Origin of the sequence: Streptomyces corchorusii, assembly GCF_001514055.1 — a bacterium.
Taxonomy (GTDB): Bacteria; Actinomycetota; Actinomycetes; order Streptomycetales; family Streptomycetaceae; genus Streptomyces; species Streptomyces olivaceoviridis.
In genome coordinates, this window is the sequence record NZ_KQ948366.1 from 114,117 (window position 1) to 170,913 (window position 56,797).

Genomic DNA, 56,797 nt, shown 5'->3' on the forward strand with positions numbered 1-56,797 from the left:
CAGGCGGACGTCTTCCGCGAACCCCGCCGATTCGACAGTGCCCACCTTGCCGATGCCGGCGTTGTTCACCAGCACGTCGATGCGCCCGAACCGGCTCACCGCGGCGTCGACCAGAGCTTCCACGGCATCGTGCGACGTCACGTCGGTGGGTACCGGCAATGCTTCCGAGCCCAGCGCGCGGACCTCGTCCGCCACTTGGGCGAGACGGTCGGCCGAGCGGGCGGCGAGAACCAGTCGTGCACTTTCCCTGGCGAAGGCCAGTGCGACGGCTCGGCCGATGCCACGCGAGGCCCCCGTGACCAGGACCACCTTGTTTGCGAAGGACGCAGTCATCTTTCTCTCCTGTTTGTTGTACATACAACATTTGGGCCGCCTTCAGCCCCGGACGCCCCGGTTCGGCTAAGCGCCCGGTGCGTACCCCAGGCCGCTCGCGATCGCGTGGACCGCGTCCACGCCCGTCGTCCCAAGCAGTTCCGCGGCCTCGCGCTGGGCCTTCCGCCACTCGGGCATCACGGACTCGACCTTGGCCTTGCCGGCGGGGGTGAGCGCCACCTCCCGCATCCCTTTGGCGTCGGACGACAGGGCCTCGATCCAGCCGTGCTTCAGCAGGAGGGTCAGATTCCGGCTGACCGTCGACCTCTCCAGTTGCAGCACCTCGCCGAGCCTTGACGGTCGGCAAGGGCCGGTCTTCCCCAAGGCGGCCAGCAGGTTGACCTGGGCAATGGTCAATCCGTGTCCAGCGAGGGCGCCGTCGTAGAGGCCCGTGAGAGCCCGGCCGATCAGCCGGATCCGCACCGCCAGACAGCCGTCCACGATCTCGTCGATGGAAGAGGTGCTCACTTCTTCAGTGTTGTATATGCACCTACGAGACGCAAGGCGATCGGGACGACGGCCACCCCGGGGGAGCGCGTCCAGGGGCGCGCTCAGTTCGGCGCGACCGGACGGAGGCGGCGGAGCAGATCGACACGGCCGGTGACGGACAGACCGAGTTCGACGGCACGGTCGAGATCGACCAGGCCGCCGAGCAGGCCGAGGACCGCGCGAGGCGGCCCGTCCAGAACGATGTCCGGGTCGGCGGCCCGGCCGAGCCGGGTGTGGACCTGCCCGCCCCGCAACTCGACGACGGCAGCCTCGCCGGCGGCGACGAGCTGGATGACCGCGGGCGGGGCGTCCGGATCGGCGTCGACGGTGAACCACTCCGACGCGTAGGCCAGCCACCGCGCCTGGAACGTGTCGTCCGGCCGCTCCTCTGCCATGAACCGCATCCCCCACAATCCGAGTGCCTTCAGCACCGGTTCCACGGCCCGGCCGGTCTCGCTCAGCTCGTACAGGACGGTGGCGACCGGCGGTGGTGCGTCCTCGCGGGTGATCAACCCGGCGGCCTCCAGTTCCTTGAGGCGGGTGGACAGCAGGTTCGGCGCGATGCCCGGCAGCCCGTTCCTGAGGTCGGTGAAGCGGCACGGGCCCCGCAGCAGCAGCTCCCGGACGATCAGCAGCGTCCAGCGGTCCCCGACCACGTCGAGGGCCCGGGCGATCGAACAGTACTGGCCATAGCTCCGCATGCGCCCAGCATAGCGCAGGAGTTAAAGCAGTTGGTAGAAAAACTCAACTGCATGTGTCTATTCTTCAACCGTGACCACTTCTGCCCGTATGGCTCGTGTGCCATCGAAACCGCTCGTCCTCGCCGCCCTCCTCCTCGCCTCTTTCGTGATCAATCTCGACACCACCCTCGTCAATGTGGCGCTGCCGACGCTGACGCGTGAACTGGGCACGTCCACCTCGCAGTTGCAGTGGGTAGTGGACGCCTACAACCTCGTGTTCGCCGCTCTGCTGCTGACCTCGGGGAGTCTGTCGGACCGGTTCGGCCGCAAGGGCATGCTCATGGCCGGGCTGCTGGTGTTCGGCGCGGCCAGCTTCGTCGGCGGGTTCGCCGGTACCTCGGCGGAGCTGATCTCGGCCCGGGCCGTGATGGGTCTGGGCGCCGCGATGACGTTCCCAGCCACGCTGGCGCTACTCACCGGCGTGTTCACCAGCCGCAAGGAGCGGGCTCTGTCCATCGGCCTGTGGGGCGCGACGGCCGGTGTGGCCATCGCGCTGGGACCGATCGTGGGCGGCTTCCTGCTGGAGCGCTACAGCTGGTCGAGCGTCTTCTACGTCCTCGGCCCGGTCTCCCTGGCCGTCGTAGCCCTGGTGGCCCGGTTCGTCCCCAGGTCTCGGAACCCGGTCCACCACCGCCTGGACCACCTGGGCCTCGTGCTGTCCGCCGGCTTCATGGGGCTGCTGGTCTACACGATCATCGAGGCTCCGGACCGCGGCTGGTCATCGGCGGCGTCGCTCGGTGGTTTCGCGGGTGCCGTGTTCCTGCTCGCCGCGTTCGTTCTCGGCGAGCGCCGAGCCGCCGAACCGATGCTCGACGTGCGGCTCTTCCAGGACATGCGCTTCAGCGCCGCCAGCGTCGCGGTCACCGTCGCGTTCTTCACCCTGCTCGGGTTCATCTTCCTGATCACGCAGTACTTCCAGTTCGTCCGGACCTACAGCCCGCTGTCGACGGGCGTCCACCTGCTCCCGGTCGCCGTGTCGGTCGCCGCCGGATCGACCGTCGGGACGCGGCTGGCGGTCCGGATCGGCACCAAGGCGGTCGTCACCGCCGGACTGGCCCTCCAGGCGGCCTTCTACTTCTGGGCCGCCGGCACCCTCTCCCCGACCCTCGGCTACGGGACCATCGCCGCCCAGATGGTCGTCTACGGCCTGGGCATGGGCTTGACCTCCGCCCCCGCCACCGAGTCCATCATGGGCGCGGTCCCCGTCGACAAGGCCGGCGTCGGCTCCGCCGTCAACGACTCCACCCGCCTGCTGGGCGGCACCCTCGGTGTCGCGGTCATCGGCAGCGTGTACGCCACCTTGTACGGCTCCCGGCTCACCGGCTCCCTCCCAGCGGCGCTGCCCTCCGCTCAGACGGACCTCGCCCACCAGTCCGTCGGAGCGGCCTTCGGCGTCGCCGGCCGGCTCGCCGCCCACGGCCAGGCCCCCCTGGCCGGTGTCGTACGGGATGCCGCGATCGGCGCCTTCGACCACGGACTCGGCGTCGGCTGCGTCGTCGCCGGACTCGTGGCGCTCGGCGGCGCGCTGCTCGCCGCCGTCTTCTTGCCGGCCCAGCCGCCCCGGCAGCCCGTATCGGAACCCCGTCCGACCGGGTCCACGGTCTCCGCCGCCGGCTGGTAGCCACCGCGAACCCACGAGAACCGAAAGGTATGGGCATGATCCACGACGAAGGACTGTTCCTGATCACCGGTGCCACCGGGAAGACCGGCAGGCACGCCACCAAGCGGCTCCTGGAAAGCGGGCACCGCGTCCGGGCGATGGTGCACCGGCCGGACGAACGCTCCGCCGCGCTGGCCGACGTCGGCGCGGAGATCGTCGTCGCCGACTTCCGCGACCTCGACGGTATGGCTACGGCCCTGCGGGGCGTCTCCGGCGCCTACTTCTGCTACCCGATCCTCCCGGGCCTGGTGGAGGCGACCGCCGGCTTCGCCCAGGTGGCCACCGAGGCCGGAGTCCGGTCCGTGGTCAACATGTCGCAGATCTCCGCCCGCCGCGACGCGGGCAGCGACGCGGCTCGCCAGCACTGGCTGTCCGAACGCCTCCTGGACCGGACCGGCCTGATCACCACCCACCTGCGCCCCACGTTCTTCGCCGAGTGGCTGAAGGTGTGGTGGGAGAACCGGGAGGGCGAGGGGTACCTGCGGCTGCCGTTCGGCGAGGGACGTCACGCCCCGATCGCGGTGGCCGACCAGGCCCGGGTGATCGCCGCCGTTTTGACCGACCCGGAACCACACGACCGCGCGATCTACCCCCTGCACGGGCCAGTCGAGCACGACCACCATGAGATCGCCGAGGCGATGGCCGACATACTCGGCTTCCCGGTGCACTACGACCCGATCAGCATCAAGGAGTTCACCTCGGCCATGCGCGAGCGCGGGCTGCCCGAACACCTCGTGCAGCACCTCGGCAACGTCGCCGTCGACTATCGCGACGGCGTCTTCGCCGGCACGAACGACATCGTCGAGAGAATCGGCGGGCACGCCCCGCTGACGGTACGGCAGTTCGTCGACGCCGACCGGTCGTCCTTCGACACCAGCGGCCCCTACCACGTTCCCGCGCCTGGCACGGACGGCGGACCGAAGTGACCGCGATGGTCCACGTGCCCGCCTATCTCTGGGCGCTCGTCCTCGCCGGAACCGTCGGCATCACGGCGCTGACCGGCTTCGTGCTGTACCGCGGAGCGCTGCTTGCCGGCTCGGGCGGGCGCGGCGCGGTGCGGCTCGGCGTGGGATCGGTGCTGCTGATCGGCGGCTGGTTCACGGTCAGCGGGGTGATCGCCGGGCAGGGCGGATACCTCTCCGGCCCCGGCCGACTGCCCGCGCTGCCGTTCGCGTTCGCCGGCGCGCTGGTCGCCATGGTGGCCGCCACCCTGCTCCCCCTGGTCGCCCGCGCCCTGGCCGCGCCGGGCATGCTCAGCCGCCTCGAACTGCCGCACGCCTTCCGCGTGGTCGGGGCGGCGTTCCTGATCATGATGGCTCTCGGCCACCTGCCCGCCCTCTTCGCGGTTCCGGCCGGCGTCGGCGACATCCTGACCGGCATCGCGGCACCCTTCGTCGCACGCCGTGTCGCGAAGGGCGGGGGCCACCGGGTCGCGCTGTGGTTCAACGCGTTCGGCATGGCCGATCTCATCGCGGCGCTGACCCTCGCGATCCTCACCGGCCTGCACGCCTTCAGCGTGTCCCCGTCCTCGAAGGCGATCACCGAGTTGCCGCTCGCCCTGATTCCCACGGCCGCCGTCCCGCTGCTGTTCACGCTGCACATCACGTCCGTGCGGCGCCTGCTGGCCGTCGAGCGGAAGCGAAGGAGCACGCTAGGCGGCGCCGGCCTCGGCGCCCCATCTCTCACTACGGTCCTGCCGCTCGCCGGCGGACCCGTTCACCATCTCGGAAGGCAAGGAGAGAAGTAGATGAAGACCCTGGTGGTCGGCGCCGGCGCGGTCGGCGGATTCGTGGGAGGACGGCTACTCCAGGCGGGACGCGAGGTGGACTTCCTGGTCCGCCCGGCCCGCGCCGAGCGGCTCCGACAGCGTGGCCTGCGCATCGTCGAAGGCGACCGCTCCGAGGTGATCGAAGCGACCACGGTCACCGCCGACGTCCTGAAGGACCCCTACGACTTGGTGCTGCTGGCGGTGAAGGCGGACGCGCTGCCCGCCGCCGTCGAGGATGTCGCGCCGGCGGTCAGCCCGGACACCGTGCTGGTCCCGTTCCTCAACGGCATGGCACACCTGGACACGCTCACCGAGCACTTCGGTGACAGGGTCCTCGGCGGCGTGCTCAAGATCGGAACGATCCTCGACGACAACGGCGACATCCGCCAGTTGGTGCCCGGCGGACAACTTGAGGTCGGCGAACTCGACGGCGACCGCACCGCCCGGGTGGACGCGGTGGCCGACACCCTGGCCATCCCGGGCTTCACCGTCACCGTGGTGTCCGACATCGTCGACAGGATGTGGCGGAAGTGGGTCATGATCGCCACGGTCGGGGCGGTCACCTCCCTGGCCCGCGGCACCATCGGGGACGTCGCCGCCGTCACCGACGGTGCGGAGTTCGCCGCCGCCACCCTCGATGAGGCGGCCGCAGTCGCCGCAGCCGCCCGACACGGGCTGGGCGAAGCCGCCCACACCGAACTGCGGAACCTGGTGACGGCGTCCGGCTTCCCCATGACCTCCTCCCTCTCCCGCGACCTGGCCGCCGGCCGCCCGACCGAGGTAGAGAACGTGCTGGGCGACCTGATCCTGCGCGGCCGGGCCGCCGGCATCCCGGTGCCCCGTCTGGAGGCCGCGGCCCTGACACTGCGCGTCCATGGCCTTCGACAGGCTGCCGAACACCCTCGGTGACCTGCCCGTATCCACCGTCCCGGCGTACTCCCCCCGGATCCCGATGTTGTCGACGGCCGCCGTTCGGCAGGTGCTCGGCGTGGGCCGGGACGCCTGCCGGAGCGTCCGGGGGGACGATCACGGTGCCGGAGATGCGCGGTTCGCGGGTCCGAGGTCGCCGACTACGTGGCGGGCGGCGTGGGGGAGTGGGGCGGAGCCATCCGAATCGGCTCCGCGCGCGACAACTGGACAGCCGTCCCAAGCTGGTCGATCCGCAGCATTGGGCAGTGTCGGTCTGCCCCGCTGCTCCAGGGAGTGTCCAGATACGTGTCGATGTGATGCCGTACGAACGGTGACAGCCGAGCGACGTCCTCCTCGCGCACCTGGTGCCCGCCGGCGCGCGGCTGGTCGAGGGCGGCGTTCCTGTAGCGGGTGGTGAACAGCACTGCCGCGTTCGTTGGTCCATCGGTCAGCCGAAGCCCCTGACCGCAACACGCCTTCGACACCAGTCGCAACAGGTCGAAGGCCATGTGATGGGCGGGCCACCGCTCGGCGAGCCGGACCGCGCCGGTGCCTCGCCGATCGCGCCGGACCCGATGCTCGCGGCCCCCGTAGCCTCGGAGACGGAGATCGGGCCGCGCGAGGAAGTCGCGGCCGCTGCCATGCTGCTGGAGGAGCCGCTGCCGCACTGCCGCCCGGAGACGACGAGACTGAGGCGGAGATGCGGCGGCTGCCGGCCACCCGCTACGACACTGTCCGTTTGCTCTTCGGAGCGGGTGCAGGGAGCTGTCAGATCGTGGCTGGCGTCGCCCTCACCCTCTGCTTGAGGGCGACGCACAGCCGGCTTCAGACGACCAGAACCCGGCGCCCGCGCGTGTGGCCGGCCTGGCTGTCGATGTGTGCCGCCGGAGCCTCGGCGAGCGTGTATGACTTCTCGACCGGGATGTGGAGCTTTCCTCGCGAGATGAGGCTGACGGCCTCGGCGAGGGCTTCCGGCATGCTCCCGGCCACGCCGGAGAACCGGACACCGAACTCCGGCGCCTTGAGATCGGCGATGGAGATCACCCTCTGCGCATCCCCGGTCAGTTCGACGAGCTCGCGGACCACGCCCGAGCCGGCCAGGTCGAGAGCCGCGTCGACATGGCCGAGCTCCCGCACCCGCTCGACCCAGCCGTCGCCGTATGTCGTGGCGACGGCACCCAAGCTCCGCAGGTAGTCCTGGTTCGCGGCCCCAGCCGTTCCGATCACCTTGATGCCGCGGTCACGGGCGATTTGCAGCACCGCCGATCCGACTCCCCCGGACGCGCCGCTGACCAGCAATGTCTCCCCGGACTGCACACCGACCTCGCGGATGACGCGCAGCGCGGTCTCCACCACGGAGGGGTACCCGGCTGCCTCTTCGAACGTCAGCCCCTCGGGCATACGGGCCCAGGCCGACAGCACCGCGAACTCGGCGTACGTGCTCGAACCTTCGCCGAACACGCGGTCGCCGACCTCGACCCCTTCGACGCCCTCACCGACCTCGTCCACCACCCCGGAGGCGTCCAGCCCGACTCCGGAGGGCAACTCGATCGGATGGGCCCCCAGGACCTGGCCTTCCCGGATCCTCCAGTCGACGGGGTTCACGCCCGCCGCCCGCACGGCGATGCGTATCTGGCCGGGGCCCGCGTGGGGCTCCTCGGCATCCAGGAGTTGCAGGACGTCAGGACCGCCGAACTCGGCGAAGCTCACCTTCTTCATGAGGCGACCGTAGCCCTAACGGATAGTGTTTTGTAACTGTTCCAGATTCACACCTGATAGTGTGAGACGCATGACCGTGCCGACCGGACGACGTGAGCGCAAGAAGGCCGCGACCCGCCAGAAGATCGCTGACGCCGCCCTGCGACTCTTCCTGGAACGCGGGTACGACGCGGTAGGCATCCGGGACGTGGCTGCCGAGGCCGACGTGGCCGTCACCACGCTCTTCTCCCACTTCGCCTCGAAAGAGGCCCTGGTGTTCGAGCAGGACGAAGACTTCGAGCAACGCCTCACGCGGGCAGTCACCGACCGGGCGCCGCACGAACCGCTGATCCCCGCGCTGCGCCGCGAGATCCAGGCCCTGGTGCGCCACTGCACGGCGGACGGCGCCGCCCCCATCTGGCGCATGATCGACGCGTCACCTGCCCTGCGGGACTACGAGGAGTCGATGAGACTGCGCCACGCGGAGTCGCTGGCCACGGCCATCGCCGCCGATCCCGGCCTGTCACGGACCCCAACGGCCTGCCGGGCGATCGCGAGGTTCGTGATCGACGCCTATTCGCTGGCCCGTGCGGCGGCCGATCCGAAAGCCACGGTGGACGAGATCTTCCAGATGATCGAGGCGGCCTGGGAGGTCACCTGCCCGTCCGCACACGCCACCGGCAGGGACGGATCGTAGTCGGGATTCGGCCCGCCCGGCCCCGTTTCGCCGAACACCAGTAGCAGAGCGGACCATGAGCACAGCGGCTCTTCGACCGGCTCGAACGGCAAGTGCGTACGCGCTGGAGAAGGCCGCGCTGGAGGAGCTGCACAACCGGCGGCCGGACCGTACCCCGTCGACCTCGCGCCCACACTGGAGTGACAGATCCCCGCGGCGTCTGAGGATCTCCTGGTCACATACGTGCCCTTCCGCTGTGACTGCTGTGGCCGTGCAGGGGCTCGGTGCCAGACCGGTGGCGGAGCCCGAGGCTGATCAGCGCGGTGATCGTGAAGGCGGCGACCTGGTAGAGCATGGCGTGCCTGAACGCGGTGTCCGCGTCGGCGGCGGGGGCGTAGTAGGCGAGACCGGCCGCGGTCACTCCGATGGATCCGCCGAGCTGCTGTGCTGTGGGCAGCAGTCCGGAGACCGAGCCGGCGGCGGGGCCCCGCACCTCGGCCAGGACCAGGGTGAACACCGACGCGGTGAAGGCGCCGAACGCGGCCCCGCCGGCGGCCAGCACGGGCAGTGCCGCCTGGCGTCCCGCCGCCGAGCCGACGAGCGGGGCCAGCGCCAGGCACATCCCGGCCAGCACCAGGGACGCGACGGTGAGAACCGTCGGCCCGTAGCGGCGGGTGAGAGCGGGCGCGGCTCTGCTGCCGCCGACGGCGGCGGCGGCGAACGGTGCCGACGTCAGCGCGGCCGACAGGGCCGAGTACCCGACGGCGGACTGAAGGTGGAGGAAGAGCAGGTAGGTGAAGGAAGGCACGCCCGTGTTGAACGCGAACACCAGCAACGTGCCCCGGCGCGCCGACCGGTCACGCAGCACCGCGGGATGAATCAGCGGGTCAGGCCGGTGCGGGAGGCCCCGGACGAAGTGGGCGAGGGCGGCCACGGCCACGGCGAAACCGGCCCACGTCCACCAGGGCCAGCCTGCTTCCCGTCCCAGGGCCAGGGGCAGGACCAGCGCGCCGGCTCCCACGGTGACCAGCAGCGCACCCAGCTTGTCGACGCGGAGTCCGTCCGCGCCGCGGGTGCGGGGCAGCGCGGTCGCTCCGGCCAGCGAGGCGAGCGTCACCGGCACGGTGAGGAGCATCACCGGTCGCCAGCCGAGGCCGAAGAGATCGGCACGGAGGACGAGGCCGCCGATCAGGGGCCCGGCCAGTGACGCGAGGGCCATGGTGGCGCCGTACGAGCCGAGGGCGCGCGGTCGGCGCGCCGCGGGGGTGGCGGTCTGGATGAGGGAGAGGACCTGGGGGGCGACCAGGCCGCTGCCTGAGCCCTGCACCAGCCGGGCCGTGATCAGCGACGCGGCGTCGGGGGCGCACGCGCCGGCCACCGAGCCCGCGGTGAAGACCACGGTGCCCGCCACGAACAGCCGGCGATAGCCGTACCGGTCACCCAGCCGTGCGGCGGGGATGAGCAGGCACGCGTACGTCAGGGTGTATCCGGCGAGGACCAGTTGCACGGCGCCCGGACCGGCGCCCAGACCGGCCTGGATCGCCGGCGTGGCGACCTGGGCGACAGTGACGTTGAGCAGCTGCACGAAAGTGGCGCTGAGCACCACCGGCAGCACGAGGCGTCCGTCGCTCACGGCAGCAGGGCCGCGGCGAGCTCACGGGGCCGGGCGGCGAACGGGCTGTGGCTGCCCGGGAGGGTGCGCACGGTGAACGGGTTCCCGGGCATGGCCCGGTCGGCTTCCGCGATCATCAGATCCTGCACGGCCGCCGGCAGCGCCCGGTCGTCCGCGCAGCGCAGGAAGGTCCGCGGGACGCGCCCCCACCGGCCCGGGGTCACGATGACCGGGGTGGTGGGGATCGCAAGCGGCAGATCGGGGCTCAGCGCCGAGCGCCAGCGGTCGAAGCGGTCCAAGGGAATGTCGTGGTAGTAGGTCTGCCGCAGTTCCTCGACGTAGGCGGGATCCTGTGAGAGCGGGTTGATCCGTACGGCGCCCAGTTCCCCGGGATCGCCCAGGGCGAGGCTCTGGCCTCGTGCCGTGGCGTTCTCGGGCGAGCCGAGATAGTCCATGAACCGGGGCCGTCCGGCGGGCACGAAGGCCGAGAGGTAGACGATCTCGTCGACGAGTTCGGGTGCGCGCTCGGCGGCCAGCGACGCGGGGCCGCCGCCCGCGCTGTGCGCGACGAGCACGACACGACGGTGGTGGCGGCCTTGGCGCAGCGTCTCCAGTACGGCCTCGGCGCTGTCGTCCATCGTCACGGTGGCCAGCGCGGACCTCTCGGTCGACAGGCCCGGCTGGCTGGGCCGGAGGTATCCGCCGGGCAGGGGCGCGTCGAAGCCGTGTCCCGGCAGGTCGACGGCGATGCTCGCGGCACCGAGTGCGGCGAGTGCGCGCTGCGTCGCCGCCCACTGCCCGGAGCCGTGCCAGGCCCCGTGCACGAAGACGAAGACGGTGTCCGTGGAGGAAAGGTCAGTCATGACCGCATTCCACGCAACCCGGTCCCGACCATCCAGTGAAAGATCTGGCAAGCTGGCCGGTGATACTTCTGAGATATGACCGGAAGGCTGGCATGGAGGCGCGGCACCTGCGGTACGCACTGACCCTCGCCGAGCACGCGCACTTCGGCCGGGCAGCCGGTGCGCTGGGCATCGCGCAGCCCCCGCTGTCCAAGCAGATCGCCGACCTCGAACGGGAAGTGGGCACCCGCCTGTTCGATCGCACCCGCCAGGGGGTGTTCCCGACGGCTGCGGGCGCGGCCTTCCTCTCCCGTGCGCGCAGGGCGCTCGACGAGATCACGGCGGCCTCGGTCGACGCGGCCAGGGCAGCACGCGGCGAGACGGGCCGGCTGCGCCTGGGGTTCATCGCCTCGGCGCTGCTCGAACCCCTGCCGGACGTCCTGAGCCGGTTCGGCCGTGAACGGCCCGAGGTACGGCTGGAACTGCACGAGATGGCGACCAACCGCAGCACGGCCGCGCTCGTCGCCGGCGAACTGGACGTGGCGATCGGCCTCGGCCGGCCACGGGGCGTCGGAGCCGAGCAGTTGGTATCGGTCCCGATCGGACATGACCACCTGGTCGCGGTCGTGAGCAGTACGCACCCGTACGCGGGCCAGTCTTCGGTGCACGTGGAGCAGCTGCGGCGACAGCCGCTGATCGTGGCGCCGGGCGAGGACGAGCCCGCCGTCGTCGCTGGACTGCGGACCCTGCTGGGCAAGGACTCCCCGGCGCTCTCCGGCGCGACCGTCGCGAGGGACGTCCACACCATCATCGGTCTCGCCGCCTGCGGGGTGGGAGTCGGTCTGGGACCCTCCCGCATGCTGACCGCTCCACGACGGGGCACGTGGTTCTGCGAGGTGACCCCGCGCACGCCTCTGCCCGATCTGATCCTGTCCTTCCGCGCGCGGGACCGTTCCCCGGCACTGAACGCCTTCCTCGACACCATCCGCAAGAACTGCCCCGAGGTCGGTGCCGCGCTCGACCACCGGCTCGGCCCACTCGGACCACAGGAAGAAGGCGACCGCGCCGCGACCCCTACCTGACTCGGCCTCGCAGGACGAGTGGGAGCCGGTGTGGCGCGGCCCGGGGCCGGCCCTGTGACCGGCCCCGGGCCGCGCTTGCGGTGTGCGTCGGTATCGCGCCAGCGGATACGGAGAGCGGGTCGTGGCCCATGGAGTCGACAAGCATGGCGTGCCCGGCCGTGAGCGGTCGCATCAGGCGCGGTGGGTTCCGGGTCGGCCCCGGGCGGCAGCGGCCCCGGCCCCGGCCTCTGCGGTCAGGCGTTCAGGTCGGGCACGCTCGTGCCCCGCTGGTCGCGCCAGGTGGTGTCCGACAGGTCGACGTCGGTGCTGCGGCTGAGCGCCTCCCATTGCTCGTCGATTTCCAGGCGCCGGCGCCACGCCGCGCGCCCGAACTCGAAGGCGTCGCTGCCGGCGAGCAGCCGCAGCGGCGGCTCCTCCAGTTCGGCGACCTCCAGGACGAGGCGCGCCACCTTGACGGGGTCGCCGTTGGCGACCTTCTCGAAGCCCTCCATCGCGCGGGCAGAAGCTCCGACCGACTGTGCGTAGGGCTCGCTGACCGGCGGGGTCTGCATGGAGGCGCCGGCCCAGTCCGTCCGCATTCCTCCGGGCTCCAGAACGGTGACCTTGATGCCCAGCGGTGCGACCTCGGCGGCCAGGGCCTCGCTGAAGCCGCCGACGGCCCACTTCGCAGACTGGTACGCCGTCATCCCCGGGCTGCCGATCCGGCCGCCCAGGGAGGAGATCTGGATGATCCGTCCGCCGCCCTGTCGGCGCAGCAGCGGCACGGCGGCCTTGGTCACGTGGACCGTGCCGAAGAAGTTGGTCTCCACCTGCCGACGGAACACCTCCAAGGTGGTGTCCTCCAGCGCGACCCGGTCGCCTTGGCCGGCGTTGTTGACGACGACGTCGAGGCGGCCGAAGGCGGCGTGTCCGTTCTCCACGGCGGCCTGTGCCGCGGCGGCGTCGGTGACGTCGAGAGGCTCGACGTGGACGCTCTCGCCGTACCTGGCGACCAGGTTGTCGAGCGTGCCGACGCGGCGGGCGGTCGCGACGACGCGGTGCCCGGCACCCAGGGCCTCCTCGACGATCGCCCGTCCCAGACCGCGCGAGGCCCCGGTGACGAAGAAGACCGAGCTCATGATGTTCCTCCTGTAACGCAATGGGCATGCGTTATCAGTCCAACAGGGGAACGAAGATATGTCAAAGGGCTTGCGTTAGCCTGGTCCGGTGGAAGAGATCCGACGACGAGCACGGTCCGCCGAAGCGAAGCAGGAACGACGGCACGCGCTCCTCACCGCCGCCACCGAACTCGGCCTGGCACACGGCGTGCGCGAGGTGACGCTCACCGCGGTCACCAGCCACATCGGGCTGCACCCCTCCGCGCTGCGCCGCTACTTCGAGTCGCGCGAGGAACTGCTCCTCGAACTCGCCGAGCACGGCTGGGGCCAGTGGTGCGCCGGTCTCCTCGACGCCCTGGCCGAGGCCTCGCCGCGGACCGCCCGCGAGGTCGCCCAGGCGGTCGCGGCCTCGCTGGAGCGGCTGCCGCTGTTCTGCGATCTGCTCACCCACGTCGTGCTCAGCCTCGAAGGCGCGGTACGCCTCGACCGGGCACGCCGCTACAAGACGGCGGCCACCGAGGCGTACGACGAGATGACCGACGCGCTGGTGGCGACCGAAGCGGGACTCGATCCCGACGGGGCACGCACCGTGCTCACGGTCGCCATGAGCACCGCCGCCTACCTCTACCAGCTCAGCCGCCCCAGCCCCACCCTGCGGCAGCTCTACGAGCAGGAGCCGCGATGGGCCCACGACGCGCTGCGCTTCCGTGAGCAGCTCGCCGGGATACTCCAGACCGTGGTGTCGGGAGCGCAGCACACCCGCAGCACCCCACCCGGCGCGTGGCCCCACGTGGACCGGTGAGGGTGGGCGGCACGAACCGGCGAAGGGCCGTGGGTGTCCGCGGCAGGGGTTCCCTGTCCCGCCCCGCACGGTCGCTCCACCACCCCGGGCAGCGCGGGCAAGGCTCCTGCCGGTACGGCCGTTGCCCCGGCCGGCCCTTGGCCCGCCGCGGTGACCGCCGGCGCGGGGGCCGGCCGTCAGGCGACCGTGGACGTCGTCTCCGTCCCGGCGGACGGCAGGGCGGGGTCACGGCGTGGGCGCGGGACGAGCACGAGCCGGCCGGGTGACCGACCCCCTGATCGATCGGGTGACAACCGGACAACTCGGTGCTCAACGCTTGGCTGTCTCACGTCCGCGTGGACGGCGTGCGGTGGGCGGTGGCCGGGGCCTTCGTGGTGCGGGCCTGCTGCTGGGGCGGTGTGTGGCTCCTGCCGTCCGGGACGCCCATTGTCAGTGTGGTCAGCTGAACGTGTTGCAACTGGCGACGCGGCCGGAGCGGTAGCCGGTGGAGAACCATTGCTGACGCTGGCTCGCGGAGCCGTGGGTCCAGGTGTCGGGTGTGACCTTGCCCTGGTAGCGCTGCTGGATACGGTCGTCTCCGACGGCGGCGGCCGCGTCCAGCCCGCGGTTGATGTCGTCCTTCGTCAAGTCGGTGATCAGTGGCTTACCGCTCTTGGGGTCAGGGGTGGTGGTGGCGTGGTGGGCCCACACTCCGGCGTAGCAGTCCGCCTGCAACTCAAGTTTCACCGAGCCGCTGTTCTGGCCCTTTCCGCTGCCGCGGGAGATCGTTCCGCTGAGGTCCTGGAAGTGGTGGCCGTATTCGTGCGCAATGACGTAGGCCTCGGCGAACGGGCCGCCCTTGGCGCCGAACTTGCTGCTCAAGTCGTTGAAGAAGCCGAGGTCGAGATAGACCTTGTCATCGGCGGAGCAGTAGAAGGGACCGACGTCGGAAGTCGCGTTCCCGCAGCCGGTGTTCACACTGCCGGTGAACAGGAACGTCGGGGCCTGCTGGTAGGGCTTGCCGGCGGCTGTCTCCGTCTGCTTCCAGAACGCCTGCACGCTGTCGACCACGGCGACGATCCGGCACTCCTCCTTGCGGTTGGCGTCAGCACCGGTCCGGCAGTCCGCCGCGAGGTCCGCGACTGACTTGCCGGACGAGGACGAGTCGCTGCTGCCCGAGCCGAACATGCCCGGGTCGACACCCAAGAGCACGGACGCGACCAGCACCACGAGCCCGACCAGCCCCCCGCCGATGGTCTTCCCGCCGCCCGGGATCCCGCCCAGCGCACCTCCCCGACCATCCTCGACCTCGGACGTGTCCAGAGCAGCATCGTCGTCGAATTGCATACGTTGACCTCCCTCAAGCAGCGCGCCGGACCGCCCCGCGTCGTCCCGCTCGCCTACCCCGTACGAGGACATCCCCATCCCGTCCTCTTTCTGCTCCGCGTCTCGAAGGAGCCGGCGGGCGATCCGCGACGCCGCTCCGTGGGCGAACGGCGGACCGCGGTGCGCGGTGACGGCCCCTCCATGCCGTCGACCGCGCAGCGAGCGGGCCCCGCAAGCCACCGTGGCCCTGGAAGGGGACGGCACGGTCATCGCCCAGGCCCGGCGCCTGGCCGCCGACCTCCACACCCGCGTCCAGGCCGACCACGGCCTGCCGGTCTCTCAGCGCGCCATGGACCTGACCCAATTGGCGGTCAGCGAGCTGGTCACCCACGCCCGCAAGTACGCTCCCGGCCCGTCCTGCTGGACCTGCGAATCACCGGGGACACGGTCGAGGTCGTGGTCTGGGGCGCATCGAGGACTGGCCGCCGGGCCCGCCTCACCGCGAACGCGCTGCGCCGCTGCGGCCCAGGTGTGGTGGCCAGGGATGGTGTGCGGGTGGTTCGGGGGCGGGGCGTCCGATCCGGTCGGGCGGGGTTCGGGACGGGGGCCAGTGGCGGCCGTCCCGCTTGCCACCGACCGCGTCGAGGAGGGTGTCCTCGGACATCTGCCGGGCGGGGTGCAGCGGATGACGAGGGTGTCGGCCAGGCCGTGGTCGAGTGGCGCAGGTGTGCGCCGGGCTGGCGGTGGTAGTTGGCCAGGGCGTAGTCGGCGCAGTCCAGGAGCAGGTCGCAGGCCCATGGGCGACTCCCTCGGCCGACGGGGCGCCGCGACGACGGCGAAGCGGCACCGGGGCGCGGTCGCCGGCCACCGGCCGGGTCACGGTGAGCGGTGCGGGTGGCCGTGCCCGGGGTGGAGCTGGAGGTGACCGTCGGCCACCTGGAGAAGCCCGTGGCCAACGCCCCTACCACGCCTCGGGCTCGGCGCCCCTCCTGCGAGCAGGGCCCGGCCCCTTCTCGTGCTCGCTGCCGCCGGGGACGTCTACGCGGTCGGGTGACTTGAAACCCGGGATCGGGGAACCGGAAGAGATGCCCTGCCCCATAAGGGGAGGGCCGGGTCAGGACGCCCGGCTCCCTCATCGGAAGAAGGACCATGATGGCGCACGAAGACGACGGTGGGCAGGCCGTGCCGAACACCCCGGGCATGCGCTCCGACGGCGACGGCGTCACACGCCGCCGTCCGCTGCGCGAGCGGCACGTCGAGGAGACGGTCGAGGTCGCGGTGCCGGTCCGCACGGCCTACAACCAGTGGACGCAATTCAAGACGTTCCCACGCTTCTCGACCGTGGTGCGCGACGTCGAGCAGATCAGGCCTGCCGTCACCGCGTGGACCATCGGCTACGGCCCCCTGCGTCACCGTTTCGCGGTCGAGATCGTGGAACAGGACCCTGACGCCTACCTGGCCTGGCGCGGCCTGGAGCAGCACCCCACCCACCAGGGCGAGGTCGAGTTCAGGCCGACGGAGTCCGGTGGCACCGCGATCACCGTCCGGATGCTCCTCCAACCGCAGGGAGCCGCGTCGGTCCTCACCCGCTCGTCCAGGCTCGTAGGACTGACCGTGCGACTGGTGCGCGGGGAACTGGTGAGCTTCAAGCACTTCATCGAAGGGCTCGGTCAGGAGGGCGGTGCCTGGCGCGGCACCATCCGCAACGGCCGGGTCCAGCACGACAATCCGGAACCGCCCAGGAGCCGTGTCGCCCAGTGGCCCGTCGGCTGACCCGCGTACCGCACACGGCAAGAGAAAGGCCAAGCGATGCAGAACCCGCCCGGTGAGGAGCCGGAGACCTCCCTCTCCGTGACACCGCCGAAGAAGTGGGCGGCCGGGGTTCCCGCCGTCGTGCACGCGCTGGAGTACTCCCTGGAGCAGACCTCCCCACGCAAGACCGGGGTCGACCTGCTCACCATGAACCAGGTGGGCGGGGTCGACTGCCCCGGCTGCGCGTGGGCGGACCCCGCCCCGGGCCGGCGCCATCGCAACGAGTACTGCGAGAACGGCGCCAAGCACATCAACGACGACGCCACGACGCGCCGGATCACCGCCGACTTCTTCCGCGAGCACAGCGTGTCCGATCTGGCCGCCCGCTCCGACATGTGGCTCAACCAGCAGGGCCGGCTCACCGAGCCGATGATCAAACGGCCCGGGTCGGACCACTACGAGCCCATTGGCTGGAACGACGCCCTGGGCGTCCTGGCGCAGGAACTCCGGGGGCTGGACTCGCCCGACGAGGCGGTCTTCTACACCTCCGGCCGGGCCAGCAACGAGGCCGCCTTCGTCTTCCAGCTCTTCGCCCGCGCCTACGGCACCAACAACCTGCCCGACTGCAGCAACATGTGCCACGAGTCCAGCGGCTTCGCCCTGAACGAGACGCTGGGCGTCGGCAAGGGCACCGTGAGTCTCGACGACCTCCACCACGCGGACCTGATCTTCCTGGTGGGGCAGAACCCGGGCAGCAATCACCCGCGGCAGCTTTCGGCCCTGGAGGAGGCCAAGCGCAACGGCGGCCGCATCGTGGCGGTGAACCCGTTGCCGGAGGCGGGGCTGCGACGCTTCAAGAACCCGCAGAAGCCGCGCGGTGTCGTAGGGCGGGGCACCCAGATCGCCGACCGCTTCCTGCACATCAAGCCGGGCGGGGACCTCGCCCTGTTCCAGGCACTGAACCGGCTGTTGCTGGAGGCGGAGGACGCGCGTCCCGGCACCGTCCTGGACCACGACTTCATCAACGCCCACACCTCCGGTTTCGAGGAGTTCGCCCGGCACGCCCGCACCGTCGACTGGGACGACGTGCGCGCGGCGACGGGACTGACCCGCGAGGAGATCGAGAAGGTCCGCGACGAGGTTCTGCGGAGCGAACGCGTCATCGTGTGCTGGGCGATGGGCATCACCCAGCACAAGCACGGCGTACCCACCATCCGGGAGATCGTCAACTTCCTGATGCTGCGCGGCAATCTGGGGCGCGCCGGCACGGGCGCCTGCCCGGTGCGCGGCCACAGCAACGTCCAGGGCGACCGCACCATGGGCATCTGGGAGCAGATGCCGGACACCTTCCTGGACGCCCTTCAGGAGGAGTTCGGCTTCGATCCGCCGCGCGCGCACGGCCTGGACTCGGTGAACTCGATCAAGGCGATGCTGGAGGGCCGCGTCAAGGTCTTCCTCGCCCTGGCCGGGAACTTCGTGCGCGCGGCGCCCGACAGCGAGGTCACCGAGAAGGCGATGCGTTCGTGCCGGCTGACCGCCCACATCTCCACCAAGCTCAACCGCTCGCACACCGTCTGCGGCGAAACCGCCCTGATCCTGCCGACGCTGGGGCGCACCGAGCGTGATGTCCAGGCCGCCGGCGAGCAGTTCGTCACCGTCGAGAACTCCATGAGCGAGGTGCACACCTCGCAGGGACGGCTCGAACCGGCCTCGCGCGTGCTGCTGAGCGAGGTCGCCATCCTGTGCCGGCTCGCCCGGCTGAGCCTCGGCGGTGAGGGGAACATCCCCTGGGGCAAGTTCGAGAGCGACTACAACACCATCCGCGACAGCATCTCCCGGATCGTGCCGGGCTTCCACGACTTCAACGCCCGGGTGACCCGTCCGGGAGGCTTCCAGCTACCCAACCCCGTCAACGAGGGCGTGTTCAGGACCGAGACCGGCAAGGCCCGGTTCACCTGCAACGAGCGGGTGGTGCCCCGGGCCCCCGAGGGTCACCTGCTGCTGCAGACCTTGCGCTCGCACGACCAGTGGAACACCGTCCCGTACACCAACAACGACCGCTACCGCGGCATCCACGGCAGCCGCCACGTGATCCTCGTCAACCCGGCCGACCTGTCCGAACTCGGCCTCGCCCAGGGCGATCGCGTGGACCTGGTGAGCGTCTGGGAGGACGGCACCGAGCGCCGGGCCGAGAACTTCCAGGTCGTGCCCTACCCGGCGGCCAAGGGTTCGGCCGCCGCCTACTACCCGGAGACGAACGTCCTGGTGCCGCTCGACAGCGTCGCCGACGTGAGCAACCAGCCCACGTCGAAGGGCATCGTCATCCGCCTCGAACCCACGGGCGACCGATCCCGGCCGGCACCCGTCTGACCGGCACTGATGACGCCGCACCCCGGCGGGCCCCGCTGACAGCAGCGGGGTTCCGCCGTCCGCCTAGTAGTGCTTCGTCACGTCGGGTTCCTTCGCCTGGAGGTGGGCATCGTCCTGGTGTGAGGTTGGGGGAGGCGATCCGCACTGAGGTGTGGGTGGCGACGATGTGTCGTTTGCCAAGCTGACGGGGTGCCCGGCGCCGGGGCCGGCGGCACGGTGGTGGACGTCAAGGCCATGTGCCTTCCCTCTCTCGCCGAGATGGGCGCCACCAGCGTGTTTGTCCGCCCCGACGTCTATGTCTTCGGCCAAGCGGACACCCAGGGACCTGCGAGTCCCGCCTCACCGACCTGGGAGGCGGCGGCGCTGACCCACTCACCCACAGCCATCGCCTTCGCCGTGGCCCAACCCCCGAACGTGGAGGTCAACGAACTCGTTGTGCGCCCGACCGCACAGCGGTAGCCGTCGCGCATCCGTGCGCACCGGCGGGGCCGAGCCGCCGTCGGCCCGCGAGGCGGGCGCGGTCGTGAGCCGTGAGGCGCCGCGGTCCTGCTTGGGGACCCGATGCCGCCGAGGCTGCCGGCGGGGATGGCCGTGTCGTTCGCGGGCGCGGTGACCGTGGGGCTGTGGATGTCGGGCGGCGGCGGGTCCTCGCTGCTCGGCCGTGTTCGCCGGGGTGCACGCGGTGCGCTGCGTGGGTGCGTCAACGGGGCCGTCGTGCGGGAGGTGCGCCGAGGCTGCCGGGTGCTGGCCCCGTAACGGCCTGTTCCCCTAACGGCGTACCGGTCCGCCGGGTGTGCGTGTGTTCTCGTACCCGTCTGACCGGCCTGCGACGCCTTGGTGGTTCCGTCCGTGTGGTTCTGCTCGACCGCATCCCGGTCAGCGCCGTGCCGCCTTGTGTACGCCGGCCGGTATCAGCGTGCTGAGCAGCACCGCGAGGGCGCCGTAGGCGAACGCGGCGGTCGTGCCCTGGTGGTCGGTCAGGAGACCGCCGGCGAAGGAGCCGAGTGCAAGGAAGGTCTGCGAGGCGGTGACGAGGAGGGCCAAGGCGGCATCGGGGGCGTCGGGGAACAGCCGCATGACACGGGCCTGCCCGATGAGCGGGACCGCTCCGAAGGCCGCGCCCCACATCAGGACGAGGACGATGACGACGGGGGTCGCGGTGGTGGCGGTGAGCAGGAGTACGGCGGCGGCCAGGAGGAGGGCGACGGCGACGGCCAGGGCCCGCAGGGAATGCCGGGTGAGCAGACCGATCAGGAAGTTCCCGGCGAGTCCCGCCAGCCCGTAGCCGAGCAGGACGGTGGTGACGGCGTCCGGGCCGAGGTGGGCGTGCTCCTGGAGGTAGGGGGTGATGTAGGTGTAGGCGGTGAAGTGCCCGAAGAAGACGGCTCCGGTGGCCAGCAGGGCGAGCGCGAGGGGCGGCGTACGCAGGGCCCTGCCGAGCGTGGTCGGGCGAACGGCGCCGGTGGGTTTCAGGGCGGGCAGCGCGATGGCGAGGAAGAGCAGCGCGAGCAGTCCCGTGAGAGCGGCGATGAGGAAGGCGGTGCGCCATCCCGCCAGGTGCCCGATCAGCGCGCCGAGCGGCAGGCTGATGACGGTTCCGGCTGAGATGCCCGCGGTGATGAGCGATGCCGCGCGGTCCGCCTGTGCCGGGGGGACCAGCCGGTTGCCGACGCCCGCTCCCATCGCCCAGAAGCCGCCGACGCCGAGGCCCAGGAGCAGGCGCGCCATGACCATGACGGGGAAGTCGGGTGCCAGGGCGGCCAGGGTGTCCGACGCGGCGATGAGCGCGGCGAGGGCGAGCAGGACGTGCCGGCGATCGAGGCGGCCGGAGGCCATGGTGAGCAGCGGCGCTGCCACTGCTGCGGCAAGTCCGGGGACGACCACGAGGAGCCCGGCGGTGCCCGTGTTCACGTGCAGGTCCCCGCTGATGGCGGGCAGCAGGGCGACGGGCAGGAACTCCGAGAGCACCAGGACGAAGGACACCGCCGCGACGGATGCGACGGCTGGCCACCCGCCCCTGTGCCGGGGCGGCCGGGTTGTGCTTCCGGTCTGCGGTACGGGCGTGGTGGCGGCCGGCGTGCGGCGACTGCTCATGACTCTCCTTGGCTCACGGTGCGCGCGGGGCCTGACGCGGGCGGGCCGCGGCCGTGTGGCCGCGGCCCGTGCCGTTGCTCGCGGGGGATGGGTGGTTCGGTGCCCGGCGGTCAGACCTGGTTGGCGCCGCCGTCTACGAAGATCTCGGTGCCGGTGATGTAGCTGGACTGGTCGGTGGCGAGGAAGAGGGCGAGGTTGGCGACTTCTTCGGGCTGGCCCATGCGGCCGAGGGGGACGCCGGCGGCGAGGGTGTCGCGCAGTTGGGCGGCTTGTTCGTCGTCGGGAGCGAGTCCGTTGAGGCCGGGGGTGGTGATGGGGCCGGGGGCGATGGTGTTGACGCGGATGTTGCGGGTGCGCAGTTCGTTGGCCCAGGTGCGGGCGAAGGAGCGGATGGCGGCCTTGGAGGCGCCGTAGACACCGAAGGCTTCGTTGCCGACGCTGCCGGCGGTGGAGCCGGTGAGGATGACGGAGGCGCCGTCGTTGAGGAGGGGCAGTGCCTTCTGGACGGTGAAGAGGGTGCCCTTGACGTTGGTGTCGAAGGTGGTGTCGAAGTGTTCTTCGGTGACCTGTTCCAGGGTGGCGAAGGTGCCGCCGCCGGCGTTGGCGAACAGGACGTCGATGTGGTGCCCGGCGTCGGCGATGGTGGCGTAGAGGCGGTCCAGGCTGGCGAGGTCGGCGCTGTCGGCCTGGACAGCGGTGACGTTCCCGTCGATCTCGTGAGCCGCCTTGTCCAGGGCGTCCTTACGACGTCCGGTGATGTAGACGTGCGCGCCTTCGGCGGCGAAGCGCTGCGCCGCCGCCAGGCCGATGCCGCTGGTACCGCCGGTGACCACGGCGGTCTTGCCGGTGAGCTGTCCCATGATCTGCTCCTGAAGTCCCGGGGTGGGCCGGCTTCTGCGGCCGGGCCACCTGTTTCCGTTCAGCCTTCAATGAAGATAGAACCAGGAAGATGACACGTCAACTAGTTGGGTGGCGTTCATCCGGCGTGAGAGCCGGGTGCGCTCTTGTGGGAGCCGAGTCGCTGGCCATTACGTGTGCGTCGTCAGTCTCCAGCGCGCATATGCAGCATGCGGAAATGTCGCGGACGCCGACGGGTCCCAAGCACTCACGGGAAGCGCCCCCGACGAGGCGCTGGCTCGACCTGGTCCTCGCTGTGCCCGCGCGCGGCGGTCGCGACCTGCTCCGCCGCGCAGGCGGAGGGCAGCCACGGCCCCTGTGCAGTAAGAGCGAGGGAGCGGGGGACGGTGTACGTAAGGGCTCTTCAGTCAAATCACGGATGGTCTTCCGTCAACCCGCACCCCAGCATAGGAAGTGCCGCAGCGCAGTCACACGGCGCGGCGGCCGCCTCCGCAGGGCCGTCCGTGTCGTGCACCGCACGGCAGGGACGATGACACTCGAGGAGGAGTCGGACACGCCGGAGTGTGCAGGGCCCGCCCGGAACGGCCCCGCACACTCCGGCGTAGAGCCACCCGTCCAGCCGGACCGGGCGGACAGCCGAAGCCGGGCATCGACGGCAGCGCGCCCGCCCTCCGTCGGAGCCGCCCGGTCGCCCTTGAGTAACGTCGGGAGGGGAGCGAACCGAAACGCCGACGAGGCAAGCGCCGTGCCCGCGGACGCAGAGGTGAGCACCGCGCCTCACCGTGTCACTGACTGGTTTCGTTCTTCGCGATGACCGTGTCGGTGATCTCTGCGAGCAACGCGATCTGGCCGGGGGTGAGGTGGTCGAGGAAGAGACGGCGGACGTCCTCCACGTGCCGGGGCGCGGCGGCCTCGATGGCCTCACGGCCCGCCCGGGTGACGACCACGTACGCGCCCCGTCCGTCGTCGGCGCATTCCTCGCGGCCGACGAGGCCGCGCTTGGTCATGCGCGCGAGGTGGTGTGAGACCCGGCTCTTCTCCCACCCGAGCACTTTCGCGAGGTCCTGGATGCGCAATCGGTCCCCGGGGGCACGGGTCAGCTCGGCCAGTACCGAGTAGTCGGTCGCTGAGAGGCCGAAGTCGCGCTGCAAGGTCCGGCCGGTCTGGTTGACCAGCAGGTCGTGCATGCGCAGCATGCCGCGCCAGGCCCGCCCTTCGACCGGGTCCAGCCAGTGAGGTGCTTCATCCATGTGTCCACCCTATGAGAAGGTTGACGCTTCCAGTATCTGCCTGCCCGCTCTTTCCGTGCCGCTTCACACCCGGGCCGTTTTGCCCCCGGTTGCCGGGGGAGAGGGGTCAGCGGGCCGGCGGGGCGAGCACCTTCCACTGCGTCCGCGGCAGTCCTGGTTCGGTGCTGATGACGTGCAGCCCGGCGTGTGTGGCACCGGCGTCGAGGTGGGCCTGTACGCGCTGGTCGATGGCGTCGAGGTCGCCCCAGGCGACGACGGCGTCGATGAGGTGGTCACTGCCGCCGTGGGCGAGGTCGTCCTCGGTGAAGCCCTGCCGCAGAAGGCTGTTGGCGTAGTGGCCCATGCCGAGGAACGGTGCGAGGAAGGTGCGCGCGGTGGCGCGGGCGCGCGCGGGATCGCTGTCGACGACGACCGCCTGGTAGGGGGCGAGCAGGGGGGGCCGGGCCCAGCACACCGCGCGCGGTGGCGGTGAAGTCGGGGGTGACGGGGAAGGGATGGGTGTCGGCGCTGCGCCGGCCGGCGAGTTCGGTGAGCTTGGGGCCCATCGCGGCGACGAGGCGCTCGTCGGCGGGGACGGGTTCGGCGTGCCGGTCGAGGGCGTCGAGGTAGGTGTTGAGCGCGGCCAGGGGGCGGTAGGTGCCTCCGGCGCGTCGGGCGGCGGCGTCGCTGACGCCCAGGCCGAGCACGAGACGGTGTCCGTACTCCCGGCGCAGGCGTGCGTGGCCGGCGGCCATGTCCTCGGGGGTGTGCCGCCAGATGCTCAGCAGCCCGGTGACGATGGCGGCGTTCTCGCGGGCGCGCAGGAGCCGTTCGGCGTCGCCGAGGATGTCGCCGCCGCCGAGGCCGGGGATCCACGGCGCGCCCCAGCCCTGCTGGTCGAGTTCGGCTGCGGCCTCGTGGATCTCCACGGGGTCGGGGTGCAGGCGCAGTTCCGGGCTCCAGATGCCGGTGGTGCCGAGATCCACGACAGTCCCTTCCTCTCCGCGACGGTGCGGTGCGGGGTGGTGGTGCGGTGCAGGGGACCGGATCAGGTCGGGCGCGGCCGGTATCCGCTCCCGACGGCGGCGGATGGCCCGGTCCGACCGCCCCGTTCAATGTTCAACTTCCGGACACCCTAGAGCTATATACGTGACACGTCAACCACATAGTGTGCGGGTTTCCCGTCCGCCCTCGGATGCCGCGAGGGCGGCGACGGCGGGCGTGTCCAGCCCCTGCCGTCGCCGCCCTCACCGCGGCATGTGCCCCGGGTGTGCGCGGGGGATCGCGCTCACTTCACCAGCCGGGCGAACTTCCTGACCTCCTGGGTGAACAGCTGGGGCTGCTCGAAGGCGGCGAAGTGGCCGCCGTAGGGGATCTGGTCGTTGAAGTAGACGAGGTTGCTGTAGGCGCGCTCGGCCCAGATCCTCGGGCTGCGCACCAGTTCGTGGGGGAAGACGCTTAGGCCGACCGGCAGGTCGAGCCGGGTCAGCTCGGAGGAGGCGCCGTAGTTCTGCCAGTAGATGCGGGCGGAGGAGGCGGCGGTGTCGGTGAGCCAGTACAGGGTGATGTTGTCCAGCATGTCGTCGAGGGAGAGGGCACCCTCGGGCCGGCCGGTGTTGTCGGTCCAGTCGAGCAGCTTCTCGTAGATCCAGGCAGCCTGGCCGGAGGGGGAGTCGGCGAGGGCGTAGCCGAGGGTCTGCGGGCGGGTGGACTGCTCCTGGAAGTATCCGGAGAGCTGGCTGGAGAAGGTCTGTATCTGGGCGAGCGCCGTCTGCTCGGCGGCGGTGACGGTGTCGGTGACCGGCGGGCTGAAGGTGTACTCGGGGAAGTTGAGCTGGACGCCCAGCAGGCCCTTGGGGCGCAGCTTGCCCAGCTGGGTGGTGACGCCGCCGCCCCAGTCGCCGCCCTGGGCGATGTAGTGGGTGTAGCCGAGGCGTTCCATCAGGGTGGCCCAGGCCGCCGCGATGCGGGCGGTGGTCCAGCCGGTGGTGCTCGGCCGGTCGGAGAAGCCGAAGCCGGGCAGCGAGGGGACGACCACGTGGAAGGCGTCCTGCGCGCTGCCGCCGTGAGCGGTGGGGTCGGTCAAGGGCCCGATCGCCTTCACGAACTCCACGAAGGAGCCCGGCCAGCCGTGGGTGAGGATGAGGGGGGTGGCGTTGCTGTGCCGGGAGCGGACGTGCAGGAAGTGGATGCCCAGGCCGTCGATCTGCGTACGGTACTGGCCCAGGTTGTTGATCTGGCGCTCGAAACGGCGCCAGTCGTACTGGGTGCGCCAGTACCGCAGCAGGCTGGTCAGCTTGGCGAGCTGGACGCCCTGGGAGTTGTCGGTGACGGTCTCCTGCTCGGGCAGCCGGACGTGCGCGAGCCGCTGCCGCAGATCCTTGAGCAGGGCTTCCGGGACACGCAGGTCCAGCGGGGTGATCCGGCTGGTGGCTGCGGGCAGGCTCAGCGGGCCGACGGCACCGGCGGAGGTGGCGGCGGAGGCGAGGTCCGTGCCCAGGACGGCCGGTACGGCGGTCGCCAGGCCGGCGACGGTGGCGGTGCGCAGGAGGTTGCGCCGGGACGGGCTGAAGGAGGCCTGGTCCGCGGCGGGGCCGGAATGAAGGGGTGAACGCATGGATGTCTCCAGCTTCGAGGAGGGGCGCCGACAGGGACGGACGGCGCGAGGGGATGTCTGCAAGGGGGCGGGAAAGCGGGGTGCTCGTCTGTCCCCGGGGGCCGCCGGACGCGGGCGGGAGGCGGCCATGCCTGGCGCACGCGCCCGCATCCGGCGTGGAAAAGGTGCTCTGCCCGCTGGGTGTGCCGGTTTGTCCGTGCTGTGCGGGCGCGCTGCCCCGGCGGGCGGTCACGCGGATGAGCGCGTGACCGCCCGCCCGGGTGTCAGGCGGTGGTGTTGAGGGCTTCCCGGAGGCTGGCGACCGCGAGCAGGATGGCGTGCTTGGCCGCCTCGGTCTCGTGCAGCGAGTTGACCATGACGAAGTCGTGGACGATGCCGCCGAAGCGGGCGTTGGTCGCCGCCACGCCGGCCCGGCGCAGCTTGGCCGCGAAGGCCTCGCCCTCGTCGCGCAGCACGTCGGCCTCGGCGGTGATGATCAGCGCCGGAGGCAGGTCCTTGAGCTCCTCCAGGCTGGCCCGCAGCGGGGAGACGGTGATACGGCCGCGCTCCTCCTCGCTGGTGGTGTACTGGTCCCAGAACCACTTCATGCCGTCGCGGGCGAGGAAGTAGCCCTCGGCGAACTCGTGGTAGGAGTCGGTGTCGAAGGCGGCATCGGTGACCGGGTAGAACAGCACCTGCTTGACGAAGCGGACGTCGCGGCGCTCCTTGGCCAGCAGGGTCAGGGCGATCGCCATGTTGCCGCCGACGGAGTCGCCCGCCACCGCCAGGCGCCGCGCGTCCAGGTCGCGGTCGGGGCCGTTGGCCGTCACCCACTGTGCCACCGCGTAGCTCTGCTCCAGGGCGACGGGGTAGCCGACCTCTGGCGAGCGGTCGTACTCGGGGAAGACCACGGCCGCGCCGACACCGATGGCGAGGTCGCGCACGAGCCGGTCATGGGTGTGGGCGTCGCCGAAGACCCAGCCGGCACCGTGTGTGTAGAGGATGACGGGCAGGGCCGTGCCGGCCGTGCCCTTGGGGCGCACGATGCGGGCCTTGACGCTCCCGGTGGGGCCGCCCTGGACGTCGACCCACTCCTCGTCGACCTCGGGCTTGAAGATCTCGGCGTCCTGGACCTGGTCCACCGCCTTGCGGCCCTCGGCCGGGGGGAGTTGATAGAGGAAGGGCGGCTCGGACGTGGCGTCCACGAAGGCCTGCGCGGCAGGCTCCAGGGCGATGTTGCGGGGGTTCCCGGCCATGGTGGTGCTCCTTGCTGATGTGATGGGGGACAGCCATGAAACTGCCGTGCGGTCCCGGCGAAGACCCCTCGGATCAGGGGGAAGCCCACAGATCGGGGCGGGCGCGGCGAACTTCGTAGGGGTGCGCAGGGCGCGGGGCCTGCCCTGGGGCAGACCGGACGGGTCACTGGTCGAGCACGGCCTCCAGGTTGGTCAGCACGCCCAGCTGACCGAACAGGACAGTGCCGCTTCACCGAGGACGGCACCTTCACGGGCCAGTCGGTCGGCATCAAAGGCCATCCAGCCGGGAACGTCTTGGACCTCGGCCACCTGGTAGGCGTCCCTGGCGATCTTCTCGTTGACGTCCATCGGCCCTCATCTGCTGGTGAAGCGGGGGAACTGCCCGGTGCACGCGGGCGGCGGCGCGGCCGGTGACGGCCCGTGCCCGGCACACCCTAGGGAGCATTTATGTGACACGTCAACTGTTTGGGGCATGCCTCGAATGATTGACATGTCACTTAAAGGGCTTACGATCATGGCATGGATCGCTTGAACCCGGACGCGGCCACGCATCGCAGGATCGCCGTGCTCGTGGTGGACCGGGTGTCACTGATCGACGTCGCCGCCCTGTCCGAACGGCTCGCGGACCCAGGCCGCAACGCCTGCGTCTACGGCACCCTCGTCTGCTCCCCAGGCGGGCAGGACATCACCACCCGCGGCGGGCCCCCTCTCCGCGTCGCAGCCGACGCCCACGATGCAGGCCCGACCGACACGGTGATCGCCCTCGGAGGGAGCCACCTGCTGCACCACCACCCCGTCCGCGTCCACGTCGTTCCGTCCGCCGCCTCGCCGCACGGGCCCGCCGACTGGCCGGCCCCGGATCCGGCCTCTTCGTCCTCGGCGCCGCCGGACTGCTGCGCGGACGCCGGGCCACCGCACCCAGGCAGTACGCCGCTCTCCCGCAGGAACCGCACCCGTCGGCCTCTATCCACCCCGGCGCAGAGGTCCGCACGGACGGCGACCTGCCCACCGCGGCGGGCGAGGACGCCGCAGGGTCGCGTTCGCGTGCCGGCCCGGCCGCCAAGGTGATGGTGACCCCTCGCCACCTGTCCCGCCTCTTCTTCCGGAAGAGCTGCGCACCACACCGGCCACGTTCGTGGAACAGGTCCGCATCGACACCGTCCGCCGGCCCCTCGACCGCGGCCGGTTCGTCACCGGTGCCGCCTCCACGCCGGGCAGCCCAGCGCCGCGCGTTCAGCAACCGCCTGGGTGTCTCGCCGCGCCTACCAGCTACGGTTCAAGTCCTTCCCGCCACTCCTGCCGGCCCCGCCCTCCGCCGGGTCGGGCGCCCACCGCGCCACGCGCCGGCCCGCGCCCGCTCCACCGCACCCGCACCAGACGAACCGCCTGGCGGCCGCCGGGTGAGGCCGGCAGGCGGGAGACACGGCCCACGCGACGCCCCGCCACGTCGTAGATCCAGACATGAGGGCGGCCTGCTCGACCGCCCCGAACGAACCTCTACCTCACACGTATGTCATCTGTCAGAAAGAAGAGATCCAGTGTTTGAACGCATCATGGTTGCTGTCGACCCCAGTCCGGCCCGTAAGTCCGTCGTCCGCATGGCGGGCGAGCTGGCCCGGCTGACCGGCGCAGAGGTTCACGTCCTGCACGTCGTCACGACCGCGGTCGCCGGGGACGCCGTCCTCCCTGTCGAGAGCGACGAGGCCGGGCAAGGAGTCCTGGACGAAGCGCTCACCCAGCTGCTCGGCATGGACGTGAAGGCCGAGGGCCGGATCCTGCACGGCCTGACCGTCCAGGTCGCGGACGCCGTCTCCCGGGCCGCAACCGAGTTCCGGGCCGACCTGCTGATCATCAGCCCTCATCACCGTTCCTCCCTCGCCGCTCTCCTCAATCCCCGGGTCAGTGACGCGGTCGCCCACCGCAGCCGCATGGCGGTACTGCTCGCTCCCGCGAACGACTGACGACGCCCCACCGACCGGCCCCCGGGCCGCGACCGGCGCCCTGTCCTCACCGCCGAGGACGGGGCGCCGTGCGTGAGCCCCTCCCACGAGACCGTGCCCCCTGTCGGCCGCAGCTCACCGCCGTCCGGCGGGAGCGCGACGCGACGCCCCCTCCGTCGCCCACTCGACAGCCTTTCCGCAGCGCCGCCGGTGGATCCGGCGGACGCAGCCGCGTGGCGGGTCCCGAGCCGGCCCGGCCGCTGTCCAACTGATCTCGGTGACACGCCCCGCCACACCGGCGGACCAGGCGCTCGCCGAGGCGTGCGCGAACCGGTGCCGGGACGGATCTGTGTCGCGGCGTGTCGATGCCGCCGGTCCGCACCCTTCGCGCGTGGCTGCGCCCAGCGCAAGGGGTGCGGTTCCCCCAGCATGCCCAGGCGGGGAGGGGACGTACGGCGGAATGGGCGTGCGCAGCGAACGACTATCTGTCCGGCAATTGACGGCCGCAGGCCCTCACAGGTCGTCGCCGGAGTCCTGGAGCGCCGCGGCGAGTTGCGCCCGGCTGGTGATTCCGAGCTTCGGGTAGACCCGGTACAGGTGCGAGCTCACGGTGCGGTGCGACAGGTAGATGCTGTCGGCGATCTCCTTGTTGCTCATGCCTTTAGCGGCCAGCCGCGCCACCTGTAGCTCCTGCGCCGTCAGCTTCTCGTGCGCCCAGGAATGTCCGGGCGCGCGGTGTGGCGTCTCGCCGGCCGCCCGCAGCTCGCCCGCCGCGCGGTCGGCGTAGCCGCGCGCACCGATGGCGTCGAACTCGGTCAGCGCGAGGGCGAGTTGCTCGCGTGCCGCGGCCTGGCTGCGGCGCCGGCGCAGCCACTGCCCGTACAGCAGACGGGAGCGAGCAACCTCCAGCCGGGACTCCTCGACCGCCCCGGCGGCGACCGACTTCTCGAACTCCTCGCCTGCCGCCTCGTCGTCACCGGCCAGCAGCGCCCGGCTGCGGGCCACCAGCGCGGCGAGATAGGAGGACTGGTAGGCGCGCGCCGCCTCGTCCGCGGCGTCCACGTTGTCACGGACCTGGTCGGCCCGGCCGGCCCGGACGGCGGCCTCGGTCCGGTCCGCGATCGTCCACAGGGCCCGGGTGGAGTGCACCGCGACGTGGGTGAACTCGATGAGCGCGTCACGGTGGCGGCCCCGTTGGGAGGCGATGAGACCCGCCGCCCACCGCAGGTCCGCGCTGATCATCGCGAGGGGTGCCATGCGGGACAGCTCCCTGCTGCGGCGGATCGCGGCGGTCGCCGCATCCAGGTCCCCCAGCAGGGCGTGCGCGCGCGCTGCGGTGGCGACCGCGAAGCTTCCGATCATCTGCTGCTGGGTGTCCGCGGCCATCCGCTCGGAGTACTCGGCGGCGGCCAGCCCCTCCCGGAGTTGGCCGCGCAGCAGCAGGACGTTCGCCTTGCCGCGCAGCGCCTGCAGTTCGTCGGCCGGAGCCCCCTGGTTGTGAGAGCGCTCCCGGCTGAGCTCCCAGCAGGTGAGCGAGGTCTGAAGGTCCTGTAGCGACTCGGCGGCGATCGCCAGCGACAGCATGCCCAGCGGGAACTCGGCCAGCTGCGGGATCAGCGAGGGCAACCGGTCGCGCATCGCGGCGGCCTGTCCGCCGGGTGCGAGGATGGCCAGCGCCGCCGGCTTGAGCGGGCTCGACGTCCGCGTCGCCTCAAGGTTCCTGCGGAGATAGTCCCAATCCGCACTCGGCAGGTTGCGCCCGCGGGTGAGCACCGCGGCGCCCCACAGGATGATGACCCTCCTCTCGTTCTCCTCCGGGACGGGAAGGAGGCCCAGTATCTCCTCGAAGTCGTTGCTGGAGGGCGCGGGTGCTGCCGCGGTGAGGCTCAGGATCGTCCGTATCAAGGCGACCTGCGTGATCGTCTCCGCGCCCGAGGCTGGGCTGAGCGGGCCGACCTGTTCGAGGAGTTCGAGGGCTTCGGCGGTCATCCCGGCCGACCGGGCGGCCTCCGCCGCCAGAGCCAGGCGCCGGGCCCGCTCCCGCGCGTCCTGCGTGAGGGTCGCCGCCCGCCGGTAGGCGCTCATGGCCTCCGGCTGTGCGCCTCGGTCGTGGGCTCGGGCGGCCACGCCCTCCAGCTCGCCCGCCACCGTCTCGTCCCATTCGAGAGCGGCCGCGGCGCGATGCCAGACCGCGCGGTCCTGCCCCGCCGTCACGGCCGCCAGGGCCAGGTGGGCCTCGACCCACTCGCTCGTCCGGGCCGCGCTGTGCACGGCTGACCGAAGCAGAGGATGCCGAAAGCGCAGCCCGCTGTCCCCGACGCTGACCAGGCCGCGCTCCTCCAGCGGGGACAGCGCCTCGACACCGAGGCCGAGTCTGCGCGCGGCGGCCATGATGTCCTGCAACTGCGCACCGTCGGAGGCGGCTGCCAGGACGAGCAGGGAACGGCTGTCTGCGGGCAGCGGCTGGAGCTGGTCCAAAAAGGCCCGCTCCAGCCGCTTGGTGATCGGAAGGTGTGCGTGCAGCGTCGTCCGCTCGATCCCGTGCTGCCGCAGAGCAGTGGGCAGTTCGTGCAGGGCGAGCGGGTTGCCCGAGCTCTCGCTGAGGATGCGGCCCCGGGATGCCGGCCTGAGGTCCGCGGCCACGTCGTCGAGCAGCGCCCGCGCCGCGTCCTCGGCGAGCGGGCCGAGCCGCAGCCGCTCGATCGGCAGGGGCGGCAGGGCGTCGGCGTCACCGTCCGAACGAAGGGTCGCCAAGAGCGTGATCGGTGCGGCCGACACGCGCAGGCCGATGAAGGTGAGTACATGGACGCTTGAGTGGTCCAGCCACTGCAGGTCCTCGACGGCGACGAGCAGCGGCTGGTTCCTGGCGGCCTCCTCCAGCAGGCCCAGGGCGCTCAGACCCACCAGGAGACGGTCCGGGGTGGCGCCCTCGTCCAGGGCGAACGCGGTCAGCAGCGCCGCGCGCTGCCGCGGCGGGAGGTCGTCCACCAGCGGCATCAGCGGGTGCAGGAGTTCATGCAGGCCCGTATAGCCCAACGGGGACGCGGCTTGCAGGCCGGTGCAGCGCAGCACCCGCACGCCCGAGGCGGCACCATGCTGGACGGCGAGGTCGAGCAGCGAGCTCTTCCCGATACCGGCATCGCCCTCGATGATGAGGGCCGATCCCGCCGGCCCCGCCGAGCACAGGCCGTCCAACCGCTCGACGATCAACCGGATTTCCTCGTCCCGGCCGACGAGCCGGTGCGCGCCTGCCCGCGGCGCTCCGTGTGCGGCTTGTACCGCTGACGCAGGGCCGGGAGGGTTTGCGCTCTCGGCGGCCGGTAGGGGCGGGAGTGCCGGACGTTTCACCAGGGTGCCCTCCACAACGCTCGCCCGCAGATGTACCAGCGACGAGACGTGATCCATGCAACCTTGCCCCGTCAACTGCAGTGACAATACTCCATAATCAGACAGTGTCGACACTGCTCCTCGACGCCGGAAACCCCCGGGGGATACAGTGCGATGCGTGAAGAACACGACCCTCGGTGACGCGCCCCAGCCGTGTTCCTCAACCTTGGCGCAGCAGGTGTACGAGGAGTTGCACCAGCGCATCCTCGACGGACGCCTGCCGGCCGGTGCGGACGTGCCGGACTCCGTCATCGCCAAACAGATGGGCGTCAGCAGGGCACCGGTCCGGGACGCCTGCAACATGCTCGTGCAGGCCGGGCTGCTCACGAAGCGGCTGAACTATCCCTACCAGGTCAGACGATGGGCCCAGAAGGACCTCGGCGAGCTGAACCTCATCCGCTGGGGATACGAGTCGGCGGCGGTCCGGCACCTCGTCCAGACCGACCAGCCCCTCGAAGGCGTCGAACAGGCCCTGGCCGGCATGGATGCCGCACTGGAGCGCCGCGATGCCGCCATGTCCTTCCGGGCGGACCTCGACTTCCACTTCGCGCTGGTGGCATCGGCCGGGTTCCCCGAGCTCACCCGCCTGCACCGGCTCATCGGCGAGCGCATCCTCCTGATGCCGCTCCCCGACAACCTGCCGCCCTACCTGCTGGAGCAGCAGCGGCCCTGGCACCAGGAGATCCTCGACGTCCTGGCCGAATCACGACGGTCCGCGGACCCCGGACCGATCATCAGCTGCCTGAGCCGTCACATGCTGGCCTACCGGGTGGTGCCACAAGAGGGACATTCGGACTGGTCGAGCCCCGGCCCGCTCCCGCAGTCGTGACCCGGCCGCCCCGAGGCCCGCAGGAGCCGGGGCGCACCGATCCTTCAGCACTGCCCGCACTCCGTCACCCGGCGCACGGACGGCACGAGCGCGACCACCAGTACGGTCCGCGGAAAGTTCAGTCACCACACGGATGCGCGACGGGTACTGCGATTGTCACCGTCGGACCTGAGCGGATCAGCTCAGTCCCATTTATCGCAGGAGCAACGGATGTCGGGAAACCCCAGAAACATCGCCCTGGAACCCGCCGCGCAGGCGTTCGTCGACGCGGCATCGCACCCGCCGTTCCTGTACCAGCTGCCACCGGCCGAAGGCCGCAAGGTCGTCGACACGGTGCAGGACGCCCCCATCTACCTGCCGGACATCGACGAGGAATGGGTCGAAATCTCCGGCGGCCCCACCGGCACAGTCAACGTACGCATCGTCAAGCCGGCCGGAACGACGGCCGACCTGCCCGTCATCCTCTACATCCACGGGGCCGGGTGGGTGTTCGGCGACGCCCACACCCACGACCGGCTCGTCCGGGACCTCGCCATCGGAGCCGGGGCCGCGGTCGTCTTCGTGGAATACGACCGCTCCCCGGAAGCCGGATACCCCGTCGCCGTCGAGCAGTCCTACACGGCCGCGCAATGGATCGCACGGGACGGGGCAGCCAAGGGCCTCAAGGGCTCGCGCCTCGCGGTCGCGGGAGACTCGGTCGGCGGCAACATGGCGATCGCGCTCACCCTGCTCGCCGCCGAGCGAGGCGATCCCCGATTCGTCAAGCTCGTCACCTTCTACCCCGTCACCAACGCGGCCTTCGACACAGCCTCGTACGCGGAGTTCGCTGAGGGCTACTTCCTCGCGCGCGACGGCATGAAATGGTTTTGGGACCAGTACACGACAAAGGAAGCCGAACGCGCCCTGCCCACGGTCTCACCGCTGCGGGCACCCCTCGACGTGCTCGCCGGCCTCCCGGAGACCCTGATCATCACCGCCGAGGCCGATGTGCTGCGCGACGAGGGCGAAGCCTTCGCCGCACGCCTGCGCGAGGCCGGGGTCAAGGCCACGAATGCCCGGTTCGGCGGCACCGTCCACGACTTCGTCGTGGTCAACCAACTGCACGGCACCGAGGCCGCCAGACACGCCCTGCTGCTCGCCACCGCGTCGCTGCGTGCCGCATTGACCTGAGGTCCCGGCGGAAGATCCCTTCTACTCAGGCATCGACCCGAGGGATCCTGGATCCTTACTTCCCGGCGTCTCGCCGGACACGGCGCCAGTCCACTGGGGGGCGCCCACCGCGTGACTGCGGCTCGCAACTTGCTGTTCCGCTCGGGCGCGGGTGGTGGCGAGTCGGCGGGAGTCGGTGCCGGTCTTGATGATGTCGCCCCCGAAGGTGAGGCGGTTGACGATGGCCGCGCAGAGGCGGGGGCCGGTGAAGGTCTTGGTCCAGCCGGAGAAGGACTCGTTGGAGGCGATGGCGACGCTGTTCTTCTCCCGCCCGGACGAGGCCATACGGTCGTAAGGTACCTACATGGACAACCTGCCTGGATTCCGGGCCACTTGATGTACACCGGCGCCGTCGGGCCGCTGCGTTGATCGTGGCCGGCTGAGAACTCCTGACGGAATGACTTGCAAGACATCGTTGGGGCCTGGGCAGCGGGGAGCAGCCAGGTGCGAGGATGCTGCCGTGTTGGATGCGATCGACGCGGTGGACTGGGGTGCCATTCCGGGCCATCCCGACTGGTATGAACCGGCTCGCGCAGCCCGCGGTCTGCGCGCGCTGGCAGATGCGGCGACCCTGGTGGAGGCGGCGGAGGCCAGCTCGCTGCTCGGCGGCGGCGGAATCGTCCATGGCCACAGTGCCGCGGTGTTTCCTGCGGCCGCGGTCGCGACCCCTCTGCTCCTGGACATCGCTCAGCAGGGTCACCCGGCGGCGCGGGACGCCGCGTTGGGGCTGGTCGATGAGGCCCTATCGTCCTACCCCCACGTCGAGTACACGCGGGTGACGACGTCCTACGGCACGGCAGTCCCCATCTGCTGCGCCATCGCCCACGAGTTGCGAGCTCGCACAGCCTTCCTCGCCGGACTGGGCAAGCGGGGCAGGGCACTGCTTGCCGATGCGGCCGAGCACTGGCGTTTCGAGATCCGAGAGTGTGTCGCCGAGGGCAATGACACGGCAGCCTTCGGAGCTCTGGTCGGCTGCTTCCCGGGCGGCGTGCACGCGGCGGAAGTACACGTCGGCGGCGAGATCGCTGTGCTGGACGAGGTTGTCCTCGAATACCCACCCGTGGACGGCTCTGGTGAAGCGTGCCTGCGGGTGACGGGACGGCGTCCGGCCGAACTGCCGCCCGGCGCCGTCCTGTTCCCAGCTGAGTGCGGTGAACGCGTGCACTGACCGGCCTCTACTGTTCACGGCCCATGCGGCGCTGGGGCCCTCTGCCGTCGTGGGGTGAGACGCCTCCAGCAGATAGGTGCGCATCCGAGAGGGTGACGGCGTTGCGGTTGCCGCCGGTCAGGGTGGCGGCGAGCGGGATGCCGGTGGCGTCGGTGATCAGACATCCGATGGGGTTAAGCGGTCAAGCTGCGGCAGCGAGGATGGGCTCGGGGCGGGTAGTGAGCTGATCACCCGCCGGGAGCGGAAGGCATGCGACGCTGGGCGTCGGATGCGGAGGTCCCCACACTCAGCGCGACCCTCTTCACCTCCGGATCGGCGTCTGCCTTCCGTACGCTCGTCGCGAGCATCCGTTTCTGCTTGAGGTGCTCGCCCAGCGCAGACCGCAGAAGGCGGTCGAACCGCGAGCCACGGGCGGTCTCCAGCGCCCGCAGCTCGCGTGTGCTGACCATGCCCGGCATCTCGTGACCCGCGTGGGGGTTGTCGTCGGGTATGCCGGCTTTGGCCAACAAGGCGCGCAGAGTGCCGAGTTCGGCGCGGTGCCCATCGGCGGTGTCGTCCGCCCAGTCCAGCAGGCCCTTGTCGGCGGTCCGGCCCCGTGCCAACCGGAGGATGTGGTGCGCTTGATCGTCCATGGCGATCATCAGCTGGATCCAGCCGATGTCCGTGGCGTTGAGGCCGCCGTTCGCGGTAGCGGTGCCGCCGTGGTCCTGCCCGGCTCCGTTAGCCGAGGCATGGGGTGCGGCGGTCGTGGTCGTCGTCGCGCTCGCGGGCGGGACGGACGGTTGTGGCGAACCGGCGCACCCCGGCACGGTCAGAGCGCACAGCAGAGCCGCGGCGAGCAATGTCGCCCTCGGTGCGCCGGCCGCGGCATCTGCCATGTCTGCTCCTTGACCTCGTCACTGTGGGAAGTGCGGTGCGTGAGCGATCAGCGGTCAGGACGGATTGCCGTCCGCTCCGCACTTGACGATCGCGTTGATGCAGTTGGTGACCCTGCGGGCGAGCTCGTTCTCGGGCCAGGCGTTGAAGAAGTCACCGTGCATGGTGTAGCCGGGGCCGGAGGCCAGTCGCAGGCCCTGGGTGCTTCCGGAGACGGGATAGCGCAGGACCTGGCGGAGCTTGGGCACGGGCACCGGGTGGCTGGCCGGGCACGCGCCGTTGACCGGGTAGGCCATGTGGCTCTTGTGGTCGGCGGAGTCGAGGTCCTTGCCGTTCCAGCACTGCGGGAAGTCGAGGTAGGACTCCAGCATCGAGCCTGCGGGGCAGGTGACGAAGTCCTTGGAGGGGTTGACCTCGCCGTGGTGCAGGCAGGACCAGCGGGCCACCGACGTGGGGTCGTCGACGCCTGTGGCCTTGGCGTTGCCGGCCACGATCCGCAGGCCCTGCGGGAAGGGCCGGATGCGCTGGATGACGTCGTCCCGTACCCCTTCGCCGAGGTAGTAGAAGGTGGTGCCGGTGGGCTCGACGGGCTGGTCGTTGCGGTACATCGTCGGGACCCAGTACGACGACGAGTCGATGGCCGGGTTGCAGGTGGAGGAGGAGCCCAGCAGATCGGTCACGTCGGTGTGCGCGTTCGTCACATGGCTGCCGAAGAAGCTGTGCATGTGGGAAGCGCCAGGTAGACCGGGAAAGACGATCGGGTCGTCCGGGAGCCGGTGACTGTACGGGCACTCCGCGAGGAACTCTGCGACACGGACCACCTGGGCGCCCTGGGGAGCGGCCTTGATCTTCGTGATCTGCGGTTCGTTGGCGGTGGAGGCAGAGCCGCCGTACCAGGTGGCGAGTATGAGGCCGAGTGCTGCCAGGGCGGTCAAGCAGGCGCTTCGTGCGCGAGAACGCCCTGTGGGCGGGGAGGGGGAACGGTTGAGCACGGCATTCCTCCTAGGGAAGCGGTGGGGGTGCTCTGTTCCGGGACCGGTTCCGGAACCGGTCCCGGCCCTTACCGGGAGTGAAGCGACGTGTCATGCTGCCGTCAATACTTCGCGCGATCCGGGATCCCATGAGCTTCACCGCCTTCAGGAGTTGACGGGTCCGTCGTCCCGCGGGTCACGGTCGCCGGACGCCCATCGCGGCCGGGCACCGTCCATGCCTGGTTCGAGACATCAGGGTGTTGACACCGCGGGGACGCCGCTGTTTCACTCGGCGTCACACGGGGTGGTCCTGCTTCCGGTCACGGCGTGTCCCGCGCGGCGGAGGTGTGCGGTGCGTATCACCATCGCGGATGTGGCCCGAGCGGCCGGTGTGAGCAAGACGACCGTTTCCCGGGTCCTCAACGCCCGGGGTGAAGTGGATCGTTCGACCGCCGCCCGCGTCCGCGAGGTCATCGATCGGCTGGGGTACGTGCCCAGTTCGGGTGCGGTGGGTCTGGCCCGCGGGCAGAGCCGTACCGTCGGCATGCTGGTGCCGTCGCTGACCTGGCCGTGGATGGGCGAAGTCGTCCAAGGAGTCGTCGATACGGTGGAGGCGGCCGAGTTCGGCTTGTTGCTGTTCACTTGCAATCGGGGTGCGGACTCGGTCGAACGGTTCACCAGCCAGGTCTTCGCGAGGGCTTTCGACGGACTGCTGGTCGTGGAGCCGGAGAACACCCTGGCGATGCTGACAGCCCTCCACCGTAGAGGGCTCCCGGTCGTTCTGATCGACGACCGCGGCCGTCATCCCGAGTTCCCTTACGTCACCGCCGCGAACCTTCAGGGGGGTGCCTCGGCTGCCCGGCATCTGCTGGCCGTGGGACGGCGTAGACCGCTCGTCCTCACGGGACCGCTACGTTTCGGCTGCGTACGCGACCGACTCGACGGCTTCCGCACGGCCTTCGCCGAGAGCGGCCACCCGCTCGAACCCGCGCTCATCGTCGAGAGTGACTTCACGGAGGCGGGCGGACGCGAGGCGGTACGCCACCTGCTGGAACAGGGCCTCGACTTCGACGCCGTCTTCGCCCATAACGATCTCGCGGCCATGGGCGCCATGGCTGCCCTGCGCGCCACGGGGCTGCGGGTACCGGAGGATGTCGCCGTCGTCGGTTTCGACGACATCCCGATGGCCCGCCTGACCCAGCCCCCGCTCACGACCGTCCGCCAGCCGATGCGGGAGATGGGCGAGGTGGCGGCACGCATGCTCCTCGCCCGCCTGACGGACACGGAGGCCCCCGGTCCGGTCGCTGAACTTCCGACGTCGGCCGTCATCCGCCAATCCACGGTCAACAGCTGAGCGCCGGCCACCGAACGGCCGCAGTCGGTTCGGTCATCGCCAGGAAGAAACCGATGAGGACTGTTCTCCCTAGAGGGCCGGTACGGAGCCAGTGCTGAACGGCCTCCGCGGAATCCGCGCCCTCGCCGAGCACATCGACCTCCCATGGGGGCGCCCACGCACTGGCCCGTGTGCGGGCGCCGGCCCGGCCACGTCAGCGGACCCGGCCACGTCAGCGGGCCCGGCCACGTCAGTGGAGGGCTCGCCACCGCCCCACCGTGAACAACGGGAACTTCCCTCCGGCCAGGTGCGGACAGTCACTGATCGTCTGCGACCGTCTGTGCGCGCGGCACAGGCTCCAGGCTCCGTGGCCCTCTCGGGAGCAGCCGTGGGAATGCCCAGGACCAGCATGGCGAACAGACGGAGTCCGCGCGCCAGTTGGAGACCAGGGGCGCCCTGGTCGCCGCCGTCACGGACGCTCCACTGTTGTCGGCCACGCCCGCGACGGCCGTTCAGGGCCCGGTGCCTGGCGACTTCAAGGGTGACGCTGACCGTGACGCCGTGCTGCCTGCGGCGGGTCGGACGTCGCCGTGATGACGGTGGTCGGTGCCGTGGTCGTGCTCCACGGAATGAAGGCGGTGCACCCGGCCCAGGCGGAGCAGCCGCGCCGGGCTCTGGCGGAAGCCGACGAGGCGCACCTCGCCCGGGCGGGGCGAATGCGACTCGCCTCGGCACGTCACCGTCCTCGCCCCGCGATCACCTACGCAAGCGAGGTATCCGGCCGGTCATCCCGGTGCCTGCCGATCAGCGCGTGCCACCGGCTGCGACGCGGCAGCCGGGGCGGCCGGCCTTCGACCGCGAGGCCTGCAAGCAGCGCCATACCGTCGAGCGGTGCATCAACCGCCTGAAGCAGTGGCGCGGCATCGCGGCCCGCTACGAGAAGACCGCGACCATCTGCCTGGCCGGACTGCACCTCGCTGGGATCTTCCTCCGGTCGGCACGGTGATCCGGACGAAAGTCCCCAGGTGTCGTCAGTCGAGGTCGGGGAGGGGGCGCCGAGCGACCTCGTGGGCGTCGTCCGCCGGCAGCCCCAGCATGCGCAGGACCATCTCGGCGAGGTTGACCGCGGCCTCGTCGCCGTTCACCTCGGGGCGGGCGAAACGCAGCTCCACCAGGGACAGCAGGGTTCCGCCCAGCGCGGACAGGGCGACCGTCGGGTCGAGGGCGGTGAAACGGCCGGAGGCGATGCCGACCTGGAGATCGCGCAGCGCCCGGCGGGCCAGTCCGTTGTCCCCGTGGATGTGCCCCAGGCCGCGGCGGCGCAGGACCTGCATCAGCTCCGGGTGGGAATCGGCCATCCGGGCGCTGAGCCGGAAGCCCGCTGCGACGAGCTCCGCCGGGTCGTCGATTCCCGCCAGGCGCTCGTCGAAGTTCTGGCCGAACTCCTCCAGGGCGTCCACCACCGCCGCCTCGAACAACTCCGACTTGGAGTCGAAGTGGTTGTAGAAGGAGCCGAAGCCCACATCCGCGCGCTCGGCGATCGCCTGGATGCTGGCGCTCGTGTCCCCGGTCTCGGCGAGTATCTGCCGGGCCGCTCGCACGAGAGCCCTGCGGGTCTCCGCGCGACGCCGCTCGAACCGGTTGCTGGGCAGGGCTGACGTAGACATGCGCAGAGTCTAACCGCCGGGACGATGACGGTAGCAGTCCTGATGATTTCATCATTTCCTGCCGGGAACACCTTGACGACGGAACTGTCAGAGTTGATGATTTCCTCATTACAGCAATGTTGCTCGGAGGGCGCCATGTCTGAAACCCGCGTCGACGGGACCGACGTCCGCACGGCCCACCAGGACCTCCACAGCGAGCAGGGGGCCCTGCGCGGCGAACACCCCGGCCGCTCCCGGAACCCGGTGATCAAGGTGGCCGACCTGGCCTGGCTGGAGTTCGAGAAGCCCGACCTGGACCGGGCGGAGGTCTTCGCCCGGGACTTCGGGTTCGGTGTCGCCGCCCGCACCGAGGGGGAGCTGTGGCTGCGCGGCACCTTCGCCGGCTCACCCTGCATGGTGATCCGCAAGGGGCGTACCTCCCGCTTCATCGGCCCGGCGTTCCGGGCCGCCGAGCGGGCCGACCTGGACCGGCTGGCCCGTGCCACGGGGACGGCGGTACGGGAGAGCGACGTGCCCGGCGGCGGCAGGGTGGTCGACCTGCTCGACCCCTCGGGCTTCCCGGTGCGGGTCGTGCACTGCGGCGAACAACTCCCCGCACTGCCGGAACAGCAGCCGCTGCTGCTCAACGTCGGCACGAATCACCGTCGTGTGAACGCCACGCAGCGCCCGCCGCGCGAGCCGTCCCGGATCCAGCGGCTGGGTCATGTGGTGCTGGAGACACGGGTGTTCACCCGCGCCCTGGACTGGTACCTGGACACGCTCGGCATGATCGTGTCCGACTTCCTGTTCCTGGACGGCCAGCGCGAGCGCGGCCCGACGATGGCGTTCATCCGCTGCGACCTGGGCAGCGTGCCGGCCGACCACCACACCCTGGCCATGCACCTGGGCCCGGGCACGGGCTACGTCCACTCCGCCTACCAGGTCACCGACCTCGACTCGATCGCCGCCGGTGGCGAATACCTCAAGGAGCGCGGCTACAAGCGCAGTTGGGGCATCGGCCGGCACATCCAGGGCAGCCAGCTCTTCGACTACTGGCGCGACCCCGACCGCTTCATGCTGGAGCACTTCGCCGACGGCGACCTGTTCACCCGCGACGTCGAACCCGGCTGGGCCCCGATGTCCACCAGCGGCCTCGCCCAGTGGGGCCCGCCCGCCACCCGGGACTTCCTGGGCGCGAGCCCGTCCCCGCAGCGGGTCCGCGACGTCATCGAGGCCCTGCGCGGCGACAACGAGATGGACCCAGCCCGACTCTTCGGCCTGCTCAAGGCCGCCAACTCCTGACCCCCTTCACAGAGAGCCACGTCATGAGCACCAACATCCTGCGCACCGCCGACGGCTGGTGGGTCGTCCGCGGCGACCGGGCCGTCCCCGTCGGGACCAAGGCCGGCACCACCGCCGAACTGGTGGCCGACCGCGCCTTGGTCCGTGAGGCCGCCGCCTCCGGCGAGCCCGGCACGCCCGTGGCCGACCTGGTCGCACTCTCGCCGGTCACCACGCCCTGCCGCGTGGTCGCCCAGATGGTCAACTACCGCAGTCACGCCCGCGATTCCGGCTTCACCGGCGACATCCCGCCCGCCTTCTTCCGTAAGGCGTCCGGCTCGGTCAGCGGTCCCGGCGACACCGTCATCCGGCCCCCGCACGTGAAGTTCCTCGACTACGAGATCGAACTCGGCCTGGTCATGGGCGCGCCCCTGCCCGTCGGCACCCGGGTCGAGGAGCGCGAGCTGCCGTCGTATGTCGCCGGGCTCGTCATCACCAACGACATCAGCGCGCGGGATGTCCAGCTGACCAAGACGCAGTTCTACGAGAGCAAGTCATACCCCACCTTCACCCCGACCGGGCCGTACCTCACCCTGCTGGAGCCGGAGGACTTCGCCCATCTTCTCGGCCTGCGGCTGAAGTTGAGCGTCAACGGCGAGCTGCGCCAGGACCGCACCCTCGCCGACATGATCGTCCGCCCGGCGCAGGCCCTGACCCTGCTGGCCCGCTTCCAGACCCTCGACCCCGGCGACCTGCTGCTGACCGGCACACCCGGAGGCACGGCGCTCAAGGCGCCGCCGAAGCCGGTCGAGAAGATCGGCGCGCTGCTGCCGCCCGCCGTGAAATGGAAGGCGTTCTTCAAGTCCCAGGCGAAGAACCCGCACTACCTGAAGCCGGGAGACGTGATCACGGCGACGATCGCGACCCCCGACGGCCGGATCGACCTCGGCGAGCAGCGCACGCCCGTCAGGGACGCGAAATGACACCCGAGGTGAGCCGCACATGACCGTCGATGAAGCCGCACGCGTGCCCGTCGTGATCGTCGGCGCCGGACCGGTGGGCGTGACCGCCGCCCTCCTCCTGGCCCGGCACGGAATCCGCTGTCTCGTCCTCGAACGCCACCAGGACGTCTACCCGCTCCCACGCGCCGTCGCCACCGACGACGAGGTGCGCCGCATCCTTCAGGCCGCGGGCGTCGGCGAGGAGTTCGCCGCGATCACCCGCCCGGCGAACGGGCTGCGGCTGCTGGACGCCCGGCATCGGGTGATGGCCGAGTTCCGCCGCACCGGGTGCGGCCGGCACGGCTACCCGCAGACCAGCATGTTCGACCAGCCCGGACTGGAACGCGTGCTGCGCGACGCCCTGGCGCGGCTCCCGGAGTGCGAGCTCAAAGGTGGCGTGGAGGTCACCGGCGTCGGCCCCGACACCACGGGCCCCGTGCGCGTGACGTACCGCGACGACGACGGCGAGCACGAGCTGTGGGCCGACGCGGTGCTCGGCTGCGACGGCGCGAACAGCCTCACCCGCGAAGCCATCGGAGCCTTCTGGGAGGACCTGCGCTTCGAGGAACGCTGGACCGTCGTCGACGTCCGGACGGGCGCCGACGTCCGCTGCTGGGAGGGCGTCGACCAGGTCTGCGACCCGCACCGGCCGGCCACCTTCATGCGGGTGGGCGAGGACCGCTACCGCTGGGAGTTCCGGCTCCGCGACGAGCGGGAGACGGTCCGTGAGCTGGTCGCCCCGTGGCTGTCACCCTCGTACGACGGCGACTTCGAGGTCGTCCGCGAGACGCAGTACACCTTCCGCGCACGCGTCGCCGACCGCTGGCGCAGCGGACGGGTCTTCCTGCTCGGCGACGCCGCCCACCTCACCCCGCCGTTCATCGGCCAGGGCCTGTGCTCGGGCCTGCGGGACGCCTACAACCTCACCTGGAAACTCGCCCGCGTCCTGCGACAGGGCGGCGACGAACGGCTGCTGGACACCTACGAGAGCGAACGCAAGCCACACGCCCGGCATGTGATCCGGCTCGCGGTCGCCATGGGCTGGGCCATGACCGGTGGCCAGGACGGTGCCGCCGCCCTCCGCCGCAGGGCACTGGCCGTGGCCTGCCGCATACCCGGCCTGGCCGAACTGGCCGGCCGCGACCTCAGCCCAGCCCTTAACCCCGGACCGCTCGTGCGGCGCGGGGTCCGCCGAGGCCTGGCGGGCACGCACTGTCCGCAACCGTGGGTGAGCGTCGACGGACGGCGTACCCGTCTCGACGAGCTGCTCGGCGACTCCTTCACCGTTCTGACCGCCACCGGACCCGGCCCTTCACTGACCGCGCTCGCCCACGGCCTCGGCATACGCGCGCTCTCCGTGACCGACGCCGGCGACGACGGCACCCTCGCCGCCTGGATGAGCGCCGGCCGCGCGGACGCCGTACTGCTGCGCCCCGACCGCGTCGTCATGGACGTCGTCCCGGCCGGGGGACACGACTTCACGTCGACCGCCGACTGGGCGGCCCTGCTGCACACCACACGAAGCCCTGTTCCTGCCGAACGGACGGCCCTGAAAAGCCTGTTGGAGAGTACGACGCGATGAGCACGCCCTTCCTCACACCCGATCCGCGGACGGTGGCCGCCAGTCGTATCGCGGAGTTCGCCCGGCTCCAGGGCATGGACCCGGACGACTACGCCGCCCTGCACCAGTGGTCGGTCACCGACCTGGAGGGCTTCTGGGGCGCGGTGTGGGAGTACTTCGACATCGACGCCGACACCCCCTACGAGCAGGTGCTGGCCGAGGAGAGGATGCCGGGCGCCCGCTGGTTCCCCGGCGCCACCCTCAATTACGCCCACCACGCCCTGCGCAACCTGGCCGACGAGGACGTGGCGATCATCGCCCTCGACGAGACCGGCACCGGGTACGAGGTGACGGGGGAGCGGCTGCGCGCGCTGGTCGCCTCCGTCGCCGCCACCCTGCGCGACCTGGGCGTTGTCAAGGGCGACCGGGTGGTGGGCTACCTGCCCGACACCCCGCACGCGATCGTCGCGTTCCTCGCCGCCGCGAGCCTGGGCGCCGTATGGTCGGTGTGCGGGCAGGACTACGCCCCCAAGGCCGCCGCCGACCGGTTCGCCCAGCTCGACCCCACCGTGCTGATCGCCGCCGACGGCTACCGCTTCAACGGCACCACCCACGACCGCCGCGACGCCACCCTCGACCTGGCGCACGCCCTGCCGACGTTGAAGGCGACCCTGCTGGTGGACCACGTGGGCCTGCCCTGGCCGTCGCGGACGTACCCGTCGCCGGTCATCCGGTGGGAGGACGCGGCCACCCGCAGCGAGGACGTCATCTGCACGCCGGTGCCGTTCGACCACCCTCTGTGGGTCGTGTTCTCCTCCGGTACCACCGGTCTGCCCAAGGGCATCGTCCACGGGCACGGCGGCGTCCTGCTGGAGCACCTCAAAACCCTCGGCCTGCACTCCGACCTCGGCCCCGGCGACCGCCTGCTGTGGTACACCACCACCCACTGGATGATGTGGAACCTGGTCGCCTCCACCCTCCTGACCGGCGCCACGACCTGCACCTACGACGGCAGCCCGGCCCCCTTCGCCAAGCTCGACGTCCTGTGGGAACTGGCCGCCCGCCACCGCGTGACCGTCTTCGGCACCAGCCCCCAATACCTGCTGGGCATGGCCAAGTTCGGCATCGACCCCTCCGTCCACGACCTGTCGTCGATCCGCGTGGTCGGCTGCACCGGCTCGGCCCTGCCGGCCTCCGCCTACCCCTGGGTCCGCGACCACGTGGGGGAGCGGGTGCTGCTGGCCTCCATCAGCGGTGGCACGGACGTCGTGTCCGGTTTCGCGGGCAGCGCGCCCAACACTCCTGTCTGGGCCGGGGAGCTGTCCGCCCCGCACCTGGGTGTGGCACTGGCCGCCTACGACGCCGAGGGGTTCCCCGTCATCGATCAGGTCGGCGAGCTGGTCGTCACCCGTCCCATGCCGTCGATGCCGCTGTACTTCGTGAACGACCCCGACGGCACCCGCTACCGCGAGGCCTACTTCTCCTCCTACCCCGGCGTCTGGCGGCACGGCGACTGGATCACGCTCACCGGACATGGCTCGGTGATCGTGCACGGCCGCTCCGACAGCACGTTGAACCGCAACGGCGTCCGTCTGGGCAGCGCCGACATCCACGACGTCGTCGAACGCCTCCCCGAGATCACCGAGGCCTTGGTCATCGGTGCGGAGGAGCCGGATGGCGGTTACTGGATGCCGCTCTTCGTGGTCCCCGCGGCCGGGGTGACCCTGGACGACGCCCTCCGCGAGAAGATCCGCGACGCCATCCGCGCCGGCGCCTCACCCCGCCACGTCCCCGACGACATCCTCGAAGCGCCGGGGATTCCGCACATCCGCACCGGCAAGAAGCTGGAGGTCCCGGTCAAACGCCTGCTCCAGGGCGCCCCGGTCGAGCAGGTCGTCAACTCCGCGGCGGTGGACGCGCCAGACCTCGTCGACTACTACGCCCGCCTGGGCGCCGAACGCCGGGACCGGTCGACATGACAACCGCACAGACCACCCGTGCCGTCGCACTCTCTCCGGTCTTCCTCCCCCTGGTACTGGCGAAGACCGCCGCGATGCCGTTCATGCGCCAGGCGGCCGCGCACCTCGGCATGCCACCGGACCTGCACCGCGTCATCGGCACGCTGGAGATCGCCGCAGCCGCCGGGCTGTTGCTCGGACTGGCTTCGGCCCCGCGCGGCGTCGCCGCCGCCGTTGTGACCCTGGCGGCATTGGCACACGTCGGGGTGGCGGCAGCCGCCGGCTGACGACCCGCATTGCGCGCCGTCGGCGGCGAGTTGGTGGGTGAGCGCCTCGGGGTGGAGCGTGTGTCGCAGCAGACCGCCGGACTTCGAGGGCGCGGCGTGAGAGACCGAGGCACGCGGTGTGCGGGGCCCGGATTTCCTTGCCGGGCAGCGCGTGGACGGCGGCGAGGGCCGCGACGAGGCGGCGAGCGGTGTCGCCGCCTGGCGGCGCGCCTCGTCGTCGTAGCGCTCCTGAGCGGAGCCGTCCGCCGCATCGGAGGCTTCCTGTCCGGCCTTGTCGTGACCTGGTGGCATCACGCCTGGCGCTGGCGGGTCTGTGCTCCCGGGAATGCGTCGCGCTGGCCGAACGGGCTTGCCGAGATGACGGAGCAGACCTGCGCCGGCGGCGTCACGGCCTCGGCGTCAGGCGGGGGCGTCGCGAAGATGGGCGGGCAGTGTCTGGCAGACGGCCGGGTCCGCTTCCCAGCCGGGGTCGGTGAGGTGGTCGGCCGTGATGACGACGAGGTTGCCGGGTCGGTGCGGAGGAGAACGCGGAACGTTTCGCCCCGGCTGTCCCGGCCGGCGAGGTCGGCGGCCAGGACGGCCCGGCCCAGCTCGGCGGGATCCGCGCCGGTCGTCGCTCGGCCGGGGTCTTCGCAGATCCACACGCCGCTGAACCGCCCGTGCGTCAGGGTCTCCCACCGCACGCAAGCGGGCATGTCGTCGCGTAACACGACCGCGAGGATCCGATCGCCCGCCTGATCGGCTCGGACGAGCAGGGCCGCTACCGGGCCGGCTTGCCGGGCGTGAGGCCGGGTGGCAGCGGCGGCATGCTCATGCCCTTGGCCGAGGGGGCGAGCGTGCTTGGCTGGGCGAAGGCGACTCCGGCGCCTGCTGCGAGGGCCGCGACGACGGCCGGACCAACGAAGCGGGAGTGTTTCACAGCGACCTCCGTGATCTCTGCGCAGCCGATGGACGGAGTCCTCGGCCTGACCGGGTGACGGCAGGCAAGGGCGGTCCGCCTGGTGGGGCGGTGGTCACGTCACGAGGTCCAGGTGGTCACGTCAAGAGGTCCAGCAGGGTTCGCGCTTCGGATCTGGCGATGGTCACGGCGGGCTCGGGGAGGCCGCACAGGCGCAGGCAGGAGGAGGCGATGGCGTCGGCGTCGGCCGCCTCCGGCTCACGGGAGCGCCGTATCTGGATGACGACCTCGACCAGCTGGATCAGCAGTTCGCCGAGGGCGTCGGTGCTCATGCCGCGGGTGACGGCCTCGGCCGCCGCCAGGGTGCCGAGGGCGCCGTAACTCGCCTGGAGCCGGCCTCGTTCGGCGCGGAAGGCGTCGAACCGCTCGGCCCGCACCTCTGGCAGGAGATAGAGCGTGCCGATGTTGTACGGGGTCTGGGAGAGGGTGCGTACGTCCATCGCGGCCACCGCGTAGAGCGCCGCGGCCGGATGCGCCCGCTCGGGCACCAGCGCCCGGATCTGCTCCACCATCCGCAGGCTGGGCCGCACGGACGTGGCCAGCAGCTCGGCGAGGATCTCCTCCTTGGTGGCGAAGTGGTAGTAGAGCGAGGCCTGTCTGATACCCACCCGTTCGGCGATCATCCGGGTGCTGGTACCGGCGATCCCGCGTTCGACGAAGAGCGCTCCGGCGGCGTCGAGGATCTGTTCCCGGGCGGACGTGCCCGGGTCGGACGGGGGCGTGTGCCGGGGCCTGCCTTGGCGGGGACGCGTCACGGTCATGGTTCCATGCTGCCATCCCGCCGCGTCCCCTCCCCTCAGGTGGTCCGGTCGCACGGTGCCGTCATGCGGACCCCGTATAGGCCCGCCAGCCGCCGAAGCGGGTGATGTCGGGCGCGCCCCGGACGGCGTACGGCTCCACCAGGAAGCCGCTGACCCGCCGTCCGTCGGACAGTTCGACGGTGCCGATGGCCATCGGTGCGGGAACGGCCGCGACGAACGCTCCGAACCCGGCGGCCGGCAGACGCCAGATCTCGCCCTCGATGCCCCCTCCGGGACCCTGGCCCGTCCCGCCGTCGGCGACCCGGACCAGGCCGGGCTTGGGCGGGTCGGTGGGCAGGGCGTACAGGCGGTAGCCGGTGGCGGTGCGGGCGGGGCCCGCCAGGGCGCCGCCCGCCTGCACCAGTTGGACGTTGAGCGGCTGTCCCGTCAGGTGGGCGCCGGCCACGAAGAGGTCGAGCTGCGGGGCGGCGAGGCGTTCGGCCAAGGCGGCCAGGGCGCGGTCGGAGAACGCCGGGCCGGTGAGCATCACGCCGAAGGGGAGACCGTCCACGCATCCGGCGGGGACGGCGAGCGAGGCGTAGTCCAGCAGGTTGGCGAAGTTGGTGAAGCGGCCCATCCGGGCGTTGGCGGCGACGGGCTCGGCCGCCACCTGCTCCAGGGTGGGATGCCAGGTGGTCGTTGGGGTGAGCAGCGCCGCGCAGCCGTCGAGGGCCGCGCGTCCGGCGGCGCCGAGCGCGGCGAGCCGGGCGGTGTCGGCGGCCCAGTCGGCGGCGGTCTTCTCACGGCCGGCCAGCACGATGGAGGCGACGGTGGCATCGAGATCCGTACCGATCAGGTCCCGGTGCTCGTCCACGTGTCCGCCCACGGCGGCGTACCGTTCGGCGACGAACGCACCGCCGTACAGCAGTTCCGCGGCCCGGAGCAGCGGGGTGACGTCGGTCTCCACGATGTCCGCGCCGGTGGCAGCCAGGCGGGCGACCGTGGCGTCGAAGGCCTCGCGCCAGCCGTCGGCCATGCCGTCCAAGTGCTCCGGGGCCGGGACGGCGATCCTGGGGCGCGCGGGCGGCGGCGGGAGCTGGGTGCCGGTGCGGGAGAGCGGGTCGGCCGGGTCGGGGCCCTCGACGATCTCGGCGGCGGTGCGGGCGAGCCGCAGGTCGCGGGCGAAGACGGTGACGCAGTCGAGGGTGTAGCAGGCGGGGACCACGCCGGTCACCGGCACCAGGCCCTTGGTGGGCTTGACCCCGACGATGCCGTTGAGGGCGGCGGGCACCCGCCCGGAGCCGGCCGTGTCGGTGCCGAGGGCGAGGTCGGCGATGCCGAGGGCGACCGCGACGGCCGAACCGGAGGACGACCCGCCGGAGATGCGGGTGGTGTCCCAGGCGTTGCGTACGGCGCCGTAGGGACTGCGGGTGCCGACCAGGCCGGTGGCGAACTGGTCCAGGTTGGTCTTGCCGAGGACGACCGCGCCGGCCGCGCGCAGCCGCGCCACCGCGGGCGCGTCGGCCGCGGGCCGGTAGGCGTACGACGGGGCGCCCGCGGTCGTGGGCAGGCCGGCGACGTCGATGTTGTCCTTGACGGCCACGACCAGGCCGGCCAGCGGCAGCGCCGGATCGATCCCGGCGGCCTCGGCGAGCACCTCGTCGCGGGGTCTGAGGTGGATCCAGATCTCGGGCCGGCCGGCGCTGCGGATGCGGTCGTAGGCGGCCTCGGCGCGTGCGGCCGGTGTCATGGCGCTCATGCCCGCACCGCCGCCAGGACCTGGCCGGGGGCGACCTGCTGACCGGGCCTCACGTAGATCTCCAGCAGCGTTCCGGTGGCGGGGGCGCTGACCTTGGACTCCATCTTCATCGCCTCCAGGGAGAGGATCGGGTCGCCCTCGGCGACGGTGGCGCCGGGCTCGGCGACGGTCTGCCAGACGGTGGCGGTGAACGGCGCGGTGACCGGGACGGCGCCGTCCGGGACGGTGACGGTGGCACCCTCGCCGGTGGCCGTGGCGGGTTCGGGATCGTCGTCCCGGTCGAACTCGCCGGCGGCCCGCCAGCGTTGCCGCTCGGCCTCGAACGCGGCGCTCTGCCGGGCGCGGAAGGCGGCGATCGAGCCGGCGTTGGCGGCCAGGAAGGCGTTGTACTCGGCGATCGAGAAGGTGCCCTCCTCGGTCGGGAAGGCGCCGCGGCCGGCGTCCGTCTCGGCGCGCAGTTCGAGCAGTTCCTCCGCCGTGACGGGGTACCACTCGATGCGGTCGAAGAAGCGCAGCGCCCACGGGGAGTCCTGGAAGAGGCCGCCGGTGCGGAAGCGGTTCCAGATCTGTACGGTGCGGCCGACGAACTGGTAGCCGCCGGGACCCTCCATGCCGTAGACGCACAGGTAGGCGCCGCCGATGCCGACGGAGTTCTCCGCGGTCCAGGTGCGCGCCGGGTTGTACTTGGTGGTCACCAGGCGGTGCCGCGGGTCGAGGGGGGTGGCGACGGGGGCGCCGAGGTAGACGTCGCCGAGGCCGAGGACGAGGTAGGAGGCGTCGAAGACGGTGCGGTAGACGTCGTCGGCACTCTCCAGGCCGTTGACCCGGCGGATGAACTCGATGTTCCACGGGCACCACGGGGCGTCGTCGCGCACGCCCGCCATGTACCGCTCGATGGCCAGCCGGGTCGCCGGATCGTCCCAGCTGAGCGGCAGTCGGACCGTGCGGGAAGGAACCACCAGCTCGTTGCTGGGCGGGACCTCGTCCTCCAGCTCGCGCAGCAGGACGGCGAGGTCGCGGGCCTTCAGCCGGCGGGCGTCGGTGTGGATCTGCAGGGAGCGGATGCCCGGGGTGACGTCGAGGACGCCGGCGGGCGCGTGCGCGGCGAGGGTCTCCTGGAGGGCGTGCACCCGCATGCGCAGGCCGAGGTCGAGCACCATGGGGCCGTACTCGACGAGGACGTTGTCGTCGCCGTCCCGGCGGTAGGTGACGCTCGGGCGGTCGTCGGTGGCCGCCAGGCGGCCGAGGACGCCGTCGTCGCCGTCTCCGCCGCCGCTGATCAGCGTGGGTGAGGCACGGCGGGCGTCGAGGGCGGCGGCCTCGGCCTCCTTGACCGGTACGAAGCGGACGGTGTCGCCGGGGCGGAGCTGGCCCAGCTTCCACAGCTCGCCGCTGGCGACCACCGCCGGGCAGACGAATCCGCCGAGGGACGGCCCGTCGGGGCCCAGGATGATCGGCGTGTCACCGGTGAAGTCCAGGGCGCCCACCGCGTAGGGCGTGTCGTGGATGTTGGACGGGTGCAGTCCGGCCTCACCGCCGTCCTGACGCGCCCACCGGGGTTTGGGCCCGATCAGCCGGATTCCGGTGCGGGCCGAGTTGTGGTGCACCGTGTAGTCGGTGGCGTAGAGGGTGTCGATGTCCTCGCGGGTGAAGAACTCCGGTGCGGCGTGGGGTCCTTCGGTGACACCGATCTGCCAGTGAGGGGTGATCGCGGGGCGGCGGTGGGGTGGGGTGGGGCTACCGGTGGTGGCGATGGCGTCGGTGGTCGCGCGGTCCGTCGTGTCGGTGGTCGGGCAGGTGGCCGTATCGGTGGTGGTGTCGGCGGCCGTATGGGCGGTGGTGCCGGTGGTGGTGTCCGCGTCCGCGCCGGCCCTGGGCCGTAGGACGTCTCCGGCGAGCAGGGCCCGGCCGCCGTGGCCGCCGAAGCCGCCGAGGGTGAAGGTCGAGGCGCTGCCCAGGTATTCGGGTACGTCGATGCCGCCCCGGACGGCCACATAGCTGCGCAGGCCGGGACCGTGGCAGGCGCCGAGGACGAGGGTGGCGCCGGCCGGGACCGGCACCGGCTCCCACAGGGCCGCCGCGGCGCCGTCCACGGTGACCGGGACGGGCGCCCCGGTGACGGCGACCACGGTGGCGTCCGAGAAGCGCAGGGTCAGCCCGCCCGCCGTGACCTCCAGTGCGGGCGCCTCGGCCGGGTTGCCGACGGCCAGGTTGGCCTCGGCGAAGGAGACGGGGTCGAAGGGGCCGCTCGGCGGTACGCCCACGTGCCAGTAGCCGAGCCGGCCGGGAAGGTCCTGGACGGTGGTCATCGCTCCCGGCACCAGGACGTCGATGCGCGGATCGGGATCGGCGGTGGTGGCGAGGGTGCTGGTGCTGTGCACGGCCTCGCGCACCTCCTCCCGCACGGTCAGCGCGCGCAGCAGGCCCAGGTTGGTGACGACGCCGTCGACCCGGCTGGCGGCCAGGGCCGAGCCCAGGACGTCGAACGCGGCGTCGCGGGTGGGGCCTTGGGCGATGACCTTGGCGAGCATGGGGTCGTAGTACGGAGAGACCTCCAGGCCGGTCTCGGCGAAGCCGTCGACGCGGACGCCGGGCATGCCGTCGGCGCCCTGGCCGGGGAAGGCCGCCCGGGTGATCAGGCCCGAGGAGGGCTGTGAGTCCCGGCCGGGGTCCTCCGCGTAGACACGCGCTTCCACGGCGTGCCCGGTGGGCGTCCACTCCCTCGTGAACACCGCGTCGTCGACCGCGCCGTCCCGGGCCAGGGTGAGCATGAGTTCGACGAGGTCGACACCGTACGCCTGCTCGGTCACCGGGTGTTCGACCTGGAGCCGGGTGTTGACCTCCAGGAACGCGGCCTCCTCGCGCAGGGGGTCGTAGACGAACTCCACGGTGCCCGCGCCCCGGTAGCCGACCGAGGCGAGCAGCCGCCGCGAGGAGTCGTGCAGCAGCGCGCGGACAGGGGCGGGCAGGGCCGGGGCCGGGGCCTCCTCGATCACCTTCTGGTTGCGGCGTTGCAGCGAGCAGTCGCGGTCGCCGATGACGGCGATCCGGCCGGTGCCGTCGCCGAAGACCTGCACCTCGACGTGGCGGGCGGGGCGTACCAGGCGCTCCAGGAAGACCCCGGCCGACCCGAAGTTGGACTCGGCGAGGGCGGCGACGCGGGCGAAGGCATCGCGCACCTCGTCCGCGGTGGCGCAGGCCTGCATGCCGATGCCGCCGCCACCGCCGGTGGCCTTGACCATCACGGGCAGCCCGATCGAGCCGGCCGCGGTGACGGCCTCCTCCGCGGTCGCGAGCAGCTCGGTACCGGCCAGCAGCGGGACTCCGGCCGCCTTGGCCAGGGCGCGGGCGGTGTGCTTCTCGCCGAAGGCGGTGATCTGGTCGGCGGTCGGTCCCGCGAAACGCAGTCCGGACTCCTCCACGGCACGGGCGAAGGCGGTGTTCTCGGAGAGGAAGCCGTAGCCGGGGTGGATGATGCCGGCGCCGTGCGCGAGCGCGGCCTCGATGATCGCGTCGCCGCGCAGATACGACTCCCGGGCCGGCGCCGGCCCCAGACGGACCGCATGGTCGGCCTCGCGCACGTGCGGCGCGGCCCGGTCGGCGTCGGAGAACACGGCGACGGTGCCCAGGCCCATCTTCCGGGCGGTACGGATGACACGTCGGGCGATCTCACCGCGGTTGGCGACGAGAACAGCGGTGGGGCGGGTCACGCGGCGTCCTCCGAGGTGGTGCGGGCGGTGTGCGGGCACGGTGGGGCGAACACGCCGAGGCCGCCGGGGGCCGCCGGGTCCGGGCCCCCGGCCACCGGCCCTTCCCTGCCCGGACCACCCCTCACTGGCCCACCCCCATCCCGGCCGCCCGGCTCGTCGCCCTTCGTCGGGTCCGTGACGATCATGCGCAGCGGGGTCGGGTTGAAGTCGTTGCACGGGTTGTTCATCTGGGGGCAGTTGGAGACGATCACCAGGACGTCCATGTCGGCGCGCACCGCGACCCGGCGGCCCGGTGCGGACATGCCGTCCACGATGCCCAGCGCGCCGTCCGCCTCGACGGGCACGTTCATGAACCAGTTGAGGTTGGAGACGAGGTCGCGCACCCCCAGGCCGCGCCGGCCGGCCTCGGCGAGGAAGTTCTCGCGGCAGCCGTGCTGGAACATCACGTGGTGGCCGTAGCGCAGGGTGTTGGACTCCTTGCCGCAGGCGCCGCCGATGGTGTCCTGGCGGTCGATCTCGTTGGCCACGACGGTCATCAGCGGGCGCCCCTCGTCGCTGCGCAGCACGGTCCCCGTGCGCACGTAGGCGTTGCCCTGCCAGGCCAGGGTGTCAGGGACGCTGTAGCGCTCCCCGGGATCGGCGGCGTTGTAGAGCAGACAGTCGGCCGACTGGTTCCCGCCGACGTCGACGATGGTCAGGACGTGTCCCTTCGCCACCACCGCCGACCACGGCGCGTTGGGGGCCACCACCTCGTCCAGGACGACGGCGCCCTCGACCAGGCTCGTTCCCCAGTCCAGGGCGGAGCCCTCCGCGTACACGGCGCCCACCGGCACGGTGGAGGCGAGGGTGCCGCCCGCGGCGGTCGGACGGGTGGTCGGTGTGTTCTCGGTCCGAGTCGTGGTCGCCATGTCACAGCCCCCTGGCTTCGCAGTAGTCAGCGGTGTTGAGGTACGCCCGGTGCAGTTCCGGCGTGGCGGTGAACCGCGGTTCGTCCGGGCCGGTCGGTTCGCCGCGCCAGGCGTGCACCCGCAGCGGCCCGACGACATAGCCGGGCCGCGGGTCCAGCGGGTGGGCGACATTGGCGACCAGCACCAACAGGGGCAGTTCCGCGACGAGTTCGACATACGTGCCCGGACCGGCGCTGCCCTGCCAGGCGAGGGTGCCGTCCGCCTCGACGCGTACGCCCTGGAAGAAGGAGACGCCGGGCGGCAGATCGCGGCGGCTCAGACCGTGCTTGGCGGCGGCCTTGAGGAAGAGTCCGCGGCCGGACGGCGACGGCCCCTCGGGGCGGGCGTCACCGTACTTGCGCGCGTTCCACGCGTCGGTGCTCGTACCGCAGAAGGCGTCGTGCCGGCCGGAGGAGTCACCGCTGACCACGGCCAGGACCCGGCCGTCGCCGGACAGCAACGGGTGGTTCTCGCCCAGGTACGCCTGCCACGGGATCTTCTGGGTGTCGGCGACGTTGAGCCGCTCGACGGGCTCCAGCGCGTTGAAGAGCAGCAGGTGGGCACAGGCGTCACCGGTCGGGTCGTCGAAGCGCAGCCGGGTGCCGCGGGCGAGGACCTTGTGGGTGTAGCCGCCGGGCGCCACCGTCTCCGCCCACACGAGGGCGGCCGGGTCCACCCCCGGCGGGCAGTACGGACTGCCGGACGCGGGCAGGTACGGCATCCACGTGCCGGCCTGCCCGCCCTGCGCGCGGGCGTCGACGCGGGCACTGCGGACACTGTCGGTCAGGTGCAGATCCCGGACCCGGGCGGCGGCCCGCCCCTCGTCCGGCTGTCCGGAGAGCGGGGCGGTGAGCGGTGCGGTGGGGTGCTGGTCGTACGGCGGCGCGCCGGCCGTCGACCCTTCGGCCGTGTTCATGGATGTCCCGTCATCCTCTCGTCGGTGAGTCATCTGTACGTCGGGCGACCAGGTGGTCGGGCGATCAGGCGGTCGGGCGGTGGGCGGTGGGCGGTCGGGGTCACGCCGGCTCGGTGACGGCCCGCGCCTCGGCCGGCGGCTCGACGTGCGTGTGGGGTACGTGCCTCAGCTCGATACGGCGGTGCAGCCGGCGGACGAGGAAGTAGCCGGCGCCGACGGCCAGGCTCAGCCCGATGAACAGCGGGGCGCTCCACCGCAGCCACCACGTCCCGCCGGTGAGGTCGTAGATCTCCGGGCGGGGCCAGGCCAGGTTGACCGTCATGCCCGTCTGGTAGAGCACGGCGAGCGTGTTGACCGCGATCCCCCGGCGGCCCAGCGAGAACAGCGGCCGGCCGGTCTCGTCGACGCCGCCGGGGAGGCCGCCGGTGCGCCGGTGCCGGATCCGGGTGACCAGCAGCGGCAGGGTCACGCCCAGATAGGCCAGGTACAGCATGGCGATGCAGAGGCTGGAGAGGGCGGTGAAGATCGCCGACTGGCGGACGTTGACCAGCAGGGCGATCGCGGCGCCCACGCCCACGACGACCGACGCGACGACCGGTGTGCCGGTACGGGCGGAGACCTTGCCGAGGTGCCGGTGGAACGGCAGGGCGCCCTCGCGCGCCATGGAGTACATCATCCGGGCGCCGGAGCTCTGCACGGCCAGGGTGCAGGCGAACACGGCCACCGCGACGCAGCACAGCAGCAGTCGGCCCAGGACGCCGCCGAGCCGGTCGGTGAGCACCCAGGACAGGCCGCCGACGGCGAGCTTGCCGTCGGTCAGGCTGGGCGCCGCCAGCAGCCCCGCGAGGATCAGCAGCGCCCCGCCGACACCGGAGGTGATCAGCGCCCGCAGGATGGTCCGGGGGGTGGTCCGGCGCGGGCTGTGGGTCTCCTCCGCCAGTTCGCCCGCCGAGTCGAAGCCGACCATGACGTACGCGGCCATCAGCGAGGAGGCGAGGAAGGCACCGGCGTAGCCGCCGTGGCCGGACCAGCCGGTGTCGTGGAGCACGGCCTGCGGGCCCCGCTCGGGCAGGAAGAAGAGCACCAGCACCAGCACGACCACGCCGATGATCT

General features: G+C 71.6%; 48 protein-coding genes and 4 pseudogenes (2 of these 52 only partly in view). 22 read left to right on the top strand and 30 right to left on the bottom strand.

Annotation, left to right across the window (positions count from 1 at the left end):
* The 3 genes from AQJ11_RS34175 to AQJ11_RS34185 all read right to left on the bottom strand — a co-directional run.
* On the bottom strand, positions 1-333 hold the 5' end (the start) of the coding sequence (locus AQJ11_RS34175) for an SDR family NAD(P)-dependent oxidoreductase (RefSeq protein WP_059265800.1). 531 nt of this gene lie to the left of the window's left edge; the window shows 333 of its 864 coding nt (coding positions 1-333); the start codon lies at positions 331-333; its stop codon lies off the left edge, out of view.
* Positions 334-399: 66 nt separating this feature from the next.
* Complete coding sequence (locus tag AQJ11_RS34180; RefSeq protein ID WP_059265801.1) at positions 400-840, bottom strand: MarR family winged helix-turn-helix transcriptional regulator; 441 nt, start codon at positions 838-840, stop codon at positions 400-402.
* Between the two features lie 83 nt (positions 841-923).
* Positions 924-1,562 carry a winged helix-turn-helix transcriptional regulator gene (locus AQJ11_RS34185; RefSeq protein ID WP_059265802.1) on the bottom strand — a complete coding sequence of 213 codons (639 nt, stop codon included), beginning with the start codon at positions 1,560-1,562 and terminating at the stop codon, positions 924-926.
* Between the two features lie 97 nt (positions 1,563-1,659).
* Between AQJ11_RS34185 and AQJ11_RS34190 the strand changes: the two genes are divergently transcribed.
* The 4 genes from AQJ11_RS34190 to AQJ11_RS34205 are packed head-to-tail and all read left to right on the top strand — an operon-like array spanning position 1,660 to position 5,938.
* Positions 1,660-3,222 (top strand): DHA2 family efflux MFS transporter permease subunit, encoded by a 1,563-nt coding sequence (locus tag AQJ11_RS34190; RefSeq protein ID WP_244218481.1) that lies wholly within the window; start codon positions 1,660-1,662, stop codon positions 3,220-3,222.
* A 35-nt stretch (positions 3,223-3,257) separates the two neighbouring features.
* Positions 3,258-4,187: an NAD(P)H-binding protein gene (locus AQJ11_RS34195; RefSeq protein ID WP_059265869.1), complete on the top strand. Its 930-nt coding sequence runs from the start codon at positions 3,258-3,260 to the stop codon at positions 4,185-4,187.
* Complete coding sequence (locus AQJ11_RS34200; protein WP_059265804.1) at positions 4,184-5,008, top strand: hypothetical protein; 825 nt, start codon at positions 4,184-4,186, stop codon at positions 5,006-5,008. The genes AQJ11_RS34195 and AQJ11_RS34200 overlap by 4 nt, the downstream gene beginning before the upstream one ends.
* Complete coding sequence (locus AQJ11_RS34205; RefSeq protein WP_059265805.1) at positions 5,009-5,938, top strand: ketopantoate reductase family protein; 930 nt, start codon at positions 5,009-5,011, stop codon at positions 5,936-5,938. It begins immediately after the preceding gene.
* Between the two features lie 308 nt (positions 5,939-6,246).
* On the opposite strand, the pseudogene AQJ11_RS52840 reads toward AQJ11_RS34205, so the two are convergent.
* Together AQJ11_RS52840 and AQJ11_RS34215 are read right to left on the bottom strand one after the other, a co-directional pair.
* Positions 6,247-6,372 (bottom strand): annotated as a pseudogene (locus AQJ11_RS52840) (Tn3 family transposase); the annotation flags it as partial.
* 391 nt (positions 6,373-6,763) lie between these two features.
* Positions 6,764-7,657, bottom strand: coding sequence for an NADP-dependent oxidoreductase (locus tag AQJ11_RS34215; protein WP_059265807.1), 894 nt, complete (start codon positions 7,655-7,657; stop codon positions 6,764-6,766).
* A 70-nt stretch (positions 7,658-7,727) separates the two neighbouring features.
* On the opposite strand from AQJ11_RS34215, the gene AQJ11_RS34220 reads away from it, so the two are divergent.
* On the top strand, positions 7,728-8,333 hold the full coding sequence (locus AQJ11_RS34220) for a TetR/AcrR family transcriptional regulator (RefSeq protein WP_059265808.1): 606 nt from the start codon (positions 7,728-7,730) through the stop codon (positions 8,331-8,333).
* 214 nt (positions 8,334-8,547) lie between these two features.
* On the opposite strand, the gene AQJ11_RS34225 is transcribed toward AQJ11_RS34220, so the two are convergent.
* Both AQJ11_RS34225 and AQJ11_RS34230 read right to left on the bottom strand, forming a co-directional pair.
* Positions 8,548-9,945 carry an MFS transporter gene (locus AQJ11_RS34225; RefSeq protein ID WP_244218482.1) on the bottom strand — a complete coding sequence of 466 codons (1,398 nt, stop codon included), beginning with the start codon at positions 9,943-9,945 and terminating at the stop codon, positions 8,548-8,550.
* On the bottom strand, positions 9,942-10,787 hold the full coding sequence (locus tag AQJ11_RS34230) for an alpha/beta fold hydrolase (protein WP_059265809.1): 846 nt from the start codon (positions 10,785-10,787) through the stop codon (positions 9,942-9,944). Before AQJ11_RS34230 ends, AQJ11_RS34225 begins: the two co-directional genes overlap by 4 nt.
* 92 nt (positions 10,788-10,879) lie before the next feature.
* On the opposite strand from AQJ11_RS34230, the gene AQJ11_RS34235 reads away from it, so the two are divergent.
* Complete coding sequence (locus AQJ11_RS34235; protein WP_059265810.1) at positions 10,880-11,848, top strand: LysR family transcriptional regulator; 969 nt, start codon at positions 10,880-10,882, stop codon at positions 11,846-11,848.
* 233 nt (positions 11,849-12,081) lie between these two features.
* Here AQJ11_RS34235 and AQJ11_RS34240 read toward each other — a convergent pair whose 3' ends face one another.
* Complete coding sequence (locus AQJ11_RS34240; protein ID WP_059265811.1) at positions 12,082-12,966, bottom strand: SDR family NAD(P)-dependent oxidoreductase; 885 nt, start codon at positions 12,964-12,966, stop codon at positions 12,082-12,084.
* 88 nt (positions 12,967-13,054) lie between these two features.
* Between AQJ11_RS34240 and AQJ11_RS34245 the strand changes: the two genes are divergently transcribed.
* Positions 13,055-13,747, top strand: coding sequence for a TetR/AcrR family transcriptional regulator (locus AQJ11_RS34245; protein WP_059265812.1), 693 nt, complete (start codon positions 13,055-13,057; stop codon positions 13,745-13,747).
* Between the two features lie 438 nt (positions 13,748-14,185).
* Here the strand turns inward: AQJ11_RS34245 and ypfJ are convergent, their stop codons facing one another.
* Positions 14,186-15,073 (bottom strand): KPN_02809 family neutral zinc metallopeptidase, encoded by an 888-nt coding sequence (ypfJ, locus tag AQJ11_RS34250; RefSeq protein WP_059265813.1) that lies wholly within the window; start codon positions 15,071-15,073, stop codon positions 14,186-14,188.
* Positions 15,074-16,204: 1,131 nt separating this feature from the next.
* Here ypfJ and AQJ11_RS34255 point away from each other — a divergent pair.
* From AQJ11_RS34255 to AQJ11_RS51615, 4 genes and pseudogenes are all read left to right on the top strand, one after another.
* On the top strand, positions 16,205-16,825 hold the full coding sequence (locus AQJ11_RS34255; protein ID WP_059265814.1) for an SRPBCC family protein: 621 nt from the start codon (positions 16,205-16,207) through the stop codon (positions 16,823-16,825).
* A 36-nt stretch (positions 16,826-16,861) separates the two neighbouring features.
* Entirely contained in the window at positions 16,862-19,174 is a 2,313-nt protein-coding gene (locus AQJ11_RS34260) for an FdhF/YdeP family oxidoreductase (RefSeq protein ID WP_059265815.1), read from the top strand.
* Positions 19,175-19,363: 189 nt separating this feature from the next.
* Positions 19,364-19,633, top strand: coding sequence for a hypothetical protein (locus AQJ11_RS34265; RefSeq protein ID WP_059265816.1), 270 nt, complete (start codon positions 19,364-19,366; stop codon positions 19,631-19,633).
* 81 nt (positions 19,634-19,714) lie between these two features.
* Positions 19,715-19,840, top strand: a pseudogene (locus AQJ11_RS51615) (EamA family transporter); the annotation flags it as partial.
* Between the two features lie 210 nt (positions 19,841-20,050).
* On the opposite strand, the gene AQJ11_RS34270 reads toward AQJ11_RS51615, so the two are convergent.
* The 8 genes from AQJ11_RS34270 to AQJ11_RS50070 all read right to left on the bottom strand — a co-directional run bounded on the left by AQJ11_RS34270 (position 20,051) and on the right by AQJ11_RS50070 (position 27,555).
* Positions 20,051-21,268, bottom strand: a complete 1,218-nt coding sequence (locus AQJ11_RS34270) for an MFS transporter (protein ID WP_244218483.1) — start codon at positions 21,266-21,268, stop codon at positions 20,051-20,053.
* A 110-nt stretch (positions 21,269-21,378) separates the two neighbouring features.
* Entirely contained in the window at positions 21,379-22,128 is a 750-nt protein-coding gene (locus AQJ11_RS34275; protein ID WP_059265818.1) for a glucose 1-dehydrogenase, read from the bottom strand.
* Between the two features lie 783 nt (positions 22,129-22,911).
* Positions 22,912-23,376, bottom strand: a complete 465-nt coding sequence (locus AQJ11_RS34280) for a MarR family winged helix-turn-helix transcriptional regulator (RefSeq protein ID WP_014669847.1) — start codon at positions 23,374-23,376, stop codon at positions 22,912-22,914.
* Positions 23,377-23,482: 106 nt separating this feature from the next.
* Complete coding sequence (locus AQJ11_RS51620; protein WP_244218484.1) at positions 23,483-23,719, bottom strand: LLM class oxidoreductase; 237 nt, start codon at positions 23,717-23,719, stop codon at positions 23,483-23,485.
* The gene (locus AQJ11_RS34285; protein WP_244218485.1) at positions 23,649-24,341 is read right to left on the bottom strand and encodes an LLM class oxidoreductase; all 693 of its coding nucleotides are present in this window, start codon (positions 24,339-24,341) and stop codon (positions 23,649-23,651) included. The genes AQJ11_RS51620 and AQJ11_RS34285 overlap by 71 nt, the downstream gene beginning before the upstream one ends.
* Positions 24,342-24,643: 302 nt before the next feature.
* A complete protein-coding gene (locus AQJ11_RS34290) occupies positions 24,644-25,972 on the bottom strand; it encodes an epoxide hydrolase family protein (protein WP_014669849.1) in 1,329 nt (442 codons plus the stop codon).
* 263 nt (positions 25,973-26,235) lie between these two features.
* A complete protein-coding gene (locus AQJ11_RS34295; protein WP_059265819.1) occupies positions 26,236-27,207 on the bottom strand; it encodes an alpha/beta hydrolase in 972 nt (323 codons plus the stop codon).
* Between the two features lie 192 nt (positions 27,208-27,399).
* Positions 27,400-27,555, bottom strand: coding sequence for a hypothetical protein (locus AQJ11_RS50070; protein WP_014669851.1), 156 nt, complete (start codon positions 27,553-27,555; stop codon positions 27,400-27,402).
* Between the two features lie 1,205 nt (positions 27,556-28,760).
* On the opposite strand from AQJ11_RS50070, the gene AQJ11_RS34305 reads away from it, so the two are divergent.
* Positions 28,761-29,168 (top strand): universal stress protein, encoded by a 408-nt coding sequence (locus AQJ11_RS34305; RefSeq protein WP_078611610.1) that lies wholly within the window; start codon positions 28,761-28,763, stop codon positions 29,166-29,168.
* A gap of 492 nt (positions 29,169-29,660) precedes the next feature.
* Here AQJ11_RS34305 and AQJ11_RS34310 read toward each other — a convergent pair whose 3' ends face one another.
* Positions 29,661-32,738, bottom strand: a complete 3,078-nt coding sequence (locus tag AQJ11_RS34310) for a helix-turn-helix transcriptional regulator (protein WP_341846308.1) — start codon at positions 32,736-32,738, stop codon at positions 29,661-29,663.
* Here AQJ11_RS34310 and AQJ11_RS34315 point away from each other — a divergent pair.
* Together AQJ11_RS34315 and AQJ11_RS34320 are read left to right on the top strand one after the other, a co-directional pair.
* On the top strand, positions 32,653-33,363 hold the full coding sequence (locus AQJ11_RS34315; RefSeq protein ID WP_244218486.1) for a GntR family transcriptional regulator: 711 nt from the start codon (positions 32,653-32,655) through the stop codon (positions 33,361-33,363). The genes AQJ11_RS34310 and AQJ11_RS34315 overlap by 86 nt on opposite strands.
* 210 nt (positions 33,364-33,573) lie before the next feature.
* Positions 33,574-34,533 carry an alpha/beta hydrolase gene (locus AQJ11_RS34320; RefSeq protein ID WP_059265822.1) on the top strand — a complete coding sequence of 320 codons (960 nt, stop codon included), beginning with the start codon at positions 33,574-33,576 and terminating at the stop codon, positions 34,531-34,533.
* A gap of 123 nt (positions 34,534-34,656) precedes the next feature.
* Here the strand turns inward: AQJ11_RS34320 and AQJ11_RS46955 are convergent.
* Positions 34,657-34,839: pseudogene (locus AQJ11_RS46955) on the bottom strand (ATP-binding protein); the annotation flags it as partial.
* Positions 34,840-35,032: 193 nt separating this feature from the next.
* Between AQJ11_RS46955 and AQJ11_RS34325 the strand changes: the two are divergent.
* Positions 35,033-35,740 carry a hypothetical protein gene (locus AQJ11_RS34325; protein WP_244218487.1) on the top strand — a complete coding sequence of 236 codons (708 nt, stop codon included), beginning with the start codon at positions 35,033-35,035 and terminating at the stop codon, positions 35,738-35,740.
* A 13-nt stretch (positions 35,741-35,753) separates the two neighbouring features.
* Here AQJ11_RS34325 and AQJ11_RS52845 read toward each other — a convergent pair.
* The 3 genes and pseudogenes from AQJ11_RS52845 to AQJ11_RS34335 all read right to left on the bottom strand — a co-directional run.
* Positions 35,754-35,900 (bottom strand): annotated as a pseudogene (locus AQJ11_RS52845) (IS5/IS1182 family transposase); the annotation flags it as partial.
* A 67-nt stretch (positions 35,901-35,967) separates the two neighbouring features.
* Positions 35,968-36,618 (bottom strand): DUF305 domain-containing protein, encoded by a 651-nt coding sequence (locus AQJ11_RS34330; protein WP_059265824.1) that lies wholly within the window; start codon positions 36,616-36,618, stop codon positions 35,968-35,970.
* A gap of 54 nt (positions 36,619-36,672) precedes the next feature.
* On the bottom strand, positions 36,673-37,608 hold the full coding sequence (locus tag AQJ11_RS34335) for a DUF1996 domain-containing protein (RefSeq protein ID WP_175252031.1): 936 nt from the start codon (positions 37,606-37,608) through the stop codon (positions 36,673-36,675).
* 331 nt (positions 37,609-37,939) lie between these two features.
* Here AQJ11_RS34335 and AQJ11_RS34340 point away from each other — a divergent pair, with 331 nt between their 5' ends.
* Complete coding sequence (locus AQJ11_RS34340; protein WP_059265825.1) at positions 37,940-38,941, top strand: LacI family DNA-binding transcriptional regulator; 1,002 nt, start codon at positions 37,940-37,942, stop codon at positions 38,939-38,941.
* A 790-nt stretch (positions 38,942-39,731) separates the two neighbouring features.
* Positions 39,732-39,926, top strand: a complete 195-nt coding sequence (locus tag AQJ11_RS51625; RefSeq protein ID WP_059265826.1) for a transposase — start codon at positions 39,732-39,734, stop codon at positions 39,924-39,926.
* Positions 39,927-39,951: 25 nt separating this feature from the next.
* Here AQJ11_RS51625 and AQJ11_RS34350 read toward each other — a convergent pair whose 3' ends face one another.
* Positions 39,952-40,587: a TetR/AcrR family transcriptional regulator gene (locus AQJ11_RS34350; RefSeq protein WP_208616686.1), complete on the bottom strand. Its 636-nt coding sequence runs from the start codon at positions 40,585-40,587 to the stop codon at positions 39,952-39,954.
* A 135-nt stretch (positions 40,588-40,722) separates the two neighbouring features.
* On the opposite strand from AQJ11_RS34350, the gene AQJ11_RS34355 reads away from it, so the two are divergent.
* From AQJ11_RS34355 to AQJ11_RS34375, 5 genes are read left to right on the top strand one after another with little or no spacing between them, the layout of a single operon-like run.
* Entirely contained in the window at positions 40,723-41,868 is a 1,146-nt protein-coding gene (locus tag AQJ11_RS34355; RefSeq protein WP_059265828.1) for a VOC family protein, read from the top strand.
* A gap of 23 nt (positions 41,869-41,891) precedes the next feature.
* On the top strand, positions 41,892-42,830 hold the full coding sequence (locus AQJ11_RS34360; protein WP_059265829.1) for a fumarylacetoacetate hydrolase family protein: 939 nt from the start codon (positions 41,892-41,894) through the stop codon (positions 42,828-42,830).
* Positions 42,831-42,849: 19 nt separating this feature from the next.
* The gene (gene mhpA / locus AQJ11_RS34365) at positions 42,850-44,430 is read left to right on the top strand and encodes a bifunctional 3-(3-hydroxy-phenyl)propionate/3-hydroxycinnamic acid hydroxylase MhpA (RefSeq protein ID WP_059265830.1); all 1,581 of its coding nucleotides are present in this window, start codon (positions 42,850-42,852) and stop codon (positions 44,428-44,430) included.
* Positions 44,427-46,388 (top strand): acetoacetate--CoA ligase, encoded by a 1,962-nt coding sequence (locus tag AQJ11_RS34370; RefSeq protein WP_059265831.1) that lies wholly within the window; start codon positions 44,427-44,429, stop codon positions 46,386-46,388. The genes mhpA and AQJ11_RS34370 overlap by 4 nt, the downstream gene beginning before the upstream one ends.
* Positions 46,385-46,654, top strand: a complete 270-nt coding sequence (locus tag AQJ11_RS34375) for a DoxX family protein (RefSeq protein WP_107120913.1) — start codon at positions 46,385-46,387, stop codon at positions 46,652-46,654. The genes AQJ11_RS34370 and AQJ11_RS34375 overlap by 4 nt, the downstream gene beginning before the upstream one ends.
* A gap of 760 nt (positions 46,655-47,414) precedes the next feature.
* Here AQJ11_RS34375 and AQJ11_RS50075 read toward each other — a convergent pair.
* From AQJ11_RS50075 to AQJ11_RS34410, 7 genes are all read right to left on the bottom strand, one after another.
* Positions 47,415-47,573, bottom strand: coding sequence for a hypothetical protein (locus AQJ11_RS50075; protein WP_167360892.1), 159 nt, complete (start codon positions 47,571-47,573; stop codon positions 47,415-47,417).
* Between the two features lie 116 nt (positions 47,574-47,689).
* On the bottom strand, positions 47,690-48,373 hold the full coding sequence (locus AQJ11_RS34385) for a TetR/AcrR family transcriptional regulator (protein ID WP_058085228.1): 684 nt from the start codon (positions 48,371-48,373) through the stop codon (positions 47,690-47,692).
* Positions 48,374-48,434: 61 nt separating this feature from the next.
* Entirely contained in the window at positions 48,435-50,102 is a 1,668-nt protein-coding gene (locus tag AQJ11_RS34390; RefSeq protein ID WP_059265832.1) for an allophanate hydrolase, read from the bottom strand.
* Between the two features lie 5 nt (positions 50,103-50,107).
* Positions 50,108-53,821 (bottom strand): urea carboxylase, encoded by a 3,714-nt coding sequence (uca, locus tag AQJ11_RS34395; RefSeq protein WP_059265833.1) that lies wholly within the window; start codon positions 53,819-53,821, stop codon positions 50,108-50,110.
* Entirely contained in the window at positions 53,818-54,729 is a 912-nt protein-coding gene (locus AQJ11_RS34400) for an urea amidolyase associated protein UAAP2 (protein WP_059265834.1), read from the bottom strand. Before AQJ11_RS34400 ends, uca begins: the two co-directional genes overlap by 4 nt.
* A 1-nt stretch (position 54,730) precedes the next feature.
* Positions 54,731-55,684: an urea amidolyase associated protein UAAP1 gene (locus tag AQJ11_RS34405; protein WP_058085232.1), complete on the bottom strand. Its 954-nt coding sequence runs from the start codon at positions 55,682-55,684 to the stop codon at positions 54,731-54,733.
* A 100-nt stretch (positions 55,685-55,784) separates the two neighbouring features.
* Positions 55,785-56,797, bottom strand: the 3' portion of a protein-coding gene (locus tag AQJ11_RS34410) for an amino acid permease (protein WP_059265835.1). Its footprint extends 592 nt past the window's final position; the window shows 1,013 of its 1,605 coding nt (coding positions 593-1,605); its start codon lies beyond the right edge, outside the window; its stop codon occupies positions 55,785-55,787.

Bases quoted from the DNA above. Each gene is read 5' to 3' on its own strand.
- AQJ11_RS34260 (WP_059265815.1), top strand. From the start codon at position 16,862: ATGCAGAACCCGCCCGGTGAGGAGCCGGAGACCTCCCTCTCCGTGACA.
- AQJ11_RS34330 (WP_059265824.1), bottom strand. From the start codon at position 36,618: ATGGCAGATGCCGCGGCCGGCGCACCGAGGGCGACATTGCTCGCCGCG.
- AQJ11_RS34205 (WP_059265805.1), top strand. From the start codon at position 5,009: ATGAAGACCCTGGTGGTCGGCGCCGGCGCGGTCGGCGGATTCGTGGGA.
- AQJ11_RS34405 (WP_058085232.1), bottom strand. From the start codon at position 55,684: ATGAACACGGCCGAAGGGTCGACGGCCGGCGCGCCGCCGTACGACCAG.
- AQJ11_RS34195 (WP_059265869.1), top strand. From the start codon at position 3,258: ATGATCCACGACGAAGGACTGTTCCTGATCACCGGTGCCACCGGGAAG.
- AQJ11_RS34270 (WP_244218483.1), bottom strand. From the start codon at position 21,268: ATGAGCAGTCGCCGCACGCCGGCCGCCACCACGCCCGTACCGCAGACC.
- AQJ11_RS34230 (WP_059265809.1), bottom strand. From the start codon at position 10,787: ATGACTGACCTTTCCTCCACGGACACCGTCTTCGTCTTCGTGCACGGG.
- AQJ11_RS34280 (WP_014669847.1), bottom strand. From the start codon at position 23,376: ATGGATGAAGCACCTCACTGGCTGGACCCGGTCGAAGGGCGGGCCTGG.
- AQJ11_RS34400 (WP_059265834.1), bottom strand. From the start codon at position 54,729: ATGGCGACCACGACTCGGACCGAGAACACACCGACCACCCGTCCGACC.
- AQJ11_RS34220 (WP_059265808.1), top strand. From the start codon at position 7,728: ATGACCGTGCCGACCGGACGACGTGAGCGCAAGAAGGCCGCGACCCGC.
- AQJ11_RS34275 (WP_059265818.1), bottom strand. From the start codon at position 22,128: ATGGGACAGCTCACCGGCAAGACCGCCGTGGTCACCGGCGGTACCAGC.
- AQJ11_RS34310 (WP_341846308.1), bottom strand. From the start codon at position 32,738: ATGCGCTGGTGCAACTCCTCGTACACCTGCTGCGCCAAGGTTGAGGAA.
- AQJ11_RS34385 (WP_058085228.1), bottom strand. From the start codon at position 48,373: ATGACCGTGACGCGTCCCCGCCAAGGCAGGCCCCGGCACACGCCCCCG.
- AQJ11_RS34185 (WP_059265802.1), bottom strand. From the start codon at position 1,562: ATGCGGAGCTATGGCCAGTACTGTTCGATCGCCCGGGCCCTCGACGTG.
- AQJ11_RS34255 (WP_059265814.1), top strand. From the start codon at position 16,205: ATGGCGCACGAAGACGACGGTGGGCAGGCCGTGCCGAACACCCCGGGC.
- AQJ11_RS51620 (WP_244218484.1), bottom strand. From the start codon at position 23,719: ATGGGCCACTACGCCAACAGCCTTCTGCGGCAGGGCTTCACCGAGGAC.
- AQJ11_RS34240 (WP_059265811.1), bottom strand. From the start codon at position 12,966: ATGAGCTCGGTCTTCTTCGTCACCGGGGCCTCGCGCGGTCTGGGACGG.
- AQJ11_RS34295 (WP_059265819.1), bottom strand. From the start codon at position 27,207: ATGGCCGGGAACCCCCGCAACATCGCCCTGGAGCCTGCCGCGCAGGCC.
- ypfJ (WP_059265813.1), bottom strand. From the start codon at position 15,073: ATGCAATTCGACGACGATGCTGCTCTGGACACGTCCGAGGTCGAGGAT.
- AQJ11_RS34360 (WP_059265829.1), top strand. From the start codon at position 41,892: ATGAGCACCAACATCCTGCGCACCGCCGACGGCTGGTGGGTCGTCCGC.
- mhpA (WP_059265830.1), top strand. From the start codon at position 42,850: ATGACCGTCGATGAAGCCGCACGCGTGCCCGTCGTGATCGTCGGCGCC.
- AQJ11_RS34320 (WP_059265822.1), top strand. From the start codon at position 33,574: ATGTCGGGAAACCCCAGAAACATCGCCCTGGAACCCGCCGCGCAGGCG.
- AQJ11_RS34390 (WP_059265832.1), bottom strand. From the start codon at position 50,102: ATGACACCGGCCGCACGCGCCGAGGCCGCCTACGACCGCATCCGCAGC.
- AQJ11_RS34350 (WP_208616686.1), bottom strand. From the start codon at position 40,587: ATGTCTACGTCAGCCCTGCCCAGCAACCGGTTCGAGCGGCGTCGCGCG.
- AQJ11_RS34370 (WP_059265831.1), top strand. From the start codon at position 44,427: ATGAGCACGCCCTTCCTCACACCCGATCCGCGGACGGTGGCCGCCAGT.
- AQJ11_RS34235 (WP_059265810.1), top strand. From the start codon at position 10,880: ATGGAGGCGCGGCACCTGCGGTACGCACTGACCCTCGCCGAGCACGCG.
- AQJ11_RS34215 (WP_059265807.1), bottom strand. From the start codon at position 7,657: ATGAAGAAGGTGAGCTTCGCCGAGTTCGGCGGTCCTGACGTCCTGCAA.
- AQJ11_RS34375 (WP_107120913.1), top strand. From the start codon at position 46,385: ATGACAACCGCACAGACCACCCGTGCCGTCGCACTCTCTCCGGTCTTC.
- AQJ11_RS34290 (WP_014669849.1), bottom strand. From the start codon at position 25,972: ATGCGTTCACCCCTTCATTCCGGCCCCGCCGCGGACCAGGCCTCCTTC.
- AQJ11_RS50070 (WP_014669851.1), bottom strand. From the start codon at position 27,555: ATGGACGTCAACGAGAAGATCGCCAGGGACGCCTACCAGGTGGCCGAG.
- AQJ11_RS34355 (WP_059265828.1), top strand. From the start codon at position 40,723: ATGTCTGAAACCCGCGTCGACGGGACCGACGTCCGCACGGCCCACCAG.
- AQJ11_RS34305 (WP_078611610.1), top strand. From the start codon at position 28,761: ATGGTTGCTGTCGACCCCAGTCCGGCCCGTAAGTCCGTCGTCCGCATG.